This is a genomic window from Actinomycetospora termitidis (assembly GCF_030286555.1).
Taxonomy (GTDB): domain Bacteria; phylum Actinomycetota; class Actinomycetes; order Mycobacteriales; family Pseudonocardiaceae; genus Actinomycetospora; species Actinomycetospora termitidis.
Genome location: NZ_JASVWF010000005.1, coordinates 337,628 through 393,332, shown reverse-complemented (window position 1 = coordinate 393,332; position 55,705 = coordinate 337,628). Strand labels below are relative to the sequence as shown.

Annotated in this window: 56 protein-coding genes (2 of these 56 cut by a window edge); 29 read left to right on the top strand and 27 right to left on the bottom strand. The window is 72.0% G+C overall.

The genetic code is table 11. The features are described 5' to 3' along the window. The 4 genes from QRT03_RS22630 to QRT03_RS22615 form a co-directional block, all read left to right on the top strand. A protein-coding gene (locus QRT03_RS22630; RefSeq protein ID WP_286055323.1) for a hypothetical protein crosses the window boundary here: on the top strand, positions 1-271 show its 3' portion. 170 nt of this gene lie to the left of the window's left edge; only the last 271 of its 441 coding nucleotides appear in the window; its start codon lies beyond the left edge, outside the window; it ends in the stop codon at positions 269-271. Continuing rightward, the gene (locus tag QRT03_RS22625) at positions 268-1,836 is read left to right on the top strand and encodes a GMC family oxidoreductase (protein WP_286055322.1); all 1,569 of its coding nucleotides are present in this window, start codon (positions 268-270) and stop codon (positions 1,834-1,836) included. Before QRT03_RS22630 ends, QRT03_RS22625 begins: the two co-directional genes overlap by 4 nt. An 11-nt stretch (positions 1,837-1,847) precedes the next feature. After that, on the top strand, positions 1,848-2,396 hold the full coding sequence (locus QRT03_RS22620) for a YbhB/YbcL family Raf kinase inhibitor-like protein (protein ID WP_286055321.1): 549 nt from the start codon (positions 1,848-1,850) through the stop codon (positions 2,394-2,396). A 61-nt stretch (positions 2,397-2,457) separates the two neighbouring features. After that, a complete protein-coding gene (locus tag QRT03_RS22615) occupies positions 2,458-2,691 on the top strand; it encodes a hypothetical protein (protein ID WP_286055320.1) in 234 nt (77 codons plus the stop codon). A gap of 385 nt (positions 2,692-3,076) precedes the next feature. On the opposite strand, the gene QRT03_RS22610 is transcribed toward QRT03_RS22615, so the two are convergent. Further along, positions 3,077-4,318 carry a glycoside hydrolase family 1 protein gene (locus QRT03_RS22610; RefSeq protein ID WP_286055319.1) on the bottom strand — a complete coding sequence of 414 codons (1,242 nt, stop codon included), beginning with the start codon at positions 4,316-4,318 and terminating at the stop codon, positions 3,077-3,079. An 88-nt stretch (positions 4,319-4,406) separates the two neighbouring features. Between QRT03_RS22610 and QRT03_RS22605 the strand changes: the two genes are divergently transcribed. Further along, positions 4,407-5,474, top strand: coding sequence for a nitrilase-related carbon-nitrogen hydrolase (locus QRT03_RS22605; RefSeq protein ID WP_286055318.1), 1,068 nt, complete (start codon positions 4,407-4,409; stop codon positions 5,472-5,474). A gap of 292 nt (positions 5,475-5,766) precedes the next feature. Here QRT03_RS22605 and QRT03_RS22600 read toward each other — a convergent pair whose 3' ends face one another. Together QRT03_RS22600 and QRT03_RS22595 are read right to left on the bottom strand one after the other, a co-directional pair. Then, on the bottom strand, positions 5,767-6,108 hold the full coding sequence (locus tag QRT03_RS22600; RefSeq protein ID WP_286055317.1) for a hypothetical protein: 342 nt from the start codon (positions 6,106-6,108) through the stop codon (positions 5,767-5,769). After that, positions 6,095-6,892 (bottom strand): ParA family protein, encoded by a 798-nt coding sequence (locus QRT03_RS22595; protein WP_286055316.1) that lies wholly within the window; start codon positions 6,890-6,892, stop codon positions 6,095-6,097. Before QRT03_RS22595 ends, QRT03_RS22600 begins: the two co-directional genes overlap by 14 nt. Before the next feature lie 424 nt (positions 6,893-7,316). On the opposite strand from QRT03_RS22595, the gene QRT03_RS22590 reads away from it, so the two are divergent. After that, entirely contained in the window at positions 7,317-7,679 is a 363-nt protein-coding gene (locus tag QRT03_RS22590; protein ID WP_286055315.1) for an STAS domain-containing protein, read from the top strand. Between the two features lie 13 nt (positions 7,680-7,692). On the opposite strand, the gene QRT03_RS22585 is transcribed toward QRT03_RS22590, so the two are convergent. From QRT03_RS22585 to QRT03_RS22540, 10 genes are all read right to left on the bottom strand, one after another. Then, positions 7,693-8,586, bottom strand: coding sequence for an enoyl-CoA hydratase-related protein (locus QRT03_RS22585; protein WP_286055314.1), 894 nt, complete (start codon positions 8,584-8,586; stop codon positions 7,693-7,695). A gap of 13 nt (positions 8,587-8,599) precedes the next feature. After that, positions 8,600-8,977 (bottom strand): hydroxyphenylacetyl-CoA thioesterase PaaI, encoded by a 378-nt coding sequence (paaI, locus tag QRT03_RS22580; RefSeq protein ID WP_286055313.1) that lies wholly within the window; start codon positions 8,975-8,977, stop codon positions 8,600-8,602. A 20-nt stretch (positions 8,978-8,997) separates the two neighbouring features. After that, complete coding sequence (gene paaZ, locus QRT03_RS22575) at positions 8,998-11,013, bottom strand: phenylacetic acid degradation bifunctional protein PaaZ (protein WP_286055312.1); 2,016 nt, start codon at positions 11,011-11,013, stop codon at positions 8,998-9,000. A gap of 9 nt (positions 11,014-11,022) precedes the next feature. Then, positions 11,023-12,126 (bottom strand): 1,2-phenylacetyl-CoA epoxidase subunit PaaE, encoded by a 1,104-nt coding sequence (paaE, locus tag QRT03_RS22570; RefSeq protein ID WP_286055311.1) that lies wholly within the window; start codon positions 12,124-12,126, stop codon positions 11,023-11,025. Continuing rightward, positions 12,126-12,617, bottom strand: a complete 492-nt coding sequence (gene paaD, locus QRT03_RS22565) for a 1,2-phenylacetyl-CoA epoxidase subunit PaaD (protein WP_286055310.1) — start codon at positions 12,615-12,617, stop codon at positions 12,126-12,128. Before paaD ends, paaE begins: the two co-directional genes overlap by 1 nt. Beyond that, positions 12,611-13,534 carry a 1,2-phenylacetyl-CoA epoxidase subunit PaaC gene (gene paaC, locus QRT03_RS22560; RefSeq protein WP_286055309.1) on the bottom strand — a complete coding sequence of 308 codons (924 nt, stop codon included), beginning with the start codon at positions 13,532-13,534 and terminating at the stop codon, positions 12,611-12,613. Before paaC ends, paaD begins: the two co-directional genes overlap by 7 nt. Continuing rightward, positions 13,531-13,875, bottom strand: a complete 345-nt coding sequence (paaB, locus tag QRT03_RS22555; RefSeq protein WP_425604888.1) for a 1,2-phenylacetyl-CoA epoxidase subunit PaaB — start codon at positions 13,873-13,875, stop codon at positions 13,531-13,533. The genes paaC and paaB overlap by 4 nt, the downstream gene beginning before the upstream one ends. Positions 13,876-13,877: 2 nt before the next feature. Continuing rightward, on the bottom strand, positions 13,878-14,843 hold the full coding sequence (paaA, locus tag QRT03_RS22550; RefSeq protein WP_286055304.1) for a 1,2-phenylacetyl-CoA epoxidase subunit PaaA: 966 nt from the start codon (positions 14,841-14,843) through the stop codon (positions 13,878-13,880). Positions 14,844-14,946: 103 nt separating this feature from the next. After that, positions 14,947-15,564, bottom strand: coding sequence for a TetR/AcrR family transcriptional regulator (locus tag QRT03_RS22545; protein WP_286055303.1), 618 nt, complete (start codon positions 15,562-15,564; stop codon positions 14,947-14,949). 68 nt (positions 15,565-15,632) lie between these two features. Beyond that, the gene (locus QRT03_RS22540) at positions 15,633-16,046 is read right to left on the bottom strand and encodes a DUF1761 domain-containing protein (protein ID WP_286055302.1); all 414 of its coding nucleotides are present in this window, start codon (positions 16,044-16,046) and stop codon (positions 15,633-15,635) included. Between the two features lie 125 nt (positions 16,047-16,171). On the opposite strand from QRT03_RS22540, the gene QRT03_RS22535 reads away from it, so the two are divergent. Together QRT03_RS22535 and QRT03_RS22530 are read left to right on the top strand one after the other, a co-directional pair. Next, a complete protein-coding gene (locus tag QRT03_RS22535; protein WP_286055301.1) occupies positions 16,172-17,026 on the top strand; it encodes a 3-hydroxyacyl-CoA dehydrogenase family protein in 855 nt (284 codons plus the stop codon). A gap of 26 nt (positions 17,027-17,052) precedes the next feature. Then, the gene (locus QRT03_RS22530; RefSeq protein ID WP_286055300.1) at positions 17,053-17,559 is read left to right on the top strand and encodes a hypothetical protein; all 507 of its coding nucleotides are present in this window, start codon (positions 17,053-17,055) and stop codon (positions 17,557-17,559) included. A 6-nt stretch (positions 17,560-17,565) separates the two neighbouring features. On the opposite strand, the gene QRT03_RS22525 is transcribed toward QRT03_RS22530, so the two are convergent. Together QRT03_RS22525 and QRT03_RS22520 are read right to left on the bottom strand one after the other, a co-directional pair. Then, entirely contained in the window at positions 17,566-18,708 is a 1,143-nt protein-coding gene (locus QRT03_RS22525; protein WP_286055298.1) for an aminotransferase, read from the bottom strand. Positions 18,709-18,717: 9 nt separating this feature from the next. After that, entirely contained in the window at positions 18,718-19,392 is a 675-nt protein-coding gene (locus QRT03_RS22520) for a 2OG-Fe(II) oxygenase (RefSeq protein ID WP_286055297.1), read from the bottom strand. 62 nt (positions 19,393-19,454) lie between these two features. Between QRT03_RS22520 and QRT03_RS22515 the strand changes: the two genes are divergently transcribed. The 3 genes from QRT03_RS22515 (at position 19,455) to QRT03_RS22505 (ending at position 23,467) form a co-directional block, all read left to right on the top strand. Next, positions 19,455-21,080, top strand: coding sequence for a flavin-containing monooxygenase (locus QRT03_RS22515; protein ID WP_286055296.1), 1,626 nt, complete (start codon positions 19,455-19,457; stop codon positions 21,078-21,080). Positions 21,081-21,513: 433 nt separating this feature from the next. Beyond that, positions 21,514-22,362: an alpha/beta fold hydrolase gene (locus QRT03_RS22510; RefSeq protein WP_286055295.1), complete on the top strand. Its 849-nt coding sequence runs from the start codon at positions 21,514-21,516 to the stop codon at positions 22,360-22,362. A 58-nt stretch (positions 22,363-22,420) separates the two neighbouring features. Beyond that, a complete protein-coding gene (locus QRT03_RS22505; RefSeq protein WP_286055294.1) occupies positions 22,421-23,467 on the top strand; it encodes a hypothetical protein in 1,047 nt (348 codons plus the stop codon). Between the two features lie 137 nt (positions 23,468-23,604). Here QRT03_RS22505 and QRT03_RS22500 read toward each other — a convergent pair whose 3' ends face one another. Genes QRT03_RS22500 through QRT03_RS22490 form a run of 3 tightly spaced genes read right to left on the bottom strand, consistent with a single transcriptional unit; the run spans position 23,605 to position 26,347 of the window. Next, positions 23,605-24,066, bottom strand: coding sequence for a GtrA family protein (locus QRT03_RS22500; protein ID WP_286055293.1), 462 nt, complete (start codon positions 24,064-24,066; stop codon positions 23,605-23,607). Positions 24,067-24,124: 58 nt separating this feature from the next. Beyond that, positions 24,125-24,988 carry an alpha/beta fold hydrolase gene (locus tag QRT03_RS22495; RefSeq protein ID WP_286055292.1) on the bottom strand — a complete coding sequence of 288 codons (864 nt, stop codon included), beginning with the start codon at positions 24,986-24,988 and terminating at the stop codon, positions 24,125-24,127. A gap of 42 nt (positions 24,989-25,030) precedes the next feature. Beyond that, positions 25,031-26,347 (bottom strand): LLM class flavin-dependent oxidoreductase, encoded by a 1,317-nt coding sequence (locus QRT03_RS22490; protein ID WP_286055291.1) that lies wholly within the window; start codon positions 26,345-26,347, stop codon positions 25,031-25,033. A 286-nt stretch (positions 26,348-26,633) separates the two neighbouring features. On the opposite strand from QRT03_RS22490, the gene QRT03_RS22485 reads away from it, so the two are divergent. After that, complete coding sequence (locus tag QRT03_RS22485) at positions 26,634-26,924, top strand: putative quinol monooxygenase (RefSeq protein ID WP_286055289.1); 291 nt, start codon at positions 26,634-26,636, stop codon at positions 26,922-26,924. Between the two features lie 293 nt (positions 26,925-27,217). On the opposite strand, the gene QRT03_RS22480 is transcribed toward QRT03_RS22485, so the two are convergent. Both QRT03_RS22480 and ppdK read right to left on the bottom strand, forming a co-directional pair. After that, positions 27,218-27,850, bottom strand: a complete 633-nt coding sequence (locus tag QRT03_RS22480; protein ID WP_286055287.1) for a class I SAM-dependent methyltransferase — start codon at positions 27,848-27,850, stop codon at positions 27,218-27,220. A gap of 78 nt (positions 27,851-27,928) precedes the next feature. Then, the gene (gene ppdK, locus QRT03_RS22475; protein WP_286055286.1) at positions 27,929-30,619 is read right to left on the bottom strand and encodes a pyruvate, phosphate dikinase; all 2,691 of its coding nucleotides are present in this window, start codon (positions 30,617-30,619) and stop codon (positions 27,929-27,931) included. Positions 30,620-30,870: 251 nt separating this feature from the next. Between ppdK and aceE the strand changes: the two genes are divergently transcribed. The 3 genes from aceE (at position 30,871) to lpdA (ending at position 36,811) form a co-directional block, all read left to right on the top strand. Further along, positions 30,871-33,594 (top strand): pyruvate dehydrogenase (acetyl-transferring), homodimeric type, encoded by a 2,724-nt coding sequence (gene aceE / locus QRT03_RS22470; RefSeq protein WP_286055285.1) that lies wholly within the window; start codon positions 30,871-30,873, stop codon positions 33,592-33,594. Positions 33,595-33,614: 20 nt separating this feature from the next. Continuing rightward, positions 33,615-34,928 carry a 2-oxo acid dehydrogenase subunit E2 gene (locus QRT03_RS22465; RefSeq protein WP_286055284.1) on the top strand — a complete coding sequence of 438 codons (1,314 nt, stop codon included), beginning with the start codon at positions 33,615-33,617 and terminating at the stop codon, positions 34,926-34,928. A gap of 95 nt (positions 34,929-35,023) precedes the next feature. Continuing rightward, a complete protein-coding gene (gene lpdA, locus QRT03_RS22460; protein WP_286055283.1) occupies positions 35,024-36,811 on the top strand; it encodes a dihydrolipoyl dehydrogenase in 1,788 nt (595 codons plus the stop codon). 70 nt (positions 36,812-36,881) lie between these two features. Here the strand turns inward: lpdA and QRT03_RS22455 are convergent, their stop codons facing one another. Genes QRT03_RS22455 through QRT03_RS22445 form a run of 3 tightly spaced genes read right to left on the bottom strand, consistent with a single transcriptional unit; the run spans position 36,882 to position 39,002 of the window. Continuing rightward, positions 36,882-37,775, bottom strand: coding sequence for an SMP-30/gluconolactonase/LRE family protein (locus QRT03_RS22455; protein WP_286055282.1), 894 nt, complete (start codon positions 37,773-37,775; stop codon positions 36,882-36,884). A 46-nt stretch (positions 37,776-37,821) separates the two neighbouring features. Continuing rightward, positions 37,822-38,235, bottom strand: coding sequence for a DUF1707 SHOCT-like domain-containing protein (locus tag QRT03_RS22450; RefSeq protein WP_286055281.1), 414 nt, complete (start codon positions 38,233-38,235; stop codon positions 37,822-37,824). A gap of 47 nt (positions 38,236-38,282) precedes the next feature. After that, positions 38,283-39,002: an SDR family oxidoreductase gene (locus QRT03_RS22445; protein WP_286055280.1), complete on the bottom strand. Its 720-nt coding sequence runs from the start codon at positions 39,000-39,002 to the stop codon at positions 38,283-38,285. Positions 39,003-39,071: 69 nt separating this feature from the next. On the opposite strand from QRT03_RS22445, the gene QRT03_RS22440 reads away from it, so the two are divergent. The 4 genes from QRT03_RS22440 (at position 39,072) to QRT03_RS22425 (ending at position 41,506) form a co-directional block, all read left to right on the top strand. Next, positions 39,072-39,671, top strand: coding sequence for a TetR/AcrR family transcriptional regulator (locus tag QRT03_RS22440; protein ID WP_286055279.1), 600 nt, complete (start codon positions 39,072-39,074; stop codon positions 39,669-39,671). Between the two features lie 160 nt (positions 39,672-39,831). Then, entirely contained in the window at positions 39,832-40,194 is a 363-nt protein-coding gene (locus QRT03_RS22435; protein WP_286055278.1) for a hypothetical protein, read from the top strand. A gap of 106 nt (positions 40,195-40,300) precedes the next feature. Beyond that, positions 40,301-40,618 (top strand): tetratricopeptide repeat protein, encoded by a 318-nt coding sequence (locus QRT03_RS22430; RefSeq protein ID WP_286055277.1) that lies wholly within the window; start codon positions 40,301-40,303, stop codon positions 40,616-40,618. A gap of 240 nt (positions 40,619-40,858) precedes the next feature. Further along, on the top strand, positions 40,859-41,506 hold the full coding sequence (locus QRT03_RS22425) for a hypothetical protein (RefSeq protein ID WP_286055276.1): 648 nt from the start codon (positions 40,859-40,861) through the stop codon (positions 41,504-41,506). Between the two features lie 26 nt (positions 41,507-41,532). Here QRT03_RS22425 and QRT03_RS22420 read toward each other — a convergent pair whose 3' ends face one another. Then, positions 41,533-43,281, bottom strand: a complete 1,749-nt coding sequence (locus tag QRT03_RS22420; protein WP_286055275.1) for an acyl-CoA dehydrogenase — start codon at positions 43,279-43,281, stop codon at positions 41,533-41,535. On the opposite strand from QRT03_RS22420, the gene QRT03_RS22415 reads away from it, so the two are divergent. Then, positions 43,265-44,335, top strand: a complete 1,071-nt coding sequence (locus QRT03_RS22415; protein ID WP_286055274.1) for a type IV toxin-antitoxin system AbiEi family antitoxin domain-containing protein — start codon at positions 43,265-43,267, stop codon at positions 44,333-44,335. The genes QRT03_RS22420 and QRT03_RS22415 overlap by 17 nt on opposite strands. A 92-nt stretch (positions 44,336-44,427) precedes the next feature. Here QRT03_RS22415 and QRT03_RS22410 read toward each other — a convergent pair whose 3' ends face one another. Beyond that, entirely contained in the window at positions 44,428-45,705 is a 1,278-nt protein-coding gene (locus QRT03_RS22410; RefSeq protein ID WP_286055273.1) for a PucR family transcriptional regulator, read from the bottom strand. A 153-nt stretch (positions 45,706-45,858) separates the two neighbouring features. On the opposite strand from QRT03_RS22410, the gene QRT03_RS22405 reads away from it, so the two are divergent. Together QRT03_RS22405 and QRT03_RS22400 are read left to right on the top strand one after the other, a co-directional pair. Then, positions 45,859-46,791: an alpha/beta hydrolase gene (locus tag QRT03_RS22405; protein WP_286055272.1), complete on the top strand. Its 933-nt coding sequence runs from the start codon at positions 45,859-45,861 to the stop codon at positions 46,789-46,791. Then, positions 46,788-48,293, top strand: a complete 1,506-nt coding sequence (locus QRT03_RS22400; RefSeq protein WP_286055271.1) for a flavin-containing monooxygenase — start codon at positions 46,788-46,790, stop codon at positions 48,291-48,293. The genes QRT03_RS22405 and QRT03_RS22400 overlap by 4 nt, the downstream gene beginning before the upstream one ends. On the opposite strand, the gene QRT03_RS22395 is transcribed toward QRT03_RS22400, so the two are convergent. Together QRT03_RS22395 and QRT03_RS22390 are read right to left on the bottom strand one after the other, a co-directional pair. Next, complete coding sequence (locus QRT03_RS22395; RefSeq protein ID WP_286055270.1) at positions 48,294-48,635, bottom strand: hypothetical protein; 342 nt, start codon at positions 48,633-48,635, stop codon at positions 48,294-48,296. It abuts the gene before it with no gap. Between the two features lie 47 nt (positions 48,636-48,682). After that, entirely contained in the window at positions 48,683-49,468 is a 786-nt protein-coding gene (locus QRT03_RS22390) for an enoyl-CoA hydratase/isomerase family protein (RefSeq protein WP_286055269.1), read from the bottom strand. Between the two features lie 114 nt (positions 49,469-49,582). Here QRT03_RS22390 and QRT03_RS22385 point away from each other — a divergent pair, with 114 nt between their 5' ends. The 7 genes from QRT03_RS22385 to QRT03_RS22355 form a co-directional block, all read left to right on the top strand. Continuing rightward, complete coding sequence (locus QRT03_RS22385) at positions 49,583-50,005, top strand: group I truncated hemoglobin (RefSeq protein ID WP_286055268.1); 423 nt, start codon at positions 49,583-49,585, stop codon at positions 50,003-50,005. A 7-nt stretch (positions 50,006-50,012) separates the two neighbouring features. Continuing rightward, entirely contained in the window at positions 50,013-50,555 is a 543-nt protein-coding gene (locus QRT03_RS22380; RefSeq protein WP_286055267.1) for a GrpB family protein, read from the top strand. A 284-nt stretch (positions 50,556-50,839) separates the two neighbouring features. Beyond that, the gene (kdpF, locus tag QRT03_RS22375) at positions 50,840-50,935 is read left to right on the top strand and encodes a K(+)-transporting ATPase subunit F (RefSeq protein ID WP_286055266.1); all 96 of its coding nucleotides are present in this window, start codon (positions 50,840-50,842) and stop codon (positions 50,933-50,935) included. Next, complete coding sequence (kdpA, locus tag QRT03_RS22370; RefSeq protein WP_286055265.1) at positions 50,935-52,602, top strand: potassium-transporting ATPase subunit KdpA; 1,668 nt, start codon at positions 50,935-50,937, stop codon at positions 52,600-52,602. The genes kdpF and kdpA overlap by 1 nt, the downstream gene beginning before the upstream one ends. A gap of 110 nt (positions 52,603-52,712) precedes the next feature. Then, positions 52,713-54,707 carry a potassium-transporting ATPase subunit KdpB gene (kdpB, locus tag QRT03_RS22365; protein ID WP_425604887.1) on the top strand — a complete coding sequence of 665 codons (1,995 nt, stop codon included), beginning with the start codon at positions 52,713-52,715 and terminating at the stop codon, positions 54,705-54,707. A 5-nt stretch (positions 54,708-54,712) separates the two neighbouring features. Then, positions 54,713-55,378, top strand: coding sequence for a potassium-transporting ATPase subunit C (locus tag QRT03_RS22360; RefSeq protein WP_425604881.1), 666 nt, complete (start codon positions 54,713-54,715; stop codon positions 55,376-55,378). 9 nt (positions 55,379-55,387) lie between these two features. After that, positions 55,388-55,705, top strand: the start of a protein-coding gene (locus tag QRT03_RS22355; RefSeq protein ID WP_286055264.1) for a sensor histidine kinase. 2,346 nt of this gene lie beyond the right edge of the window; only the first 318 of its 2,664 coding nucleotides appear in the window; it begins with the start codon at positions 55,388-55,390; its stop codon lies beyond the right edge, outside the window.

Here is a 55,705-nt window from a genome sequence, read left to right as displayed (position 1 = left end):
GACCGACCTCGACGCGCAGCGGGAGGTCCCGTTCGCCGAGCTGGACGCCGACGTCGCGGCGGCCGTGCTGCGCGGCGCCGACGGCACCCCCTTCCTGACGGCGGTCGTCGACAGCGTCGTCGTGACCCTCTACAGCGACCCCGAGGTGTGGGAGCTGCTGGGTTACGAGGGCCCGTCCTACGAGCAGGGCGGCTACGTCGACCGCGGCTTCGACGACCTCGACTGGCTCCCCGACCCCAAGATCGAGCACGACGAGGAGATGACGGCATGACCCGCTTCGAGTACGACGACTCCGACGTCGTGGTGGTGGTCGGCTCCGGAGCCGGCGGCGGCACCGTCGCGAACGAGCTCTGTCAGCGCGGGTTCAAGACGGTCGTGCTGGAGGCCGGGCCGCACCTGACCGGCGAGGACTACCACCAGGACGAGTGGGCCGCGTTCGGGCAGATGGCCTGGAGCGATCCGCGCACGACCTCGGGGAGCTGGCAGGTCGCCACGGACTTCCCCGGGCTCCCCGCGTGGATCGTGAAGGCCGTCGGCGGGACCACGACCCACTGGGCCGGGGCCTGCCCGCGCTTCAAGGCCCACGAGTTCGCCGCCCGCTCGACCTACGGCGACCTCGACGGCACGAGCCTGCTCGACTGGCCGATCACGCTCTCCGAGCTCGAGCCGTACTACGACCGGGCCGAGATCAAGATGGGCGTCACCCACCGCCACGGCCGGCCGCCGCTGCCGGCGAACAACAACTACAAGGTCTTCGCGAACGGCGCCGAGAAGGTCGGCTACAAGTACTACTCGACCGGCCCGTACGCGACGAACGCGGAACCCTACGACGGCCGCCCGGCCACCGTGCAGGACGGCTTCAACTTCCAGGGCGACAAGCACGGCTCGAAGTGGTCGACGCTGGTCGCGGAGCTGCCGAAGGCGGAGCGGACCGGCAACCTCGACCTGCGCCCGGACAGCCACGTCGCCCAGATCGAGCACGACGCCTCGGGCCGCGCCACCGGCGTGCTCTACGTCGACCGCAACGGCACGCTGCGCCGCCAGCGCGCCGCGGTGGTGTGCGTGGCCGGCAACTCGATCGAGACGCCGCGCCTGCTGCTGCTGTCGGGGTCGGCGCAGCACCCCGACGGCCTCGCGAACTCCTCCGGGCAGGTCGGCCGGAACTACATGCGCCACACCACCGGCACGGTGTGGGGGCAGTTCGACAAGCCGGTGAGAATGTGGCGCGGCGAGACGATGGCCGGGGTGATCGCAGACGAGTCCCGCCTCGACACCGACCGCGGCTTCGTCGGCGGCTACTACATGGAGACGATCTCCCTGGGCCCGGCGTTCCTCGCGAAGTTCATCGCCCCCGGCCGGTGGGGCACGCCGGTGACCGAGCTGCTGGACCAGTACCGCAACACCGCCGGCATGTGGATCATCGGCGAGGACATGCCGCGGGCGGACAACCGCGTGACGCTCTCCGGCGAGACCGTCGACCAGCACGGCCTGCCGGTGGCCAACGTGCACTTCGACGACCACGAGAACGACGTCGCGATGCGCCGCCACGGGCAGCGTCAGGGGGCCGCGGTCTACCAGGCGGTCGGTGCGAGGAAGACGATCGAGACGCCGCCCTACCCCTCGACGCACAACCTCGGCACCTGCCGGATGAGCCAGCGGCCCCGCGACGGCGTGGTCGACCGGTACGGGCGGGCCCACGACGTCCCGAACCTGTTCATCTCGGACGGCAGCGTCATGACGACCGGGGCGGCGGCGAACCCGACGCTCACGATCGTCGCGCTCGCGACGCGCCAGGCCGAGTACATCGCGACCGAGCTGAACAAGACCCTGAGCTGACGGAGGCTGCCATGACGACCGCGCCCACCGCGCCCCCCGATCCCTACCTGTTCCTCCCCGACCTCCCGACGTTCACCGTCACCAGCAGCGACGTCGCCGACGGCGTGCCGCTGGCCGCCCCGCACACCAGCGGCATCATGGGTGTGCCCGGCGGGCAGGACCGGTCCCCGCAGCTGAGCTGGCACGGGTTCCCCACGGCCACCCGCAGCTTCGCGGTCACCTGCTACGACCCGGACGCGCCCACGGCCAGCGGCTTCTGGCACTGGGCGGTCGCCGACATCCCCGCCGACGTCACCGCGCTCGAGGCCGGCGCGGGCGACCCGGACGGCTCCCGGCTGCCGCAGGGGGCGATCACGCTCCCGAACGACGCCGGGATCCACCAGTACCTCGGGGCGGCGCCGCCCGAGGGCCACGGCGTGCACCACTACTACTTCGTGGTGCACGCGGTCGACGTGCCGCGGCTCGGCGTCCCGCGCGGCGGGACCCCGGCCTACCTCGGGTTCGTGCTGTTCAGCCACACGCTGGCCCGCGCGACGCTCACCGCGGTCTACGAACGCTGACCACGACGGTGCCGCCGTCGCGCCCCGGTGCGGCGGCGGCACCCCCGACCGGAGCGGGCCCATGGTGACCGTACGAGTCTGCTTCTTCCGCGAGGTCGGCCTGGCGGCCGTCGTCGCGCACGGGGCGCCGCCGGGTCCGCTGCCGGCGGCGGTCCGGCTCCTCGAGTTCGACCAGGGGGTCACGGTCGCCCGGCTCGCCGTGACCCGACGGTGCGGTGGGCACGGATGCCTGTGTCGGCAGAACCTCTACCGGCACCTCGACGTCCTCATCGAGCGCGCGCTCGGTGGACCGTGATCAGGTGCGCATCATCGGAAGAAGAGCGTCGCCCGTGATGTGCAGTCTCTGACCACCCGGTCACCGGTGTTCACGACCGTCCAATGAAGAAAGTGCTTGGACGTGAAGCCTGTCGAGGACCGGGAGAGGTAGACGTCCGTTGCCATGACCGCGAACGTCGCGTCGACATCGGTCGGCGGGACCGCAGTTACGAGGAACGAGTCCGGTACCGGATTGACCTCCGTGAACTGGTTGGACCGACCACCTGGTGGCAGGCCGTCCGGTGGAAATGTGTGCGCGAAATCAAAGAACTGCGGCGACGCTGTCATGATCCCCCCTCGATGGTGGCTCACACGACGTGAGCTCTTCGAAGTGTGACCCTCCGTTAGTTAGCATCTGTCATTCTTCACCCGTTCAGACCGCCTTCGCCACCCGTTCGTAGGTCGAGCGCCTCGAGCGTGCCCGACCGGGCGACCTCGCCGAACAGCTCCGCGCTTCGTCGGGGGACCCGGCGCAGCCCGTCGGCCCGGTCGATCCCGACGAGCCCGAACGTCGGGCGGTAGCCGACGGCCCACTCGAAGTTGTCGAACGACGACCAGTACAGGTAGCCGCGCACGTCGACGCCGTCGGCCAGGGCCTTCTCCACCTCCCCGAGGTGCGAGGCGAGGTAACGGACCCGCTGGTCGTCGTCCGCCGTCGCGATCCCGTTCTCGGTCACGACGACGGGTAGTCCGGCCTCCGCGATCCGGCGCAGCACCGCGCCGAAGCCGGCGGGGTACACCTCCCAGCCCATCAACGTCGTCTCCACGCCCTCGGGCGGGGGAGCGGTGAGGTCGGCCGCCGTCGCGTCGATGAGCGCCCGGGAGTAGTACTGCAGACCGACCCAGTCGCCGACGTCGCCGCCGGCCCGCAGGTCGTCGACGTGCGTGTCGACCATGACCATCCGCGCCGCGGCCGCGGCCCCCTCGTCCGCCTCGTCACCGGGGCGCAGCGGCTCGATGTGGGGCAGGTGCAGGCAGGTGCCGAGCCGTGGCGTCCCCGGACCGGACCGCAGCACCTCGACCGCCCGCCGGTGCGCCTGCGCGAGGACGCCGTTGACGGTGATCGCCTCGGTGAGGTCGCGGTGTCCGGGCGGGAACTGGCCCGACAGGTAGCACTCGCGCGCCACGATCTGCGGCTCGTTGATCGTGCACACGTACGGCATGCGATCGCCGAGGGCCCGCGCCACCGTCCCGACGTAACGGGCGAACACGTCGAGCGCGTCGGGGGCCAGCCACCCGCCGCGGGCGGCGAACCACCGCGGCAGCGAGAAGTGGTGCAGCGTCACGAAGGCGGTCAGCCCATGTCGCGCGAGGGAGTCGAGCACGCGGCCGTAGTGGTCCAGGGCCGCCGTCGAGAACTCGCCCTCGGCCGGCTCGATGCGCGACCACTCCAGCGAGAACCGGTGCGCGTTCTGCCCGAGCGAGGCCAGCAGTGCGAAGTCGGCGTCGTAGCGGTGGTAGTGGTCGATCGCGTCACCAGAGGGCTCCACGCACGGCGAGGCCGGGTCGTGCTCCCAGTCCCACCAGTCGTTGTTGACGTTGTTGCCCTCGACCTGGTGCGCGGCGGTGGCACTGCCCCAGAGGAACCCGTCAGGGAAGGTCGGCACGGGGTCCCACCTTGGCATGTGGCTGCGCCACATGAGCAGAATTCCGGGTCGGGACACGGATTCCTACTCACGAGGCCGGAGCCACCTCATGATCGAGCCGTACACCGCCGTCGGTCTGATCCCGACGTTCCGGGGCATCCGCGAGCGCGCCGACATCGCCCACAACCTCGAGCACCTCGAGAGCCTCACGACGGCTGCGTTCTGGCTGTCGAACCTGGACATCCCGGTGAAGCTGCTGGCGATCCCGGAGGGCGCGCTGCAGGGCTTCAACGACGAGATCCTCGACGTCGACCACACCGACTTCGCCCACCACTGCGCGATCGACCTTCCGGGGCCCGAGACCGAACGTCTCGGCCGGCTCGCCTCGCGGTGGGGTGTCTGGATCATGGCGCAGGCCAAGGTCCGTCACCCCGAGTGGCCCGACCTGTTCTTCAACGCGGGCTTCGTCGTCTCGCCCGACGAGGAGCTCGTGCTCGTCCACTACAAGCTCAACGCGCTGCTGCCGGTCGAGCGCTCGGTCTCCCCGCACGACCTGTTCGACTGGTGGGTCGATCGCTACGGCCGCACCCTCGACGCGTTCTGGCCGGTGGCGGACACCCCGATCGGCCGCCTCGGCGTCATGATGGCCATGGAGGGCTGCTACCCGGAGAACGGTCGTGGGCTCGCCCTCAACGGCGCCGAGGTGGTCTACCGCGCGTCGCTGCCGGTGCCGTTCACCGAGAACGACGTCTTCGAGATCACCAACCGGGCTCGCGCGCTGGAGAACAACTTCTACGTCGTCGCGCCCAACATCGGCGGCTACCACCTCTACCCGGACAGCCCGACGGCGATCGACGCCGGTGGCGGACGGTCGATGATCGTGAACCACCGCGGACAGATCGTCGGGAAGCAGTTCGACACCAACGGTTCGACGTTCGTCAGCGGGGTGGTCGACATCGAGGCGTTGCGCCACCACCGCGCGTCGGCCCAGATCAGCAGCTGGGCCAAGGACATCCGCGCCGAACTGGCCCAGATCGTCTACGAGCAGCCGATCTACCCGAAGAACCTCTACCTCGACCGCACGCCGCCCCACCACGACGAGTACCGGCGCGAGATCCTGCAGCGTCAGGTCGACCTCATGCAGGAGCGGGACGTGTGGCGTCGCCCGCACTCCTAGCCCGGGCGAGTGGCCGCCTGCTGCGCCCGGCGGTATTTCGTGCGGGCCACTCGGACGTGTGGTCGCGAGCATGCACAGAGTTACGCACAGATGTGCACACGTGCGTCCGAGGCCAGGAGGCCCATGTGGCAGGCGGGGCCCATGATCGACTTCCGGGCGGCGACGTGCCCCTGCAGGAGGGCGTTCTGCCGCCCAGAAGTGGATCTCGGGGTGTCGTCGGCGCCGAGTGGGTGAGTGGCCCCTCTCGCGCGTCCAGTGCCAGGGATGGGCCATTCCTGGCACGGAACACGGGTCAGCGGGCGGCGCCGCCCTGGTCGAGGTAGCCCCGGATGGCGTCGCGGAGCAGGTCGACGACCGGTCGGCCCTCCTCGATCGCCCGGATGTGCAGCTCGTCGCGCAGCGCCCGTGGGACCCGGCCGGACAGGTACACCAGCTCCTGGCGCGCGGCGCCCGGCGCGCGGTGGTGCTGGCGGCGCCCGCGGGGGCCGCCGTCGCCCACGGGCATGAGCGACCCGGGGGAGGGCGTGAGCATCGACGACGGTTCGGGGCGGCGGCGCTCGCCGGCGGGCGGCGGTTGGCGGCGCGGCGTACCGCCCTGGCCCGGCGGGGTCGCGCGGGGATCAGGCGACGGCATCGGCGCGGACCTCCAGCTGGTCGGCGAGGGTGGAGAAGATCTCGAGGAGCGGGCGGGCCGCGGCACCCCGCGCCCGCAGGGGCTGGGCGGCGTCGATCGCCTCGGCCAGGACGGCCCGGGAGGGGACCGGCGGTGACCACACGAGGTCGCCGAAGGTGTCCGCGACCGAGTCCGCGTGCCAGACGTGCAGCCCGCGACGCCGGTCGTGCTCGTTGACGATCACCCCCGACACCGCCAGGTCCGGGCGACCCAGGTGGCGCCGGTACCCGGCGACGAAGTCGCGGACCCGGATCGCGCCCTGCAGGTGGTCGTACTCCGGGCGCAGCACCAGCACGACCGTGTCGGCGGCGGCCAGACCGAGCTGGGTGAGGTGCCCGAGCGAGGGCGGGCAGTCGAGCAGGACGACGTCGTAGTCCTCCGCGACCCCGGACAAGGCGATGTCCAGCCGCTCGTGCGACCCGAGCTGCCCGGCCTCGGCGACGCGGGCCTCGAGGTCGTAGCGGGCGGGCACGAGGTCGATGCGCTCGGCGGCCGGGACCGCCCACCGGCACCCGACGATCGCGTCCGCGGCGCACCCCTTCCGGTGGGCGGCGACGACCTCGGCGGCGGTCACCATGTCGCTGAGGTCCGCCTCGCCGTAGCCCAGCCGCCGCGAGAGGTTCGCCTGCGGGTCCATGTCGACGGCGAGCACGTGGCGACCGCGGTCGGCCAGGGCCTCGGCGAGGTGGGCGATCGCCGTCGTCTTGCCGGCCCCGCCCTTGTTGTTCGCCACCGCGACCCGCATCGCACCGCACCCCGCCCCCGACCTCGCCCGGCGCGCCTGCCGCTCGTGACGGGGCCGGAGTACGACAGTGGACACCGGTATGGTCGTGCGGACAAGCACTCCTGCACACGTGCACATGTGCACGCCGAGGCGCTGCGCCGCGTGGGGGAACCGATCACGACCGGTGGCCCTGTTCCGGCTCCAACGGCGTAGCGCGAGCGGGTGAACGACGCGCTCGGCTTCGTTCGATGAACACTGACGCCGCGCTGCGGCCCCTTCCGGCCGAACGCCGCGCCGCCTATCGTCCTGCGACACCGATCGCCGAGCAGCAGCGCCGGGCACCGCCCCTGCGCCGCGCCGGCGCCGACTGCGCCCACCCGCTCCACGACGCCGCCCCGTGCTGCCCGTGCGCGGGGCCGGGTGGCTCTGGGAGGGGGAACCAGCGATGGTGACGAGGCCGTCCGCATCGCCGTCGACACCACGGCGCGGTGCGGAGCTGGAGGCGATCGTCGGCGAGTCCCCCGGAGCGACCGTGATCCGGTTGCGGGGCCGGATGCGGGCGGGCACCGCCCGGGTCCTGCGGGAGGCCGTCGAGGGCGTCCTCGCGGCCGGCTCCACCTCGCTGGTCCTCGACCTCTCGGAGGTCGTCGCCGACGACGAACTCGGCCTCTGGGTGGTGCCCGCCGTCGCCGGCGAGGCCCACGACGCCGGCGTCGCGTTCACCGTCGTCGCCCCGCACCGGTCCCTGCGCTCCCGGCTGCGCCGCCTCGGTGGTCGCCCGTTCGACCTCGCCGACACCTGGCCCTGAACCGGCCCGGTGATCACGCTCCGGGTGGCGTCACATCACCCGGCACCGGCGGCCACGGGTCGACGAGGTCCCGGTAGTCGCCCGGGGAGGCCGTGAACTCCGGCGGGCGCTTCTCCAGGAACGACGTGACGCCCTCGGCCGCGTCCGGCCCGGCGCCGAGCGCGGCGATCACGCGGGTGTCCATCCGGTGCGCGTCCCACGGCGAGTCGGCGCCGAGCATCGACCACATCATCCGGCGGGTCAGCGCGACGGAGACCCCGGACGTGTTGTCCGCGATCTCCGCCGCCAGCGCCCGCACGGTCGCGCCGAGCTCGTCGTCGGGAACGACCCGGGAGACCAGGCGCCCGGCGAGGGCCTCGGCGCTGTCGAACACCCGCCCGGTGGCCACCCACTCCATCGCCTGGGAGATGCCGACGACGCGCGGGAGGAACCAGCTCGACGCCCCGTCGGGGGCGATGCCGCGGCGGGTGAAGACGTAGCCGAAGCGGGCGGTCTCCGCGGCGATGCGGACGTCCGCGGGCAGCAGCATCGAGGCCCCGATCCCGACGGCGGGTCCGTTCACCGCCGCGATCACCGGCTTCACGCTCGCGGCGATCCGCAGGACGACGACCCCGCCCAGGTCGCGCGGCATGCCCGCGATCGACCCGCCCGCCTGCAGGCGGGCGTCCTGCACCGCCTGGTAGTCGAAGGTGGAGCCGCCCCGGCCCAGGTCCGCGCCCGCGCAGAACGCCCGCCCGGCCCCGGTGAGCACCACGACGCGGACGGCGTCGTCGGCGTCCGTCGCGTCGAGGGCCGCGACGAGCTGGGAGGCCATCGTCGGGGTGAAGGCGTTCATGCGGTCCGGACGATCCAGGGTGATCGTCGCGATCCCGTCGGCCACCTCGGTGCGGATCTCGGTGTCGGTCACGACGACGATCGTGTCAGCTCCGCTGGATCGTGCGGCTGCGTCCGCGGAACTCGGCGACGACCAGCCCGTCGGTGGGCCGGGTGATCGTCACGTCGTACACGCCCGAGCGGCCGTAGCGGGTCCGCTCGACGGCCACGGCCTCGAGCACGTCGTTCTCCCGCGCCGAGGCGACGAACACGATGTCGCCGCCCGCCGCCACCGTCACGGGCCCGGGGGAGTTGCACGCGCAGGCGAAGGCCGAGTCGGCGAGCAGGAACAGGTACCCGCCGTGGCACATGCCGTGCCCGTTGACCATGTCCGAGGTGACCCGCATCGTCAGGCGGGCCTCGCCGTCGGCGGCGGAGTGCAGCTCCATGCCGAGTTTGCGGGACGCGGCGTCGTCGTCCCACATGCGTTGGACGGAAGCGGTGATCACGACTGCTTCGCCACCAGCGTCAGCACGTCGTAGCGCGCCACCGAGTCGCCGTGCTGGTTCGTCACGTCGGCGTCCCAGCGGACCTCGCCGTAGGCGGCGGTGTCGCGCGGGGTGATCTGCTTGGCGGTCAACGTGATCGTCAGCTCGTCGTCGAACTTCACGGGTGTCAGGAACCGCAGCGAGTCCACGCCGAAGTTCGCCAGGACCGGGCCGGGCGCGGGGTCGACGAACAGACCGGCCGCGAACGACACCACGAGGTACCCGTGGGCGACGCGCTCGCCGAAGAACGGGTTCTGCGCCGCGGCCTCGGCGTCCATGTGCGCGTAGAACGTGTCGCCGGTGAACTCCGCGAAGTGCTCCACGTCCTCGAGCGTCACCCGCCGCGGGCCGCCGACGACGGTGTCGCCGACCCGCAGCTCCTCGAGGTGCTTGCGGAACGGGTGGACGTCGGTGACGGTGCGCGTCGAGCCCGGCACCCAGCGGCCGGTGATCGCGGTGAGCATCTCCGGCGAGCCCTGCACCGCCGTCCGCTGCATGTGGTGCTTCACGCCCCGGATGCCGCCCATCTCCTCGCCGCCGCCGGCGCGGCCCGGGCCGCCGTGGACGAGTTGCGGCATCGGCGAACCGTGGCCGGTGGAGGACTTCGCGTCCGCCTGGTCCAGCACCAGCAGGCGCCCGTGCCACGGGGCGACGCCGAGGACGACCTCCCGGGCGAAGTCCGCGTCGCCGGTCACCACCGACCCGGCCAGCGACCCCTGCCCGCGGGCGGCCAGCTCGATGACCTGCTCGGTCGAGGTGTACGGGACGAGCGAGGACACCGGCCCGAAGGCCTCGACCTCGTGGACCGCCGCGGAGTCGGGCTCGGCGGCGAGCAGGACGGGGGAGAGGAACGCGCCGCGCTCGGCGTCGGCGTCCACCACGTCGACCTGGTCGGGCGAGCCGAAGAGCACCCGGCCACCCAGCGCCTTCAGCGACCGCCGGACCTCCTCGCGCTGCTCGAGCCCGGCCAGGGCGCCCATGCGCACGTCGGGGTTCGCGGGGTTCCCGACGACGACCTTCCGCAGCCGCTCGGCGACGGCCTCGGCCACCGCGTCCTGGTGCTCGGCCGGCACGAACGCGCGCCGGATCGCGGTGCACTTCTGGCCGGCCTTGACCGTCATCTCCGCGACGAGCTGCTTGACGTAGAGGTCGAACTCCGGCGTGCCCGGGACGGCGTCCGGCCCGAGGATCGAGCAGTTCAGCGAGTCGGCCTCGGCGGTGAAGCGCACCGCGCGGGCGGAGAGGTTCGGGTGGGTCCGCAGCTGCCGCGCGGTGGACGCCGAGCCGGTGAAGGACACCAGGTCCTGCTCGGTGAGGTGGTCGAAGAGGTCGCCGGTGGACCCCGAAACGAACTGCACCGTGCCCTCGGGCAGCAGCCCGGAGTCGACGACCAGACGGACCAGACCCGCCGTCAGGAAGGCGGTGGGGGTGGCGGGCTTGATGATCGTGGGGACACCCGCGAGGAGCGCGGGAGCGAGCTTCTCCAGCGGGCCCCAGCACGGGAAGTTGTAGGCGTTGACCTGCACCGCGACACCGCGCAGCGGGGTCAGGACGTGCTGGGCGAGGAACGAGCCGTCCTTCGACAGCGGCTCCACGTCGCCCTCGACGAGCACGGAGCCGGCCGGGAGCTCGCGCTTGCCCTTGGACGCGTAGGCCTGGAGCACCCCGATGCCGCCGTCGACGTCGAACTTCGAGTCGCCGAGGGTGGCGCCGGTGCGGGCGGAGAGCGCGTAGAGCTCCTCGCGGTGCTCGCGCAGGTGCCCGGCGAGGGCCTTGAGCAGCGAGGCGCGCTGGTGGAACGACAGGTCGCGCAGCGCCGGCCCGCCCGTGGCCCGGGCGTACGCGGCGGCGCCGGCCAGGTCGAGGCCGTCGGTGGAGAGCCGGTCGATCTCCTCGCCGGTCACGGCGTCGAACATCGGCCGGCCCTCGCCGGTCCCGGCCCGCCAGCGTCCCTGCAGGTAGCTCTCGATCACGCGTAACCCCTAGACGTCGTAGTCGATGGTCAGCTCGGCGGAGACGGGGACGGACTGGCACGTCAGCACGAACCCGGCCTCCACCTCCTCCGGCTCGAGGGCGAAGTTGCGCTGCATGGCGACCTCCCCGACGACGACCTTCGCCCGGCACGTCCCGCACACCCCGCCCTTGCAGGCGAACGGCAGGTCCGAGCGGACGCGTTGCGCCGCGTCCAGGACGAAGGAGTTCGGCGGGATCGTCGCGGTGACCTCGCGCCCGTGCAGGATCACGCGCGCCTCGACGCCCTCGGCCGGCGCCTCCTCGTGGCGCACCGGCTGCGGTGGCGGGGTGTCGACGTAGAACAGCTCGGCGTGCACCCGCTCGCGTCCGATGCCGAGCTCGCCGAGCAGGTCGCGGGCCCCGGTCACCATCTCCAGCGGCCCGCAGAGCCACCACTGGTCGACCTGCGGGGTCGGGACGAGGCTCGTCAGGAGCGTGTGGAGCTTCTCCCGATCGAGCCGTCCGGCGAAGATCTCGGCCTCGACGGGCTCGCGGGAGAGCACGTGGTCGAGCTGCAGGCGCGCGCGGTAGCGGTCCTTCAGGTCCGCGAGGTCCTCGGCGAACATCACCGTGTCCGCCCGGCGGTTGCCGTAGAGCAACGTGACGTGGGTGTCCGGGTGCGCGGCGAGCACGGTGGCGGCGATCGACAGGACCGGGGTGATGCCCGAGCCGGCGGCGATCAGCGTGTGGTGCTCGCCGGGCTTCGGGTCGGGGGTGAAGCGGCCCTCCGGCGGGCCGACCTCCAGGGTGTCCCCGGCGGCGAGCCGGTCGACGAGCCACTCGGAGAACAGTCCCGTCTCGACCCGGCGAACCCCGATCCTGGGCGCCGCACCCTCGGGCGCGCAGATCGAGTAGGAGCGGCGCTCCTCGCCCTCCGGCGTCTCCGTGCGCAGCGTCAGGTACTGCCCGGCGCGGAAGGCGAACGTCTCGCGGAGCTCGTCGGGGACGTCGACGGTGATCGCGACGGCGTCGTCGGTGAGGTGCTCGACGTGGGCGACGCGGAGGGGGTGGAAACCCGTGTCCGCGGCCGGGAGACGAAGCGCAGCGGAGCTCGACCCGTCGACGGCAGTCATCAGATGTCCTTCATGTGCTCGAACGGCTCCGCGCAGGCCCGGCACCGGCGCAGGGCGGTGCAGGCGGTCGGGCCGAAGCGGGAGAGCTCCTCGGTCTCGGCGCTGCCGCACCGCGGGCAGGTCACCCGCTTCGGCGGGGCGGCCAGGGCCAGCGGGACGGGGCCGGTGGAGCGCGGGCCGATGTGCGCCGGCGGGGCGACCCCGGCCTCGGCGAGCTTGCGCCGGCCCTCGTCGGAGATGAGGTCGGTGGTCCACGGCGGGGTGAGGGTCACCTTCACCTCGACCTCCCCGTACGCGCCCAGGGTCGAGCGCAGGTCCGCGGCCATCGCGTCCAGCGCCGGGCAGCCGGCGTAGGTGGGGGTGATGGTGGCGACGATCCGGCCGCCGTCGCGCTCGACGGCCCGCAGCACCCCGAGGTCGGCCAACGTCAACATCGGCATCTCGGGGTCGGTCACCTCGGCGGCGACGTCCCAGAGATCGGCGGTCACCACGTCGCCCCCGGGTGCGCGCGGGCCAGCGACTGCATGACGGCGAGCACCCGGCCCAGGGCCTCGGTGTGCACCCCGTCCCGCCCGCCACGTCCTCCGACCAGCCCGACGGCGGGTCGGGTCGGCTCGGTGAGGGTCGCGACCGGCAGGACCTGGGCGAGGTCGCCGTCGACGGAGGCCTTCAGCGCGGCCGGGTCGACCGCCACCCCGGCCTCGACCAGGCGGGTCTCCACGGGATGCGGCAGGAACAGTTCCGGCACGAACGGCCAGACGTCGTCCAGCCCGGCCTGCATGCGCTCGTGCGAGTACGCCGTGCCGTCGCCGAGCCGCACGACCCATCCCGCGGCGTACTCCCGCTGGTAGGCCAGTTCGGGCACGGCCTTGGCGGCGACCGCCGCGAGCACCGGGTCGGCCGAGCCCCGCAGCTCCGTCATCAGCGCCAGGCGCCACGACGAGAAGACCAGGATCCAGGCCATCGTCCGGCCGAAGTCGCCGAGGTCGGCTTCGGTGAGGGTGACGTTGCGGAAGAACCGGTCGTCGCGGAAGTAGGCGAGGACGTCCTCGTCGGAGAGCGCCGCGGCCGTGGCGTCGGTCCGGAACCGCTCCGCCGCCCCGAGGTGTCCCGCGCGGGAGAGCAGCATCCGGGCCTGGCCGAGCAGGTCGAGAGCGATGTTGGCGAGCGCGACCTCCTCCTCGAGCTCCGGCGCGTTCGTCGCCCACTCGGAGAGCCGCTGGGACGCGACCAGTGCGTCGTCGCCGAGCATCAGGCAGTAGGCCGCGAGGTCGTCCCGGTCCACACCCTCGGGTGCGGGCGCCGTGACCTCGACGACGGTCTCGTCGAACCCGGCCCCGTAGGCCCAGCGGCCCTCGTGGTCGGCCTCGGCCAGGGCGTCGTAGACGTTCTCCTCGGTGTGGTTCACAGGTGCGGCACGTCCTCGGGGATCGCGTAGAACGTGGGGTGCCGATAGACCTTGTCGGCCGAGGGCGAGAAGAACGGGTCCTTCTCGTCGGGGCTCGACGCGGTGATCGCGTCGGCCCGCACGACCCAGATCGACACGCCCTCGTTGCGCCGCGTGTAGAGGTTGCGGGCGTTGTGCAGCGCCATGTGGTCGTCCGGCGCGTGCAGCGACCCGACGTGCACGTGGTTCAGCCCGCGCTTGCCGCGGACGAACACCTCGTACAGCGGCCAGGTCCGGTCCGGGGTGACGCCCTCGGTGATCGTGGGCTCGCCCTCGGGGTGCGCGGTGACGTCGTCGGCCATGCTCATGCCGCCACCTCCCCTTCCTGACGACGGGTCTGCTGCTTCGCCGCGTACGCCGACGCGGCGTCGCGGACCCACTGCCCGCCCTCGTGCGCGGCACGGCGGTGGGCGAGGCGCTGGGCGTTGCACGGCCCGGCGCCCTTCACGACGGCGGTGAACTCGTCCCAGTCGATCGCGCCGAAGTCGTGCGCCCGGCGCTCGTCGTTCCAGCGCAGCTCGGGGTCGGGCAGCGTCACGCCGAGCGCGGCGGCCTGCGGCACCGTCATGTCGACGTAGCGCTGGCGCAGCTCGTCGTTGGTGTGCCGCTTGATCCGCCAGGCCATCGACTGCTGGGTGTTGGGGGAGTCGCCGTCGGCGGGGCCGAACATCATCAGCGAGGGCCACCACCAGCGGTCGACGGCGTCCTGCACCATCTCGCGCTGCGCGTCCGTGCCGGCCATCAGCGTCATCAGCAGCTCGAAGCCTTGGCGCTGGTGGAACGACTCCTCCTTGCAGATCCGCACCATCGCCCGCGCGTACGGGCCGTAGCTGGACCGGCAGAGCGGGACCTGGTTGCAGATGGCGGCGCCGTCGACGAGCCAGCCGATGACGCCGATGTCGGCGAACGTCAGCGTCGGGTAGTTGAAGATCGACGAGTACTTCTGCCGCGAGTCGATGAGCTTCTCGGTGAGCTCGGTCCGGTCGACGCCGAGGGTCTCGGTGGCCGAGTACAGGTACAGACCGTGACCGGCCTCGTCCTGGACCTTCGCCAGGAGGATGGCCTTCCGTCGCAGGCTGGGGGCGCGGAGAATCCAGTTGCCCTCGGGCTGCATACCGATGATCTCGGAGTGCGCGTGCTGCGCGATCTGCCGGATCAGCGTCTTCCGGTAGCCCTCGGGCATCCAGTCCCGCGGCTCGATCCGGCCCTCCGCGGCCACCGTGGCGTCGAACGCCTCGGCCAGCTCCTGCTCGTCGCGATCCACGGCCATGCCCTCCCGAATGTTCGTTCGGTTACCGATGGTGCCCGACGTGAGGTGCAGAATGCAAGGTGTGCCGGCGGCAGGTGAGCACTCAGTGGGGTCATAGGCCCACTCAGTGCTCACCTGGCCGCAGGCCACACGCCGGCAGGATCACAGCGTCGACGAGGCGGGCCAGGAGGTCGGTGTCGATCGGCTTGCGCTGCACGATGAGGCGGAACGCGGTCATCGACGGCGTCACGAAGGCGACGGTCTCGACGTCCACGTCCGCCCGGACCTCCCCGCGGTCGATCGCCCGCCGGATCAGCAGCCGCTGCGACGCGACGAAGGGCTCCACCAGGGCGCTGCCCGCGGCGTCGGCGAGGGCGGGGTCGGCCGAGAGCAGGGAGGCCATCCCGGAGGCGAGCGCGAGCGTGCGGTGCTCGTCCTCCGCGGACTGCGGGCGCATGAGGGCCAGCAGGTCCCCGCGCAGGTCGCCGGTGTCGGGCAGTTCCCCGAGCGTCGGCATCCGGTCGAACTGCGCGACCGCCTGCACGACGAGGTCGGCCTTCGACGGCCAGCGGCGGTACAGGGTGGCCTTGCCCGCGCCGGCGCGGCGGGCGACCTGGTCCATCGTCATCCGCTCGTAGCCGTGCTCGGCGAGGACCTCGAGCGTCGCCGTCAGGATCGCGGCGTCGCGGGTCGCGTCGCGCGGACGCCCGCCGCGGGAGCGCGGCGCGGGTTCGTCGGTCATCGCGGGTCATCCTCCTCCGGACGCCGCGAGGCCCCGGCGCGGGAGCCGGGGCCTCGCGGCGGTCGATCTCAGACCAGGACGAGCAGCACGCTGGTGACGAGGCTCGTCACCAGGAAGTAGGGGGCGTTGAGGGCGGTGTAGCGCAGCGGGTGCGGGAAGTTCGGGTTGATCGCGGTCTGCAGGGTCATCGCGAGCAGGTAGCCGATCCCGACGACGAGCCCGAAGGCGACCGCGTCGCCCACGGTGCTCAGCCCCAGCGCGGCGACGAGCACCGCGCTCGCGAGGACGACCAGGAAGCCGCAGAGGAGCGGGCCGACCGCGGCGACCGGGGTCGGCTTCGGCGCCTCCTGGCCCTCGCGGCCCAGCACCCGCAGGTACTGCTTGCCGACCACGGCGCCGAAGTACAGCCCACCGAGGACGGCCGAGGCCACGGTGGCGATGACGACGGCGAGCCAGTTGATCTGCGCGAACGCGGCGAACATGAGGATTCCTCTTCCCCTTCGGCAGCGGGCCGGCGGCGGCTGCGATGCCAGTAACGATACTCTTCAGTTCCGGAACTGACAAGTCTCGTTCAGCTCGACCCGAGCATCTGCGCCAAGGTGCCCCCATGACGATTCCCGAGAGCGTCGGCGTGATCGGTGGCGGCACGATGGGGGCGGGGATCGCCCACGTCCTCCTGACGGCGGGTGCGGCCCGGCTGGCCGTCGTGGAGAGCGACGACGAGCGCGCCGCGGCGGCCCGGGCCGCCGTCGGGACGAGCCTGCAGGGGGCCGCGGACCGCGGAAAGCTGCCCGAGGGGGCGACCGTCGACTCGCTGCTGGAGCGGGCGGTCTTCGTCGTCGGCGCCGGGGAGCTGCCGGCCGACGCCGGCCTCGTCGTCGAGGCGGTCCCGGAGCGGATCGACCTGAAGCAGCAGATCCTCGGGGACGTGGCGCGGCAGTGCCCGGACGCGGTCCTGGCGTCCAACACGTCGTCGCTGTCGGTCGCGGCGATCGGGGCGGAGCTGCCGGCGGAGCGGGTCATCGGGATGCACTTCTTCAACCCGGTGCCCGCGCAGAAGCTCGTCGAGCTGATCCGGACGCAGCAGACCTCGGACGCGACGGTCGACCTCGCCCGCGAGTGGGTGGGCGACCTCGGTAAGACGCCGATCGTCGTCGACGACTCGCCGGGCTTCGCGACCTCGCGGCTCGGGCTGGTCGTCGGGCTGGAGGCGATCCGGATGGTCGAGGAGGGCGTGGCGAGCGCCGAGGACATCGACACCGGGATGGAACTGGGCTACCGCTGGCCGATGGGCCCGCTGAAGCTCACCGACGTCGTCGGCCTGGACGTGCGGCTCGCGATCGCCGAGCACCTCGCGACTGAGCTGGGGGAGCGGTTCAGCCCGCCGCAGCTGCTACGCGACAAGGTGGAGCGCGGCGAGCTCGGCCGGAAGTCGGGGCAGGGCTTCCACAGCTGGGAATGAGGGTGCGGCCTGGCTAGCGTCCGGGCATGACGACGACGGAGCGCCGGCTCGCGCTCGACGTGGAGCCGGCGGTCAACAGCACGGTCGTGATGATGACCGTGCTGGCCCTGGCGATCGACCGCGGCCTCACCGACTTCGGCGACGTCCTGTCGCTGAGCCTCGGCCCGCTCGTCGCGACCTTCGCGGCCCACCTGTTCGCGACCGCGCTGAAGGCCGTGCACGCCGATCACGCCCTGCCCTCGGGACGGCGGCTGCTCGGGCTGACCGTGCACGCCGCGCAGTACCTCCTGCCGGGGGTCATGCCGCTCGTGGTGGTCGCCGTCGTCGCCGCGACCGGGTTCATGGGGCCGCTGGGCCCGGAGGAGTCGGCGCACCTCACGATCGACCTGAGCTGGGTGGTGCTGATCGCGCTCGGCGCGGTCGGCGGGTGGCGGGCGCTGCGCCGGTGGTGGGGCGTGCTGCTGGGCGCGGTCGGGGCGTTCGGCGTGGGCCTCGTCGTCGTGCTGCTGCGGCTGGTGCTGGAGGGCGGCTGACGTGCGCTACCCGCCGAACTCCTGCCAGCGGTCGAGGAGCTCGTCGAGGTCGTCGCCCGCGAGATTTCCGACGCTGACGCGCAGCGCTCCGTCGTCCACCGCCTGGAAGTCCGTGCCCGCCATGACGAGCACGTCCTGCTCGGTCAGCAGCCTCTTCACGACGTCGGGTGTGGGCAGGTCCCGGCGCGGGTGGCGGACCCACGCGAAGAACCCGCCGAGCGCCAGGACCTCGAACCCGCCCGGCCGCGCGGCCATCGCGTCGGCGAACGCCTCCCGCCGGGCCGCGACCTCGGCCGCGCGCTCCGCCCGCCACGCCTGCGCTTTCGTCAGCCCCGCCCACGCGGCCTCCTGCCCCACCCGCGGCGCGCCGATCGCCACGCAGTCGAGCAGCTTGAGCGCCTGACGTCGCAACGCCTCGCCCCCGACCAGCGCGCCGACGCGGTAGCCCGCGAGCGCCAGGTCCTTGGAGAAGCTGTGCAGGGTGACGACGGTGTCGCGCCAGTCCGGCGCGGAGTACAGCGCGTGCGCAGGCGTCGCACGGAAGGCGCGGTAGGTCTCGTCGAGGACCAGGGCGAGGTCGTGACGGCGGGCCAGGTCGGCGAAGGCGGCGAGCTCGTCGGGTGGGACCTCGACGCCGCTCGGGTTGCCGGGAGTCACCAGGACGATCGCGCGGGTGCGCTCCGAGATCAGCGCCTCGGCGTCCGCGGCGCGCGGGACCCACGAGGCGTCCGGCTCCAGGATCACCGGCTCGACCCCGCGCATGCGGAGCCACATCGTGTGGTTGAAGTACGTCGGGCGCGGCGTGACCACCTCGTCGCCCGGCCCGCACAGCGCGTCCGCGACGAGGCAGAACGCCTGGTTGCACCCGGCGGTGACGACGAGGTCGTCCGCGGTCACGTCCCCGCCGTGGTCGGTGCGCAGGTCCGCGGCGAAGGCCTCCCGCAGGTGCGGCAGCCCGGCCTGCGCGGCGTAGCGCGCGTCCGAGGCCACCGTCGCGACGTGCTGCACGACCTCCGCCGCCGGCGGGTACGCGGGTGCGGCACGGGCGAGGTCGAGCAGGGGCCGTCGCCCACCCGCCGTCGTCACCGAGTCGTAGGCCGCGGCCATCGGGGAGTCGACCCCGGCGGCGACTCGGTGGGACAGGCGCACCGGCCCAGGCTAACGAGCGTCGTGGAAGATGATCCCGAGGACGTGGCGCGAGCCCGAGTGCACCGTCGACACCCCGTGGCGCATCTGCACCCGGTGGTACCCGCGAGCCCCGCGGCGGGGGCGGTGGTGGACCGGGAAGACGATCGCGTCGCCGCGCCCGGGCCGCGCGACCGCGGCCCGGGACTGCTGGCGCGGCCGCTGCTCGACGAACACGCTCTCGCCGCCGGTGAAGTCGACGTCGGGCTCGGAGAGCATCACCAGGACCTGCAGCGGGAAGACCAGGTCGCCGTACACGTCCTGGTGCAGGCAGTTGTAGCCCGACGGCCCGTAGCGCAGCAGCAGCGGGGTCGGCTTCGTCTGGCCCGCGGCCGCGCATCGCTCCCGGTACTCGGCGTGGGTGTCCGGGACGGAGGCCTCTCCGAGCACCGCGGCCCACCGGTTCGCGATCCGCGCCAACGGCGGGTAGAGGTCGCGACGGAGCCGGGCCACCGGCTCGGGGAGCGGGTCGGCGAAGTAGCGGTAGCTGCCCTCGCCGAACGCGTGCCGGGCCATGGTGATCGTCGAGCGGAAGCGCCCGTCGTCGTCGAACATGCCGATCAGCTCCCGGCACGCGGCCGGGTCCAGCAGTCCGGGCATCGTCGCGAAGCCCTGGTCGTCGAGGCGCGTCCCGAGGTCGTCGGTCATGTCCCCCGGAACCCCGCGCAGTGCGGTGGCGTTGCACCGCGCACCGGGTGATGCTGCTGGGTATGGGTGAGCCGGACACCGACGTGATCGTGATCGGCGCCGGGTTCTCCGGCCTGTACGCGCTGCACCGCCTGCGGTCGCGGGGGTTCTCCGTGCAGGTCCTGGAGCAGGCGGACGGGGTCGGCGGCACCTGGTACTGGAACCGTTACCCGGGCGCGCGGTGCGACTCCGAGAGCTACTACTACTGCTACTCGTTCGATCCCGAGCTCGAGCAGGAGTGGCGCTGGTCGGAGCGCTACCCGGGCCAGGAGGAGATCCGCGGGTACCTCGAGCACGTCGCCGACCGCTACGACCTGCGCCGCGACATCGCCCTCGGGGTGCGGGTGTCGGTGGCCGCGTGGGACGGCACGGGGTGGACGGTCACCTCCGAGGACGGCTCGTCCCGACGCTGCCGCTGGCTGGTCACGGCGGTCGGCTGCCTGTCGACCGCGAACGTGCCCGACATCCCGGGGCTCGACGACTTCGCCGGCGAGTGGCACCACACCGGCCACTGGCCGCACGACGGCGTCGACGTGGCCGGGAAGCGGGTCGGGGTGATCGGCACCGGCTCGACCGGCATCCAGGCGATCCCCGTGCTCGCCGAGCAGGCCGGGCACCTGACCGTCTTCCAGCGCACCGCGAACTACTCGATCCCGGCCCGCAACGCGCCGCTGTCCGAGGACGAGATGGCGGCGACGAAGGCCGACTACCCCGCGATCCGCCGGGTCCAGCAGGGGTCGACGAACGGGCATCCGTTCGTCCTCTCCGACGTGGACGTGCTCGACCTGCCCGCCGACCGGCGGCGCGAGCTGTACGAGGCGGCGTGGGAGCGCGGCGGCCTGCGGTTCCGCGCCGCGGTCAAGGACGTGCTCACCGATCCGGCGGTCAACGAGGTCACGTCCGACTTCCTGCGCGACAAGATCGCCGAGATCGTCGACGACCCGGCGACCGCGGAGACGCTCACCCCGCGCGACCATCCCTTCGCGACGAAGCGCCCGCCGATCGACACGCACTACTTCGAGACCTACAACCGGCCGAACGTCTCCCTCGTCGACGTGAAGGCGGACCCGATCGCCGCGATCACGCCGGGCGGCGTCCGGCTGGAGTCCGGGGCCGAGCACCCGCTGGACGTGCTGGTGTTCGCCACCGGGTTCGACGCGCTGACGGGTCCGCTGCTGTCCTTCGACATCCGCGGGCGGGACGGCCGCTCGTTGCGGGAGGCGTGGCGCGACGGGCCGCACACCCACCTCGGGCTCGGCATCGCCGGCTTCCCGGACCTGTTCACGATCACCGGCCCGGGCAGCCCCTCCGTCCTGACGAACATGCCGACCGCCATCGAGCAGCACGTCGACTGGATCGCCGACCTGCTCGAGCGGCTGCGGTCGACCGGCGAGACCGCAGAACCGACCCGCGACGCCGAGGAGGACTGGGCGCGCGAGGTCGCCCGGGCCGCCGACGCGACGCTGCTGCCGCAGGCCGCGAGCTCCTGGTACCTCGGCGCGAACGTGCCCGGGAAGGCCCGGGTCTTCCTGCCCTACGCCGGGGGCTACGCCCGCTACCGTCGGATCTGCTGTGAAGAAGCAGATGGTGGATATCCCGGATGGACAAAGACGCAACGGCATAAGGCAAGCTCAATGCAATTCGGTTAAGAAGTCGCGCTCTACCGTCTTGGGGTAAATCAGACATATGCGATGTGCAAGTACGGCTTGCTGGGCGCGAGCTATCGAGTAGGTGGCCAGAGTAAGGCTTCGGCCTGGGTTGTATGGGTCGACTGTAGCGGCTCTCTCCTAATCTTCGGACGGCTCGCTAGCAAAGCATCTGATTCGTGTTGTCGCCCTTCTTTCAATGTTGAGGAGACTGGCTTTCGAAGACATCCATCGTTCTAACGGACAGGCGTGGTCTAGCGGTGATCGTGGCGAGCGCGCGGCCGGCTCGGTCGCCCCTGTTGATGTAGGTGTCGCTGGCGGCGCGAAGAATTTACATGCCAAGGTCTGTCCGTACTGCAGGGGCGGGGGTACCGTGTCATGAGGTTCAAGTCCTACGTCAGGTGTGCGGTACTAGGGGTAGGGGTAGGGGTTCTCTATGCCATCGATCGCTATTGCAGACTCAGAATATCGATATGACGACGACGGTCCCCGCGACGCCCCGGCAATCATCTTTATTCACGGCTGGACTGCCGACCGACATCGATGGGACGTTCCGTATTCAAAATTGCAGCAGGACTATCGAGTAATTAGGTTTGACCTTCGCGGACACGGTGCGAACGTTGGCGTCCCTGGGCCCTACCAGATCGAGCGGTTTGCTGCTGATTCTGTCTTCTTAATGCAAGAACTGGGCGTTCGAAAGGCGGTGCTTGTAGGTCATTCGATGGGGGGGATGACAGCCCTGACTATCGCCCTCGACTTCCCAGAACTAGTCGACGGTTTAGTGATCATCGGCTCGGTTGGGAAAATGCTCTTCAGTCTTCGACGCCGAGTACTCGCGATTGTCGCACTGATGCTTCCGCACTCTGTTTTCCTTCGTATCAATGTCTACCGAGCCTTCCAGAGGGACACGCCGCGTACGGAAGTGGCGCGGTATGCGCGCATTGCTCTGTGGCTCCCTGCGACGATGGTGAGATCGGCATACCGGTCAATGCTGAAGTTTGACGTCCTCGAGCGGCTGGGTGAGATTATATGTCCGGTGCTGATCGTTCACGGCCGTAATGATATTCAATTTCCCGTGGGGCAAGCAGTGGAATTAGCTGCTCGCATCCCGTCAAGTCTATTGAAGATTGTCTTCTCGGGCCACGAGGTTCCGATTGAACAGCCGCTCGAGATGACGCGGGCGATCGAGGAGTATCTGCCTCGACTTCAGTCCAAGAAGTCGCACCCAGGAGACACGACGCAGTCGCACGCCCGATCGGCGCAGCTGACTGCTCTTCCTGAGTGAACTAGGGCCGGGAGCCCGGCTTCTGGGCACTTCGAACTGGCTCAATCCGTTCCTGCAGATGAGCCGGCGACGTGGCCGGAGATCTTGCTTCGGGCTGGGGGCGGCTTTGGTTCGGGAAGCGTTTATTGAGTTCAGTCAAGTTGCGGAGCTGTACGCACAGCTGGCCGGTGTACTTGCTGGCTTCGCTTTCGCCGCTCTCATAGCGATCGCATCGGTGAGACTGGCGGGAAACAGCCCCTACGAAGAGTCAATCACTGCTGCCTACAGACCTCTGATGTGCTCATTCTTCGGCCTTGTTGCGGCAAGCTTGAATTACAGCATTGTTGCGGGCATGAAGGAGCGAAACGGTCTGGCGTCAGCAATTGAGGCGACCGCCGGAGTCAGCTTCTGCGCTGCGGGGTGCTTGCTAATTTTCTCGATCTTTGTGACCCTGGATTCGGTAGAAACAGGCCGCAAGATCAGAAATGAGAATGCCGATAAAGCGGTCTCGCTCGTTCGCAGACTGTTGGTCGCTGTAATACCTCCGTTGTTCGTCATCCTGTTCCTGCCGGCGATCCGAGATCATTCGCTTATTGCATACGGAACGCCGGCGGGGTCGCCGTTCCTAAGGAACACAGCAATTCTTGCGGTGGTGGTCAGTGGACTCATCGGAATCGCCTTTGGCTTGGTTTTCAAGCGAATGCATCGCTACCGATCAGGCGTAGACGTCATTTCGGTACCGGGGGTGACGACCGCAATCTTGGCCACCCTAGTCACCGGCGGACTTGTATCGTTCCTCAGTCCATCGTCTGTTGTTCCTGACATTGTTCCCTTCTCTGAACTTGTTATCGTGGCGTTACTTGGACTGCTGACCTCGTACGCCGCGTGTGTCTTCCAGGACTCGCCAGCGTCGGCCCAGCATGTACCGGAGCAGCGGCGCGGAGGAGCGGACGATCTTGCTTCGGGTCCTTCACCCGTAGGGGAGTCCGCCTCACCCCAACCTGAGTCCGGGCGCAGCGTCGAGGTTGTGCCCACCGCAGTCGGCTTCCCCTCGACCGATGGACCAGCGGGCGAGACCGTTCCGGACGACGAGGGAGAAACTCGAAGCGGTCCCGCTTCGTCTTAGTGCCCAAGATGATGTTGCTTGCAACACTTGGTGTTTTCCCGCGCTAGACGCTCGGATTCTTGTTTGTGCGCGGGTCGAGAGGGAGGTGGCTCTTTCCCGCGCCTTGCTGATGCACGGCGATAGTAGCCATGGCGGACTTAGGAGATTCGCTTGCGGCCCCGATCACGGAAGACTACGAACCGCATCGCCCTGTAGAGGAAGACGACCTCGACGAACGCCACGAGCACCCGCGCGACCTGGTCGAGCAGCCCGAGGTGCACCAGCAGCACGCCCAGACCCACGATGACGCCGACGTAGTTGATCGCCACGACGACGACGTACCGGACGAGTTCCGGGCCCACCGGCCGGTCGCCGGCGTCGAAGTTGAGGGTCTTGTTGAGCAGGAAGTTCAGGCTCTGCGCACACGCGTACCCGAGGCCGAACGCAGCCCAGACGGGGAACCCGGCGAGGTCGCGCAGCAGGGTGATCAGCAGCAGGTCGATCGTGAACGTGGTGCCGCTGATCAGCAGGAACCCGACCATCCGGGGTCGCACCGGGATCGGGCAGACCCGGCCGATCGTGTCGCGCAGCCGGTGGAAGGCGGTCACGGCGGAGCTCACGCTGCACGGTTCCGCAGCGAGGTGTCGCCGGTCCGGCGCGCAGGTGAACGACCGCGGCCTAGCGTCCGGCCAGGTGGTTCTCGACGAGCCGGGTGAAGATCTCCGGGTATTCGAGGTTGGTCAGGTGCCCGGCGCGGGGGAGGACCGCGAGATCGGCGACCGGTAGGGCGCGGCGCAGCATGAGCGTCGCGTCGATGGCCTCGTCGTCGCGGTCCCCGACCACGAGCAGGGTCGGCACCGTCATGGTCGCGAGCTGTTCGCGCAGGTCGTAGAGCGAGGGTCGGGCGGCCTGGACCCCGCGCATCGTCAGGGCCGCGCCGACCGGGTCGTGCTCGGCGAGGATGCGCAGGTGCTCGTCGTGGGCGTGCTCGTCCCGCTCACGCAGGCTGAGCCGGGCGGGTCGGTTGCCGTAGTCGGCGGCGACGGTGGCCGAGCCGTCCCGCTCGTAGGCGTCGGCCAGCGCGAGGGCGTCCGCCCGGAACGCCTCGGCCCGCTCGGGGGCGGCGCCGTAGCCGCAGCCGGCAACAACGAGCCCGACGCAACGGTCGGGGTGGGTCAGGCCCAGGTGCAGCGTCGCGAACCCGCCCATGGAGTTCCCGACGACGAGCGCGCGCTCGATGCCGAGCGCGTCGAGCACCGCGACGGCGTCGGCGACCGCCCGCTCCTGGGAGTACGCGGCCGGGTCGGTCGGGACGTCGGAGTGCGGGTAGCCGCGGGCGTCGTAGGTGACGCAGCGGGACCGCCCGGCGAGGTGCCCGAACTGCGGGGCCCACGAGCGGTGGTCGCCGCCGAACTCGTGCAGGAAGAGGATCGGCGTGCCGGGGTCGGCCTCGTCGACGATGGTCGAGCTCCGCTGCGCTTCGTCTCCGGCGCCGGTGTCGTACACCGCCAGGCCGACCCCGTCGTCCGTCGTGACCCGCATGAAGGTCCCCCGTCCTCTCGCAGGCGGGCCATCATGCCGGTCTCAGCCGTCGAGCCCCAGGTGGGCGCGCAGCGTCGTCCCGGTGTACTCCTCGCGGAACAGCTTCCGACGCTGCAGTTCCGGGACCACCTGGTCGACGAAGTCGTCGAAGGTCCCGGGGAGCTGGGCGGCCGAGAGGATGAAGCCGTCGGCCTCGCCACCGGTGAACGACGCCTCGATCTCGTCGGCGATCTCGGAGGCCGTACCGACGAACTGCGGCAGCAGGATCCCCTGCGCGTACAGCCGGCCGATGTCGCGCAGCGTCAGGCTGTCCCGCTCGGACAGGCGCCGGGCGACGTCGAACAGGCCCTGGGAGCCGGGCACCTCGACCTGCTCGACGGGGGCGTCGAGGTCGTAGGTCGAGAAGTCGTGGTCGGTGTGCACGGACAGCGTGATCAGCCCGGACACCGGGTCGGCGAGCTCGTTGTGGAAGGCCTGCTTCTCCCGCGCGATGGAGCTGGTCTCGCCGACGAACGGGATGAACGACGGCAGGATCTTGACGTCGTCCGGGTTGCGGCCGGCGTCCGAGGCGAGGCCCTTGACGTCGTCGTAGTAGGCGCGGCGGCCCTCGGGGGTCGGGTCGATCTCGAAGATCGCGTCCGCCCAGCGGGCCGCGAAGGCCTTGCCCTTGGGCGACGCCCCGGCCTGGAAGAGGACCGGGCGGCCCTGCGGCGAGCGCGGGGTCGGCAGCGGGCCGCGGGTCTTGTAGAAGGCGCCGTCGTGGTCGACGCGGTGCACCTTGTCGGGGTCGGCGAAGAAGCCGGCCTTCTTGTCGCCGACCAGGGCGCCCGGCTCCCAGCTCTCCCACAGCGCGACCGCGGTCTCGACGAACTCCTGCGCCCGGTCGTAGCGCAGGTCGTGGTCGAGGGCCTTCTCGAGCCCGAAGTTGTGCGCCTCGGCGCTCGACAGGGAGGTGACGATGTTCCAGCCCGCCCGACCCCGGCTGAGGTGGTCCAGGCTCGCGAAGATCCGCGCGAGCTCGAAGGGGTGGAAGTAGGTCGTGCTCTTCGTGATGGCCACGCCGAGGTGCCGGGTGACCGCGGCGATGCTGGCGACGACGAGCGACGGGTCCAGCGTCGCGCTCGCCTGCGTCCCGCGCCGGAGGGCCTCGGCCTCGTCGCCACCGAAGTTGGTGGGAACAGCGAGCAGGTCGGCGAAGAACACGAAGTCGAACAGACCGCGCTCGAGCGTGCGACCCACGCGGTGCCAGTAGTCGGGGCCGAGGAAGTCGAGGTCGGAGGCGGGGTGGCGCCACGCGGCGTGCGAGTGCGGCACGTGCGAGGCGATCTGGAAACCACCGAGGTGGAGCTGACGGGTCACGGGAGGTCCTTCGGATCGCAGGCAGGAGGACGCTGCCGCGGGCACCGGGCCCGGGCGCGGTCGAGGCCGATCAGAAGGGGCGACAGGCGCAGCTGCAGAGGAACATGAGGTCGAGGAAGCGGCGGCTCACCAACACGCCCATCTCGGTCCTCCTCGTCCTGCGATGCGCCGTCGATCTTCACCAGGTTCCCGACGGCGGGTCAACGGCTCGCGGGCGGGCTGTGGTCACGGTCTCCGGCCGACGATCGGTCCTACATCAGGATCAGGCGATTGCTAGGATGTATCGATGCTGATCATCGCCGGTCACGTGACGGTCGACCCCGAGGAGCGCGACGAGCTGGTCGAGAGGTTCGCCGATCTGGTCCGACGGTCCCGGGAGGCGCCCGGGTGTCTCGACGCCGCGCTGACGGCCGACTCGGTCGATCCGTCGCGCATCAACAACTTCGAGCGATGGCGGTCGTGGGAGGAACTGGACGCGTGGCGGGCGCGGTGCGACGCGCCGGACGTGGGCGATGCCTTCCTCGCCGTCGACGTGAGCATGTTCGACGCCTCCGGAGAGCGGTCGCCGTTCCCGTGACCCCGGGTCGGCTGCAGTCCCGCCCCGCCCGTCCGTCGGCTTGTCGCGGCGAACCGCAACGACAGGAGGACGGCGCGCATCCTGTCGCGGGCTCCTTCGTCCGCCGGATGATCTTGTCGTTCGGATTCACAGCGACGAGGTGGTGCCCCGGACGTCGGTGGCCCGCGACAAGCTGGTCGTCGCTCGCCAGGCAGGCCCTCCGCCCGACGAGCGGGTCCTCAGTGCTCTCCGGAGGGCCGCCCCACAGCGCTGCGGGCCTGTTGATCTTCGTCGATGTGCACGGCCGGCGCGGGTCACAGGGAGCGGCGGACCACCGCGATCGTCGCCGGCAGGTCCACCAGCTCACCGACGTCGTGGCCGAGCGCGGAGGCCTGGTCGGGATGCGTGACGCGGCCGCGGTAGGTGGTCGGGCGGACGTCAGCGACCTCCCAGTCCGGTCCGGTGAAGGCCCGGGGGACCGAGTCGTCGTCGATCTGCGGTCCGAAGCCAGGCCCTCGGGTCGACAGGGCCAGGACGACCACGGCTCCGCCGGGCTCGACGACCCCGGTGAGGGCGTGGGCGTACCGCACGCGGTCGTCGGGGTCGAAGACGTGGAAGAGGGCGCTGTCGAGGACGGTCGCGAAGCGCCCGAGGGCGACGGGCTCCATCGCGTCGGCGACCGTGAACTCGGCGTGGACCCCCGCGACGCGGGCGCGCTCCCGCGCCCGCTCGATCGCGGAGGGTGCCGCGTCCGCGCCGAGCACCTCGTAGCCGAGGCGGGCGAGCAGGATCGTGTGCTCACCGGCGCCGCAACCGAGGTCGAGGACGGGGCCGGCGATGACCCCCTCCTGCTCGATCGCGACGACGGCGGGTTGCGGCTGCCCGATCACCCAGGGCGGCTCGCCCCGGCGGTAGGCGTCCTCGAACGTGTCGGGCGTGGCGGTCACGGGTCCTCCTGGAACGGGCGGATACCTGGCTCCACCGAGCCTGCGACCTCGACCGAGGTCGAGGTCAAGCGGCCGGACCTACCCGTGCGTCGCCTGCGCCCGGCCGGCCTCGAGGCGGGCGACCGGCACGCGGAACGGCGAGCAGGACACGTAGTCCAGGCCCGCGCGGTGGAAGAAGTGCACCGAGTCCGGGTCGCCGCCGTGCTCGCCGCAGATGCCGAGCTTGAGGTCGTGGCGCACCTCCCGGCCCCGCCACGACGCGATCTCGACGAGCTCGCCCACGCCGACGGTGTCGAGCGACTCGAACGGCGAGACGCCGAAGATGCCGTGGTCGAGGTAGGCGGAGAAGAACGAGCTCTCGACGTCGTCGCGGGAGAAGCCCCACGTGGTCTGGGTGAGGTCGTTGGTGCCGAACGAGAAGAACTGCGCGACCTCGGCGATCTCCGCCGCGACCAGGGCGGCGCGGGGCAGCTCGATCATGGTGCCGACCTGGTGCTCGACGGGCGCCCCGTCCACCAGGGACTCCGGTTCCTGCACCACCTCGGCGATCTCGGCCGCGACGGCCTGCAGCTCCTGCACGGTGCCCACGAGCGGCACCATGATCTCCGGGAGGACCGTGACCCCCTCGTCGACCAGGGCGGCGGCGGCCCGGGTGATCGCGCGGATCTGCATGGCGAACAGGCCGGGCACCTGGATGCCGAGGCGCACCCCGCGCAGGCCCAGCATCGGGTTCTGTTCGTGCAGGCGGCGCACGTTCTCCAGCAGCGCCTCCTGCTCGTCGGTCAGCTCGCCGCGCTCGCGGGCGACGGCGACCTGGACCGACAGCTCGGTGAGGTCGGGCAGGAACTCGTGCAGGGGCGGGTCGAGCAGGCGGATCGTCACCGGCTGGCCGGCCATCGCGCGGTAGAGCGCGGTGAAGTCCTCGATCTGCATCGGCAGCAGGGCGGCGAGGGCCTTCTCGCGCTCGTCGCGGGTCTCGGCGAGCACCAGGTCCTCCACGAGCGACCGCCGCTCCCCGAGGAACATGTGCTCGGTGCGGCACAACCCGATGCCCTCGGCCCCGAAGCGCCGCGCGAGCGCCGCGTCGTCGCCGGTGTCGGCGTTCGCCCGGACCCGCAGCCGTCGGATGCCGTCGGCGTGGCGCATGATCCGGTCGACGGCGACGACGAGCTCGTCGCCGTCGTCGATCGTGCCGTGCTCGAAGTAGGACATGACCGGGCTCGGCACCACCGGGATCTCGCCGAGGTAGACCTCGCCGGAGGTCCCGTCGACCGCGATGACCTCGCCCTCGCGGACCTCGCGCCCGGCCGCCGGGCCCTCGCCGCCGACCGTGAAGACCTTGTTCCGGACGTCGACCTCGAGCTCCTCGGCGCCGCACACCGCGGTCTTGCCCATGCCGCGGGCGACGACGGCCGCGTGCGAGGTGCGCCCACCGCGGCTGGTGAGGATGCCCTCGGCGGCGATCATCCCGGCGAGGTCGTCGGGATTGGTCTCCCGCCGGACGAGGACGACCTTCTCGCCGCGCTTCGCCCACGCCACCGCGGTCTCGGAGTCGAAGACCGCCTTGCCACCCGCGGCGCCGGGGGAGGCGTTCATCCCCGTCGTCAGGAGTTCCTTGTCCGCGTCCGGGTCGAAGCGGGGGAACATCAGCTGGGCGAGCTGGTGGCCGGTCACGCGCTGCAGCGCCTCGTCGAGGTCGATCAGGCCCTCGTCGACGAGCTGGGTCGCGACGGTGAAGGCCGCGGCGGCCGTGCGCTTCCCGACGCGGGTCTGCAGCATCCACAGCTTGCCGCGCTCGATGGTGAACTCGATGTCGCACAGGTCGCGGTAGTGCGCCTCGAGCACGCCCATGATGCGCATGAGCTCGTCGTAGGAGGTCTTGTCGATGCGCTCGAGCTCGGTGAGGGCCAGCGTGTTGCGGATGCCGGCGACGACGTCCTCGCCCTGCGCGTTCTGCAGGTAGTCGCCGTAGACGCCCTGCGCTCCCGACGCCGGGTCGCGCGTGAAGGCGACGCCGGTCCCGGAGTCCATGCCGAGGTTGCCGAACACCATCGACACCACGCTCACGGCGGTCCCGAGGTCGGCGGGGATGCGCTCCTGGCGGCGGTAGATGTTGGCCCGATCGGAGTTCCACGAGTCGAAGACGGCGCGAACGGCGAGGTCGAGCTGCTCGCGCGGGTCCTGCGGGAAGTCCCGGCCGGCGTGCTCGGTGACCAGGCCCTTGTAGGTCTCGACGAGGGCCGCGAGGTCACCGGCGTCCAGGTCGAGGTCGTTCTTCGTGCCCTTGGCCGACTTCGCGGCCTCGAGCGCGTCGTGGAAGTGCTCCGCGTCGATGTCGAGCACGGTCGCGCCGAACATCTGCACGAGGCGGCGGTAGGAGTCCCAGGCGAACCGGTCGTCGCCGGCCTGGGCGGCGAGCCCGTGCACCGAGTCGTCGTTCAGACCGACGTTGAGGACGGTCTCCATCATCCCGGGCATCGAGAACTTGGCGCCGGAGCGCACGGAGACGAGCAGCGGGTCGTCGGCCTGGCCGAGCCGCTTGCCCATCGTGCCCTCGAGGGCGGTGAGGTGCTCGGTCACCTCGGCGGCCATGCCCTCGGGCTCGCTGCCGCCCGCCAGGTAGGCCCGGCACGCGTCGGTGGTGATGATGAAGCCCGGCGGCACCGGCAGGCCGAGGTTGGTCATCTCCGCGAGGTTCGCGCCCTTGCCCCCCAGCAGGTCCCGCTGGTCCCGGTCGCCCTCGGCGAAGTCGTAGACGAACTTGGTCATCGGTTCCTCCCGCGCACGGATCCCGCCACCCGAGGAAAGTGGCACGTCGCGGTGGCCGAGACCATGCCCCGAGAGCGGTCGCACGCTCTTCGGGTTCGATCCAGTGGGACCGGCGCCCGTCCGTCCAACCGGCGGGTAGGAGGTCGAAGCTCAACGATGGCTCAGGCACACCGCCGACCCGCTTCCGTCGTGACGCCCCGCACGGCAGGGTGGGTAGTCCGTCCCACAGCGATCACCGAGGACTGCTGCGCATGCACCCCGACCCCACCTCCGACCCCGACCCCGAGGGCACCGCCGAGTGGCGCGAGGCGCTCGAGTCCGTGCTCGCCGTGGAGGGTCCGGAGCGCGCGCACGACCTGCTCGACGAGCTGATCGGCCAGGCCCGCCGCGCGGGCGCGCCGGTGCCGTACTCGGCGACCACGCCGTACGTGAACACGATCCCGGTCGAGCAGGAGCCGCCGCACCCGGGGGACCGGGCGATCGAGCACCGCATCCGCTCGGCGATCCGGTGGAACGCGGTCGCGACGGTGCTGCGGGCGAACAAGGAGTCCTCGGAGCTGGGCGGGCACATCGCGAGCTTCCAGTCGGCGGCGACGCTCTACGACACCGGCTTCCAGCACTTCTGGCACGCGCCGACCGCCGACCACGGTGGCGACCTGGTGATGATGCAGGGGCACTCCTCGCCCGGCATCTACGCGCGGGCGTTCCTCGAGGGTCGGCTGTCCGAGGAGCAGATGGACGGCTTCCGGCAGGAGACCGGGGGGAACGGCCTGTCGTCGTACCCGCACCCGTGGCTGATGCCGGAGTTCTGGCAGTTCCCGACGGTGTCGATGGGTCTCGGCCCGCTGATGGCGATCTACCAGGCGCGGTTCCTGAAGTACCTGCACGGCCGCGGGCTGGCCGACACCGCCGACCGGCACGTGTGGGCCTTCCTGGGCGACGGCGAGATGGACGAGCCGGAGTCGCTCGGTGCGATCTCGCTGGCCGGCCGGGAGCACCTGGACAACCTGATCTTCGTCGTGAACTGCAACCTGCAGCGCCTCGACGGCCCGGTCCGCGGCAACGGCAAGATCATCCAGGAGCTGGAGGCGCTGTTCCGGGGCGCGGGCTGGAACGTCGTCAAGGTGATCTGGGGCAGCCGGTGGGACGAGCTGCTCAAGCGCGACACGACCGGGCGGCTCGTCCAGCTCATGGAGGAGTGCGTCGACGGCGAGTACCAGAACTTCAAGTCCAAGAACGGCGCGTTCGTCCGGGAGCACTTCTTCGGCAAGTACCCGGAGACCGCGGCGCTGGTCGAGGACTGGACCGACGACGAGATCTGGGCGCTGACCCGCGGCGGGCACGACCCGTCGAAGATCTACGCCGCCTACTCGGCCGCGGTCACCGAGCCGCACCGGCCGACGGTGATCCTGGCCAAGACCGTCAAGGGCTACGGGATGGGGGAGGCCGGCGAGGGCCAGAACATCTCGCATCAGCAGAAGAAGATGGCGGGCGAGCAGCTCACGATCTTCCGGGACCGGTTCGACCTGCCGATCTCCGACGAGGACATCGACCGGCTGCCGTACCTGAGCTTCGCGCCGGACTCGGAGGAGGGTCGCTACCTGCGCGAGCACCGCGAGGCGCTCGGCGGGTCGCTGCCGGCGCGGCGGCGGACCTCGGAGGCGCTCGAGGTCCCGGAGCTCTCCGCGTTCGGGGCGCAGCTCGCGGCGTCCGGTGACCGGCAGATCTCGACGACGATGGCGTTCGTCCGCGTGCTGAACACGCTGCTGCGGGACAAGCAGATCGGGAAGCGGGTCGTCCCGATCGTCCCGGACGAGTCCCGCACGTTCGGGATGGAGGGGATGTTCCGGCAGTTCGGGATCTTCTCGCAGGTCGGCCAGCTCTACACCCCGCAGGACGCCGACCAGCTGATGTTCTACAAGGAGGACAAGAGCGGTCAGCTGCTCCAGGAGGGCATCAACGAGCTCGGCGCGATGTCCTCGTGGATCGCCGCGGCGACGTCGTACTCCTCCAGCGACGTCCCGATGATCCCGTTCTACATCTACTACTCGATGTTCGGGTTCCAGCGGGTCGGCGACCTCGCGTGGGCGGCCGGTGACCTGCGGGCCCGCGGCTTCCTGCTCGGCGGCACGGCCGGGCGGACCACGCTCAACGGCGAGGGCCTGCAGCACGAGGACGGGCACTCGCACCTGTTCTCGTCGGTGATCCCGAACTGCGTGTCCTACGACCCGACGTTCGCCTACGAGGTCGCGGTGATCGTCCAGGACGGGCTGCGGCGGATGTACGTCGAGCAGGAGGACGTCTTCTACTACTTGACCCTGATGAACGAGAACTACCCGCACCCCGCCATGCCCGGTCTGGACGACGAGGCGGTGCAGGAGGCCGCGCGCGAGGGCATCGTGAAGGGCCTCTACCTGCTCTCCGAGGGCGCCCCGGTGCCCGCGAGGCGGTCGCGGTCCAAGGCGGCACAGAAGCCGCGGGTGCAGCTGATGGGGTCGGGGACGATCCTGCGCGAGGTGCAGGCGGCCGCGGAGATGCTCGCCGCCGACTGGGGCGTGGTCGCCGACGTGTGGAGCGCGCCCAGCTTCACCGAGTTGCGCCGCGACGGGATCGACGTCGAGCGCTGGAACATGCTCCACCCCACCGAGGAGCCCCGGCGGTCGTGGGTCGAGCAGCAGCTCGCGACCCGCCCCGAGGGGCCCGTCGTGGCCGCGACGGACTACATGCGGGCGTTCCCCGACCAGATCCGCCAGTTCGTGGTCGGCCGGCGCTTCGAGGTGCTGGGCACCGACGGGTTCGGGCGCTCGGACTACCGGAGGGCGCTGCGGGACTTCTTCGAGGTCGACCGCCGGTACGTCGTGGTCGCGGCGCTGTCCGCGCTGGCCCGCGACGGGAAGATCGAGCCCTCGGTGGTCGCGGACGCGATCGCGCAGTACGACATCGACCCCGAGCGGCCCGCGCCGGCCCACGTCTGATCGAGAGAGGCACACCCAGCATGTCGGCCCCCGCGGCAACCCGAGTCACCGTCCCCAACATCGGCGACTTCTCCGACGTCCCGATCATCGAGGTCCACGTCTCGCCGGGCGACACCATCGCCGTCGACGACCCGCTGCTCACCCTCGAGTCCGACAAGGCGACGATGGACGTGCCGTCGTCGCACGCCGGGCTCGTCACCGAGGTGCTGGTGTCGGTCGGCGACGCCGTCAGCGAGGGCACACCCGTCGTCGTACTCGACGCCGGCGACGGCGAGCCGGTCGAGGAGGCGCCGACCGCGCCCGCGCCGTCGAACGCCCGCGAGATCGCGGACGCCGAGGCGACCGCGCAGGAGCCCGACAGCCTCGGCACCAACGGGTCGTCGGCCCCGGCACCGTCGGCCCCGTCGTCCTCGGAGCTGCCCCCGCACGCGGGACCGAGCGTGCGCAAGCTCGCCCGGGAGTTCGGTGTCGACCTGTCGCAGATCTCCGCGAGCGGGCCCAAGGGGCGGATCACGAAGGAGGACCTGCTCTCCTTCGTCCGCGGCAGCGACGGGGCCGCGGCCCCGGCGGCCGCTCCGGCCCCGGTACAGCAGGGGTCGGGCATCCCGGAGGTGCCGGCCCAGGACTTCTCGGTGTTCGGGCCGGTCGAGACGCAGCCGCTGTCGCGGATCACCCGCATCTCCGGGCCGTTCCTGCACCGCTCGTGGCTCAACGTCCCGCACGTCACGCACAACGACGACGCGGACATCACCGAGACCGACAAGTACCGCAAGGAGCTCGACACCCAGGCCAAGACCGAGGGCTACCGGGTCACGCTGCTGGCGTTCCTCATGAAGGCCAGTGTCTCCGCGCTCAAGGCGTACCCGACGCTGAACGCCTCGCTGACCCCGGAGAAGGACGCGCTCATCCTCAAGCGCTACTTCCACATCGGGGTCGCCGTGGACACGCCCGGCGGCCTCGTCGTGCCGGTCGTCCGCGACGTCGACCGCAAGGGCATCGTCGAGCTGTCGAAGGAACTCGGCGAGGTCTCCGCGCGGGCCCGCGACGGCAAGCTCTCCGCCGACGACATGCGCGGCGGCACCTTCACGATCTCCTCGCTGGGCGGGATCGGCGGCACCGCGTTCACCCCGATCGTCAACGCCCCCGAGGTCGCCATCCTCGGTGTCGTCCGCTCGCGGATCGCGCCGGTGTGGAACGGCACCGAGTTCGAGCCCCGCAACCTGCTGCCGCTGTGCCTGTCCTACGACCACCGCGTCATCGACGGGGCCCTCGCCGCCCGCTTCACCCGGCACCTCGCGCACACCATGGGCGACGAGCGCCGCCTGCTGCTGTAAGTCGCGCCCAGCAGATGCGCACGCCCGCGCTCCTCCGTCGCGCGGTCCTGCGACCTGCGGCGCGAACCCTTCCGCCCCTCCAGGGAGATATCGCTGTGGCTGACACCGTCGTCGTCGAGGTCCCCGACATCGGCGACTTCACCGACGTCCCCGTCATCGAGATCCACGTGGCGGTGGGCAGCGAGGTCGCGCTCGACGAGCCGCTGCTCACCCTCGAGTCCGACAAGGCGACGATGGACGTCCCCGCCGACGTGGCGGGGACGGTCACCGAACTGCGGGTCGCGGTCGGCGACCGGCTCTCGCAGGGCTCGCCGATCCTCGTCCTGACCCCGTCCGGGGCGGGTGACACCGAGACCTCGACGCCACCGCCTACCAAGAAGGCCTCCACCCAAACCGAGAAGCCGGGCGCCCCGGACCGGAATCGCACCGCGCCCACCCCCTCGTCCGACGGCGGCGAGGACCGGCACGTGCAGCTGCTCGTCCTGGGCGCCGGGCCGGGCGGCTACACCGCGGCGTTCCGGGCGGCCGACCTCGGGCTCGAGGTCATGGTCGTCGACGGCCGCGACACCCTCGGCGGGGTCTGCCTCAACGTCGGGTGCATCCCGTCGAAGGCGCTGCTGCACGCGGCGAAGGTGATCGCCGAGACGAAGGAGATGGCCGAGCACGGCGTCTCCTTCGGCGCACCGGAGATCGACCTCGACAGGCTCCGCGACTGGAAGGACGGCGTCGTCGGGAAGCTCGTCGGCGGCCTGGCCGGCCTCGCGAAGCAGCGCAAGGTCTCGACGCTGCAGGGGACCGGTCGCTTCCTCTCCCCGCACCGCGTGGAGGTCGCGGGCGCCGACGGCACGACGACCGTGGTCGGGTTCGACCAGGTCATCGTCGCCGCCGGGTCGGAGCCGGTGCAGCTGCCCTTCGTCCCGCACGACGACCCACGGGTGCTGGACTCGACGAGTGCCCTCGAGCTCGCCGAGGTGCCCGAACGGCTCCTGGTGCTCGGCGGCGGCATCATCGGCTTGGAGATGGCCACGGTCTACGCCGAGCTCGGCTCGCGGATCACCGTGGTCGAGCTGATGGACCAGATCATCCCGGGCGCCGACAAGGACCTCGTCAAGCCGCTGGCCAAGCACATCGGGGCCCGCTACGAGAACGTCTTCCTCTCCACCAAGTGCACGAACGTCGAGGCGACCGAGAAGGGTCTCGTCGTCTCGATGGAGGGGAAGAAGGCGCCGGAGCAGGACACCTTCGACGCCGTGCTCGTCGCGGTCGGGCGTGTACCCAACGGGAAGGTGCTCGGGCTCGACGCGGCCGGGGTCGACGTCTCCGACCGCGGATTCCTCACCGTCGACGAGCAGATGCGGACCAACGTCGGGCACGTCTTCGCGATCGGCGACATCGTCGGACAGCCGATGCTCGCCCACAAGGCGGTGCACGAGGGCAAGGTGGCCGCCGAGGTGGCCGCGGGGCAGAAGAGCGCCTTCGACGCGAGGGTGATCCCGTCGGTGGCCTACACCGACCCCGAGGTCGCGTGGGTCGGCGTCACCGAGACCGAGGCGAAGGCGCAGGGCCTGTCCTACGGGTCGGGGACGTTCCCGTGGGCGGCGTCCGGCCGGTCGCTGTCGCTGGGACGGTCGGAGGGCTCGACGAAGGTCCTGTTCGACACCGAGACCGACCGCATCATCGGCGCCGGCATCGTCGGGCCCGCGGCGGGCGACCTCATCGCCGAGGCCGCGCTCGCCATCGAGCTCGGTGCCGACGCCGCCGACATCGGGCTGACGATCCACCCGCACCCGACCCTCTCGGAGACGGTCGGGATGGCCGCCGAGGCGTTCGAGGGCACCCTGACCGACCTATACCTGCCGAAGCGCAAGCCCGCCAAGGCCTGACCCTCCGAGCGAACGGCACTCTCGCAGCATCTAGGCGCGCGAGAGTGCCGCTCGCTCGGATCGGGGAGCCTCAACCCGCCGCCGGCACGTCCACCGTCGTCGCGAGGACGGCGGCCTCCCGGGTGTCGCGGCGGTTGTGCTCCAGGAAGTCCGGGGCGGCGCAGAGGTAGAGGGTGCGGCCGTCCGCGCCGCCGAGTCCGCAGGCGTACACGCCGGTGCCGGGCTCGACGGAGTCCACGATCTCGCCGCCCTCGCGGACGCGGATCGCCCGCCCGCCGAGAGCGTCCGCGACCCAGAGGCAGCCCTCGGCGTCGAGCACGGAGCACCCGTCGGGGGCGACGGTGAGCTGGCCGCCGAGGACGCTCTCCAGGTCCGACGCCGTCGGGAGGTCGCCGAAACGGGCCCAGTCGCGACGCGGGCCGAGCGACCCGTCGTCGTGGACGTCGAAGGCGCTGATCCGGTTGCCGAAGGTCTCGTCCACCAGCAGGACGCCCCCGGACAGGACGCTGCCGTTGGGGAACCAGAGGTCCTCGGCCGCGGCGGTCACCGAGCCGTCGGGGTCGACGCGGTAGAGGGTGGTCGGCCCGACCGGCGCGCCGCCCATGAGGTCGAACCCGAAGTTCCCGACCCAGGCCCGCCCGGTCGCCTCGTCGACGATCATGTCGTTGAGCTGCGCGGGCACGCGCCCGGACAGGTCCGCGTGGGTCACGACCGACCCGTCGTCCTCGCGGCGCAGGATCCGGTGGTCGCGGGCGGAGACCGCGATGAGACGGCCGTCGGGGAGCCAGCCGATGCCCGACGGCTGGGCCGGGATCTCGAGCTCGGTCCGCCGGTCGGAGCCGTCCCCGGCGGCCGAGTAGACCGCGTGCGTGTAGAAGTCGACGAACCAGAGCCGCCCGTCGTGCCACCGCGGGCACTCGGTGAAGGACATCCCGTCGACGACGGTGCGGATCTCGCGGCTCACGGTGGACCTCCCGGCCTCGGCGTTGCGGCGGGAGGAACGTACTCGCTCAGAAGCGCCGGTGGCGGTGTCCGATCGTCCCCATGAGCAGGAAGACGAGCGGGAACAGCACGAACCCCGCGCCGTTGCCGGTGACCACGAGCACGACCATGCCGACGGCCAGCAGGATCGGGATCACGGCCAGCGCGCGGGCCGCGTGGCGCTCGGGCAGGCGGGGCTGCGTCGGCACCACCGCGGCGCCGGCGGGCGCGAGGTGCGGCTCGGGCAGGTCTCGGAACAGGACGTCGAGCTCGTCGCGGTAGACCGCCGCACCCGCGGTGGCGGACCGGTCGCTGTACTCGGCGACGTCGAGCCGCCCGGCCTCGAGGTGCTCGTCGAGGGCCTTCATCGCGGCGGTGCGCTCGTCGTGGCCGACCCGCAGCCGCGCCGGTTCGGCCGGGACCCCTGCGTGGTCGTCGTCCATGCCTCCATGGTGCGCCCGGATCGGCGAACGTGCCGTGAGGAGAGCGTTCAATTCTGGGCGGTGGGTCGCACGACGATCTCGCCCACGTCGACCCCGGGCGGCTGGTCCATGGCGTATGCGACGGCGCGGGCGATCGCGTCCGCCGGCATCCCGAGCTCGGCCATGCGGGCGCGGTACTGCTCGCGCAGCTCGGGGTCCTCGACCGCGTCGACGAGCTCGGTGGCGGTGAAGCCGGGGGAGATCGCGGTGACCCGCAGGTGCGGACCGGCCTCCTGGCGGAGCCCCTCCGAGAGGGTCCGGACGGCGTTCTTCGTCGCCGCGTAGACGACCTGCTCCGGGACGATCTTCAGGCCGGACGTCGACACGATGCTGATCAGGTGGCCCGCGGCCTGGGCCCGGAACACCGGGAGCGCGGCCGCCACCGCGTGCAGGACCCCGCGCAGGTTGACGTCGATCATCGCGTCCCAGTCGTCCACGGTCTGCTCGTCCAGCGGCCCGATCCGGCTCACGCCGGCGTTGGCGACGACGACGTCCAGGCGGCCGAAGGCCTCCACCGCCAGGTCGACGAGCGCGGCCACGTCCTCCCGACGACGGACGTCGGTGGTCAGCGTGCGGACCTCGCCGCCGAGCTCGCCGGCCAGGGCCTCCAGGCGATCGGTCCGGCGGGCGCCCAGGACGAGACGGGCTCCGCGCCCGGCGAGCAGGCGGGCGGTCGCCTCCCCGATCCCGCTGCTCGCTCCGGTGATGACGACGACGGGTGCGTCCACGAAGGGCCTCCAATGCGATAGTGCTATCACTCGCTAGAGTAACAGCCCTCTCACATCGCGGAGGTGTCGATGCCCGGAGGTCCGCGGCAGCGCGGCCGCTACCACCACGGCGATCTGGCGCCGGCCCTGCTCGACGCCGGGCTCGACCAGCTGGCCGCGGTCGGTCCGGCGCGCTTCTCGGTGGCGGAGGTCGCCCGGGGGGTCGGGGTCTCGACGGCCGCCCCCTACCGCCACTTCGCCGATCGCGACGGGTTCCTCGCCGCGGTCGCCGCCCGGGCGGCGGAGCGCCTGGCGGACGCCGTCCGCGCGGCGGCGACCGACGACGACCCCCGCGAACGCCTCGCCGCGGCCGGCGGGGCGTACGCGGCCGCGGTCGCCGAGCGCCGGGTCGGATTCGACGTGATCTTCTCGCCGGCCCTGCGCGCGGCCCGGGACCCGGGGCTGGCCGAGGCCGGCAGGGCGCTCATGGAGCTCTTCCTCGAGCCCGCCCGCGAGATCGCCGGGGACCGCGCGCTGGAGCTCACCGAGCAGGTCGTGGCCCTCGCACACGGCTACGCGACCCTCGACGCCGACGGCTTCCTCACCGCCGACCGCGTCACCGACGAACCCACGGCGGTGCGGGCACGCCGGGCCGCCCGGGCGTTGATCGACGGAGCTGCCCCGTCCTGAGGGCCGGTGGTCGCGGCCGTCGGCTCGCGGTTCGGCGAGGACCACACGATCGGCGGACGAGGCGTCGGAAACCGTGACCGGGAATGCGTCCGGAAAGTTCACCGCCCGAATACCGACACTCGTGGTCGGTGATCCGCTCCCCCCGGAAGGAACTCTCCTCATGGCGCTCCTGCGCAAGGCCGTGCTCGCGACCGCGCTGATCGGGACCGGTCTGGTCTCGACGACGGGTCTGGCGTTCGCCTCGGACGACGCGGGCGACGGCCCGACCGTCCAGAAGGGCCTGGTCAACCTCTCCGACACCGCGCCCAACACGCCGATCAACGTCTGCGGCAACGACACCCCGGTCAACGGCGGCGGCGTGCAGGTGCCGGTGCAGGACAACGCGGCGTCGGTGCCCGTCCTCTCCGGCGGCGAGATCCCGATCGTCTCCGACCTGCTCGGGCTGGACGGCCACGCGGTCGACCACGGCAACTCCGCCTCGATCGCGAAGAGCTGCTCGAACGGCGTCGACGCGCAGAACTGAGCCGGCTCCCCGGGCTCGCCGCCCTCCGAGGTGGCGGGCCCGGGAATGCCCGGTGGTCCGGCCCGGTTTGTAAGTTGACAGTTCAACTGAAGGAGCTGATCGACCCATGACCGCGACCATCGGGAGCCGGTGGGACCGCGCGACCTTCCACGCCGAGCTGGGCCGCTGGATCGAGGCCGCCCGCGAACTCGAGCCGCTCGTCGCCGAGGAGCCGGAGGCGTCCGCGCCCCGCACGCTGCTCGCGCGGGCGTACTTCCACTCCGCGCAGTTGCATCGGGCCGAGGAGCAGGCACGCCGCCTCGTGGCCGATCGTCCCGACGACGGGTACGCCCAGCTCCTGCTGGGACGGACGCTGCAGCGCCAGAGCCGGCACGACGAGGCCGCGGGCCCGATGCGGCTCGCGTCCGCGCTCGGCGTCGGCTAGACGGAACCCGGTGGGAGTGTCGCGACCGCGACACTCCCACCGTCGTCACCGGGACGGACGCCGTCGGCGGCCTGCGCGACGCTCGTGCGGTCGATGCCGACCGACCCCCGGAGCGTGAGTCTCATGACCGTCACCAGCCCCTCCGCCACTCCGTCCGCCACTCCGCCTGCCACGACCGCGCCCCGCCACCTGGCCGCGGAGTCAGGTCCGACCAGCCCCGCAGGAGCGCCTCCGGGCCGCGTGTACGCCCTCGCCGGTCGGGGTGCCGCGATCACGTTTCCCCTGGGCGCCGTGCTGTCCGTGGTGAGCACGATCTTCGACCCACCGTCGCGTGAGCCCGAGCCGCGCGGCATGTACGTCGCCTACGGGGCCGATCCCGCGGGCGCCGACATCGCGGCGACGATCCTCCACTACGGCTTCCTGTTCCTGGGTGTCGGTCTGCTGCTCGCCGGCGTCGCGCTCGCGTCCCGACGGGGCCGGGTCCTGACGGCGCTCGGCGGCGCGCTGGGCTTCCTCGGCTTCGCCAACCTCTCCGGCTCCGTCGCCGAGGACTGGTTCGACGCGCAGATCGCGGCCGCGTACGGGCCGGACGCCGCGATGGCGATCGCGGAGAAGGCGCTGGGGATGCCCGCCATGACCGCCGGGTGGCAGATCCCGATGATCGTCGGGTTCGCGCTCGGACCGGTGCTGCTCGCCGCGGGGCTGGCCCGGGGCCGGGTGCTGCCCTGGTGGGCCGTGGCGCTGCCGACGATCTCCACCGTGCTGTTCGTCGCCGCCCACGACCTGGGGCCGATCGGCTTCCTCATCACGCTCGGCCTGATGTTCGCCTTCGGGCTGATCATGGGGCGGGCCCTGTGGACCGCGCCCGCGGTCGGCGCGCAGGACTGATCTCGCCGACCGACGCGCAGTCCGCGTCAGCCCACCGAGAAGTCGAGCGTGGTGGTGTCGAGCGAGTCCAGCAGGTCGAACTGCGGCCCCGTCCGCGGGAGCTCGTAGCGGAAGAAGTAGCGCGACGCCGCTCGCTTGCCGACGGCGAAGGTGTCGTCGCGGTCGCCGAGCGCGAGCAGCTGCTCCAGCCAGATCCACGCCGCGACGACGTGGCCGACGGCCTCGAGGTAGATGCTCGCGTTCGCGAGGGTCACATCGGGGTCGCCGGTCGCGTGCAGGGTGGCGGTCGTCTTCTCGACGCGCACCACGGCGGCCTCGAGGGCGGCGGCCTCCTCGGGGAGCGCGTCGGCGCGGGCAATGGTCTCGCGCACCGTCGTCGTCAGGAGCTCGAGACCGGCTCCGCCGCGCATGACGGCCTTGCGCCCGAGCAGGTCGATCGCCTGGATGCCGTGGGTGCCCTCGTGGATCGGGTTGAGGCGGTTGTCCCGGTAGAACTGCTCGAGCGGGAAGTCCCGCGTGTAGCCGGACCCGCCGAGGACCTGGATCGCGAGGTCGTTGGCCGTCACGCACCACTGCGACGGCCAGCTCTTCGCGATCGGGGTCAGGACGTCGAGCAGCAGCGCGGCCCGCGCCCGGGCCTCGTCGTCGGGATGGGTGTCCTTCTCGTCGACCAGCCGCGAGCAGTACAGCCCCAGGGCCATCGCGGCCTCGGCGTAGGACTTCTGCGCGAGCAGCATCCGCTTGACGTCGGGGTGCTCGGCGATCGGGATCATCGGGCTGGTGACGTCGCGGCCTCCGACCGCGCGGCCCTGGGTGCGCGTGCGGGCGTACTCCAGCGAGTGCAGGTAGCCCGTGACGCCGAGAGCGGCGGCGCCCATCCCGACGCCGACGCGGGCCTCGTTCATCATGTGGAACATCGCCGCGAGGCCGCCGTGCTCGCCGCCGACGAGGTGGCCGACCGCGCCGCCGCTCTCGCCGAAGTTCAGCAGGGTGTTGACGGTGCCGCGGTAGCCCATCTTGTGGTTCAGCCCGGCCAGTGCGACGTCGTTGGGGGAGCCGTCCGCGAGCAGGCGCGGGACGGCGAACAGGCTGATGCCCTTCACCCCGGGCGGACCGCCGGGGACCTTCGCGAGGACCAGGTGGAGGATGTTCGGCGTCAGCTCGTGCTCGCCGCCGGAGATCCACATCTTCGTGCCGATGACCCGGTACGAGCCGTCGGGCTGCGGCTCGGCGCGCGTGGTGATGTCGGCCAGCGACGACCCGGCCTGCGGCTCGGAGAGGCACATCGTCCCGGAGACCCGCCCGTCGAGCATGGCGGGCACCCAGGTGTCGACCTGCTCGGGCGTCCCGTGCGTCAGGAGCAGGTTGGCGGCGGCCGTCGTCAGGAACGGGTAGGACGCCGTGCCGATGTTGGCGGCCTGGAACCACGCCAGCGCGGCGCGCGCGACCGTGAACGGCAGACCCGTGCCACCGTGCTCGACGGGGACCGACGCGCCGACGAAACCCGCCTCGGCGAAGGCCGCGATCGCCTCCCGGACCCCGTCGACGAGGACCACGTGGCCGTCGGCGTCGAGGTGCGGCTCGGCCTCGTCGGCGGTCCGGTTGTGCGGTTCGAAGCGCTCGGTGGCGATCTGCTCGGCGAGCTCGAGGATCGCGTCGAGGGTGTCCCGGTCGTGCTCGGCGAAGGCCGGGCGGGCCAGCAGGTCCTCGACGCGGAGCCAGTCGTGGAGCAGGAAGTCGAGGTCCTGGCGCGAGAGGATGCGGGAGTCGCTCACGACCACCAGCCTCGCACGCGCCCGCCGTGTGTCGCGTCCCGATCCACTCGACCAAGATCATCGGAACGTGGAGGATCCGGACGCGGGGCCATCGGATCCGCCACGTTTCGGCGATCTTGAAAATGGTCGGAACCGATCGGCGCCGCCGACACTCCGAGCCCATGTGAAGGTCGACGAGTTCATCGCATCCCACGACGGCGTCATCTCCCGTACGCAGGCCAGGCGGTGCGGGATGAGTGACGACCAGATCGCACGCAAGGTCGCGAGCGGCGAGTGGATCCGTCGCGCACCCGGGGTCTACTTCGTGACGGCATGGCCCTGGACCGCGGCGGCCCGGGTCCGCATCGCTGCCGAGTGGGTCCGCCCCGTCGGGGCGTTGATCGGGGTGTCGGCAGCCTGGTGGCTGGGGCTCGGGGTCGTGAACCCGCACCCGATCGTCGTGGCGTTGCCGCCCGGGAACTCACGCTCGCGGCCGTCCGGGTTCTCCGTGGTGCACCGGGACCTGCGTGGCGACCGGGTGCAGCACCGCGGGCTCTGGGTGACGAGTCGGGCTCTGACGGTCCTCGATGCGGCCGTGGCGCTGGGGAGAGGCGGCCAGGCCTTTCTCGACCGCGCGCTGCAGCAGCGGACCGTCACTCTCGACGAGCTGCGGGCGATGCAGTCCCGTCATCTCGGACGGCGCGGGTCGGCGGCTGCCCATGAACTCCTGGTGCAGGCCGCGGACCGGGCCGCGTCGAAGGCCGAGCGGGTGATGATCGCCCTGCTGCGGGACGCGGGCATCAGCGGGTGGGCGGTGAACCTGGCCGTCATGCTGTCCGACGGTCGGGAAGCCGTCATCGACATCGCGTTCGAGGGTGCGAGGTTCGCCCTCGAGGTCGACGGCTGGGCCTTCCACTCCGATCCGGAGCGCTTCATCGACCGGCGTGCACGGACGCGCGCACTGGTGGCCGACGGCTGGGTCGTCGCCGAGGTCGCCTGGAAGGAACTCGAGGAGCACCCGGACAAGGTGGTCGAGCAGATTCGTCGGACCCTGGCGCACCGACTCGCCCGCTGAGTCCCCTGGCAAGATCATCGGAACGTGGGGGATCTGGATGCTGGGCGTCCAGATCTCCCACGTTCCGATGATCTTGAACGGAGGACGCGGGCTCAGCGCCCGGCGCCCAGCCAGGCGCAGGCCAGCAGGGCGAGCTCGACGTCGAGCCGGTCGCTCTCGACCGGCCGCCCGCGGACCTCCTTCGCCCGGCGGACGCGGTACTTGACGGTCGAGGGGTGCACCCCGAGCCGGGTCGCGGTCGCGGCGTTGCTCCCGCCCGTCGCGAGGAAGACCTGCAACGTGTCGCGCAGCCGCTCGCAGGTCGGACCCGGCTCCGCCAGCGGCCCCAGCACCCGGCGCACCCAGGCGGTGGCGGCGTCGAGATCCGCGCACAGCAGCGCGACCGCGCCGACCTCGTCGAACAGCGTCACCGCCGGCGCGACCTCCCCGGCCGCGAGGGTCACGGCCCGCGCCCGCAACGCCTGCTCGTGCGTCGTCCGGAAGCCCTCCACGCCGTCGGCCGGCGCCCCGCAGGCGACCCGCACGGGCTCGCCCCCGCGCCCGACGGCGGCGGTCACCGCCTCCCGCGACACGTGCTCGACACCGGGTAGCCACACCCACGCGCTCTCGGTGTCCCACGGCACGACGAGAGCCCGCCCGCTCGCCCCGAGCGCTCCTGCGAGAGCGTCCGCGCACCGCTCCAGCACGACCAGGCCGGGACCCGCCGTCGGGGGCTCGTCGAGCCAGAGCACGGCGCCGAGGTGCACGGGTCCGAAGCGGTAGTTGAGGACGTTCTCGACGGCGAGCCGTTCGTCCGGCCCGGCCGGGGCCCGCCGGTCCAGGACGTCCCGGATCCGCGCGACCCGGATCGCGTGCCGGTTCTCCAGCCAGCGGTCGCGCTCGGCCTCGTACACCGCCACCACGTGCTGGGACACGTGGTCGACGTACTCGAACACGGTCAGGACGACGTGCTGGGACACGGCCGCGACGTCGTCCGGCCCGACCCCGACCTGGTCCAGGCACGAGAACGCCCACTCCATGAGGTGGGCCTGGCCGAGCCGGTACGCCCGCACGAGGGCGTTCACCGGGACGCCGCGCTGCGCGAGCCGGCGGGCGTACTCCACCGCGGCCGGGGGCGGCTCCACCCCGCGCGGCGGCAGGTCGTGGGCCAGCACGTGCAGGATCGTCTCGACGTTGCCCTCGACGCTCGCCCCGAGCAGGTCGATCAGGGCGGGGTCGCCACGGAGCTCGTCGATGCGCGAGGCCAGCAGGTCGCGGATGGCCTCGCTGATCTCCTCGCGGTGCCGGGCCAGCGCCGACGCCACCGTGGCCACGCGGCGGTCCGGAGCCCCCACGTCCGGGCGCACGAGCGTCCCGTTGCGCTCCCGCACGCGATCACCACCCTGTGACAGCCGCCACCCAGGACCGTAACCCCCGGGTCGCGGACAAACCAGCGTCCGGGAATCGTCCCCACGGGACGATGCGCGGCAGGTGTGGTCGGGGTCACGGTGGGAGGCCCGATCTCGACCGCGAGGAGACCCCCCGTGCCGCTGCACCCCGAGGCCCAGGCCCTGCTCGAAGCGATGGCCGCCCAGGGCAGTCCGCCCTTCGAGAGCATGACGGTCCCGCAGGCCCGCCTCGCGACCTCCGCCTTCCTGGACCTGCAGCCGCCCGCGGAGGAGGTCGGGACGGTCTCCGACCGCGCGATCCCGGGCCCGGCCGGCGACATCCCGGTGCGCATCTACGTCCCGCACGGTCAGAAGACCCGCGGCGTGCTGCTGTACTTCCACGGCGGGGGCTGGGTGATCGGCGACCTCGAGACGGTCGACCGGCCCTGCCGCAGCATCGCGAACGCCGCCGACGTCGTGGTCGTCTCGGTGGACTACCGCCTCGCCCCGGAGCACCGCCAGCCCGCGGCGTTCGAGGACTGCTACGCCGCGACGCAGTGGGTCGCCGAGCACGCCGAGGAACTCGGCGCCGACGCCTCCCGCCTCGCGGTCGGCGGCGACTCCGCGGGCGGCCACCTCGCCGCGGCGGTGTCGCTGCACGCGCGTGATCACGGCGGCCCGGCCATCGCCTTCCAGCTGCTGATCTACCCGGTGACCGACTTCGCCTTCACGACGCCGTCGCACTCCGAGAACGGCGAGGGCTACCTCCTCCAGCGCGCGACGATGCAGTGGTTCTGGGCGCACTACCTCGGCGCCACCGATCCGGAGAAGGACCAGACCGTCTTCCCGGCCCGGGCCACCGACTTCGGCAACCTGCCGCCCGCCTTCGTTGCGACCGCCGAGTTCGACCCGCTGCGCGACGAGGGCGAGGCCTACGCCGAGTCGATGCGCGCGGCCGGCGTCTCCGTCACGTCCACCCGCTACGACGGCATGATCCACGGCTTCCTCTGGACCCTCGGCGCCACGCCGTCGGGCGCCCGGCTGGTCGACGACGCCGTCGCGGCCCTGCGACCCGCCCTGGAGGGATGAGCACCATGACCGTCACCGAGACCCGTCCGGAACCCACCGAGGCCGGTGGGGTGGAGCACGTCGACGTCCTCGTCGTCGGGGCCGGCGTCGCCGGCATCGGCGCCGGACACCACCTGCGCGAGACCTTCCCCGACCGCAGCTTCCTCATCCTCGACACCCACCCCGACCGCGGCGGCACGTGGTGGACCCACCGGTACCCCGGCGCCCGCTCGGACTCCGACCTGTTCACCTACGGCTACCGGCACAAGCCGTGGCGCGGGCCGTCGATCGCGTCGTCCGGGGAGATCCTCAACTACCTCGACGAGGTCATCGAGGAGGACCACCTCAAGGAGGCGATCCGCTACCAGCACCGGGTGGTCGCCACGAGCTGGTCCTCCGACGACGCCCGCTGGACCGTGGACGTCCGCCGCGAGGACACCGGCGAGGACGTGCGGCTGACCTGCAACTTCCTCTGGATGTGCCAGGGCTACTACAAGCACGACGAGCCCTACACCCCCGAGTTCCCCGGCCGGGAGCGCTTCACGGGCCCGGTGCTGCACCCGCAGAGCTGGCCCGAGGACCTGGACTGGACGGGCAAGAAGGTCGTCGTCATCGGCTCCGGGGCCACCGCGGCCACCGTCGTGCCGGCCATGGCCGAGACCGCCGAGCACGTGACGATGCTGCAGCGCACGCCCACGTTCATGATCGCGGCCCCGAAGACCCACGAGCTCGCGATCCAGCTGCGGGCGCTGGACATCCCGGAGGAGTGGACCTACGAGATCCTCCGCCGCACCTACATCGAGCAGTTCAACGAGCTGACCCGGCTGTCCGCGGAGGAACCGGAGGCGGCGCGGCAATACCTGCTCGACGAGATGCGACCGCACCTCCCCGAGGGCTTCGACATCGAGAAGCACTTCAACCCGGCCTACCGCCCCTGGCAGCAGCGGATCGCGCTGCTGCCCGACGGCGACATGTTCGCGACGATCAAGGAGGGGCGCTCCTCCGTCGTCACCGACTCGATCGAGACGTTCACCGAGACCGGCATCCGCCTGTCCTCGGGGGAGGAGCTCGAGGCCGACATCATCGTGACGGCCACCGGGTTCAACCTGTCCTGCTTCGGCGACGTCGAGTTCTCCGTCGACGGCGAGCCGGTGGACTTCTCCGAGCGGGTCACGTGGCGCGGGATCATGATCGACGGCGTCCCGAACATGGCGTTCGTGTTCGGCTACTTCCGGCACTCGTGGACGCTGCGGGCGGACCTCATCTCCGACCTCGTCCTGCGGCTGATGCAGCACATGGACTCGCTCGGGGTGCGCTCGGTGACCCCGGTGGCCGGCCCGGACGTGGAGTTGCGGCCCTGGTCGGACCCGGAGAACTTCAACCCCGGGTACGTCATGCGCTCGCAGGACCGGATGTTCAAGCAGGGCGACCGCGCCCCGTGGACCCACATGCACGAGTTCGCCGAGGAGCGGCACACGCTGCCCGCGGCCGATCTCGACGACGGGTCGCTCAAGTACTCCTGACTAGGCCGACAGGAAGAGCACGAGGCCCGCGAGCACGAGGCTCGTCGCGAGGGTGACCCAGCCGCCGAGGGCGTGGGCCAGCGCGCCCCACCCTCCGCGGCGGGCCCCGAGCGCCGCGACGACGACGGCGCCGAGCACCCCCAGCCCGATCACGACGAGGGCGACGAGCTGGGGGAGCCCGGTGCACAGCAGCGCCGCGCTGCTCGACGTGCACGAGTCCGCCGCCATCGCGATCGGCAGCAGCGCCACCATCCCGACGAACCCGCCCGCGACGAGCAGGACGACGGCGTGGACGGCGGAGAGGGTCACGACGGCGGGATGGGGCCGGGTCTCGAGGAGCATGGGGAGACCCTGACCGCGCCGACCCGCCGTCGGGACCGGGGAACTACCTAGGCGCCCCGGTAGCGCGGGGGACGCTTCTCCGCGAACGCCGCCGGCCCTTCCACGGCGTCGTCGGTTCGCATGACCGCGAGGAACGCCTCGTGCTCGCGGGCCATCGCGGTCTCGTGGTCCAGACCGAGCCCGTCCAGGACCCGCGCCCGCGCGGCCCGCACCGCGAGGGGACCCTTCGCGGCGATCGACCGCGCGAGCGCGCACGCGGCCGGCACGAGCTCCGCCGGCTCGACGACCCGGTTCACCAGCCCGGTCCGGTACGCCTCGGCCGCGTCGATCGGCTCCCCGGACAGGATCATCTCCATCGCCAGGCCCAGCGGCACCGCCCGCGGCAGCCGCACCGTGCCGCCGGCCCCCGGGATGATGGCCCACTTCGTCTCCGCCAGCCCGAACGTCGCGTTCGGCGAGCACAGCCGGATGTCGCAGGCCAACGCCATCTCCAGGCCGCCCGCCAGGGCGTGCCCGTTGACGGCGGCGATCAGCGGCTTGCGTCGCTCGGTCGCGGTGAACCCGCCGAAGTTCCACTCCGGGTCGTCGCCCGCACGGACGGCCTCGCGGTAGGCCGGGATGAGCTTCTTGAGGTCCGCGCCTGCGGAGAACGTCGTGTTCCCGGCCCCGGTGAGGACGGCGGCCAGGCGCCGGTCGTCGGCCTCGAAGGCGGCGACGGCGGCACCGAGGTCGCGCTGGTGCTCGGGATCGAGCGCGTTGCGGGCCTCGGGGCGGTCGATGGTGATGACGACGACGCGGTCGTCGTCCGGGTCGTCCTCGACGCGGATCGGCACGGCGGACAGCCTCGTCCAGCGGGTCCTGCGGGGCAACGGTCGGCCCGGTTGTGCGCGATCCGCTCGCGTGTGACAGTGAGCCGGATCACTCACGACGCTGTGGAGGCCACCACCATGCCCAGCACCTCGCTCTTCGAGCGCCTCGGCGGGACCTACGCGATCGCCGGTGCGGTCGACGTCCTCGTCGACCGGCTCTTCGAGAACGCCGGCGTCGTCGCGAACCCGGCCGTTGCCGAGCACCACGTCGCGGCGAACGGGCCCGGTTACAAGTTCCTGGTCACCGCCTGGTCGATCGAGGCGGCGGGCGGCCCGAAGTGCTACCCGGGCCTCGACATGATCGCCGCCCACACGAAGCTGCACATCACCGACGAGCAGTTCGACGCCGTGTACTTCGAGATCGAGGCGACCCTGCGCTTCCTGGGCGTGCCGGAGGCCGAGACGAAGGAGTTCATGGCGGTCATCGAGCACTACCGCCCCGAGGTCGTCCAGCAGGAGAAGGTCGAGCAGGCCGGGACGCTCGAGCCGGCGGTCGCCTGACCCGCCGGTGAGCGAGGAGGGGCTGGACCTCGACCTGCAGCGGGCGTCGGCCGCGTGGCCGCGCCCGGTGCGGGTCGCCCTCGTCCCTCCCGACCCGGGCTGGCCCGCCGAGGCGCGCATCTGGGTGGACCGGCTCGCCCCGCTCGGCCGGGTCGAGCACGTCGGCGCGACCGCGGTGCCGGGACTGCCCGCCGTCGCCCAGCTCGACCTCCTCCTCGTCGGCGAGGTGCCCGACGACGACGGGCTCCTGGAGGCCCACGACCTCGGCCTCGTGGGCGCCAGTCTGTGGCGGCGGCCCACCTTTCCCGACGACGGGTCGTGCCCCACTGCGGTCGAGGTGCGCGTCCTGTCGACCGACGATCCCGCGATCGGCGATGCGGTGCGCTTCCGCGACCTGCTCCGCGCCGACCCCCAGGCCGGCCGCCGCTACACCGACGTCCGGCGCGGTCTGTCGGGGGAGTGGCGCGACCTGGCCGCCTACCGGCGGGCCAAGGCGCCGGTGATCGCCGCGCTGCTGCGGGCCGCAGGCTCGGGACCACCCCGGTCGTGATCACCGAGCACCTTCGGCGGCGGCCCGGAGGGCCACACCGCCGGGAGTGCTCGCTCGTGGCGGTGATCGTCGCGGGCGCGTGAACACCCGCGCGACGGGCGTCAACGACGCGTCAACGTCCGGTCCACCGACCCCACCCCGGCGCAGGGTGGCGTCCGCACGGCGGCCCACCCGGGGCCGCCAGGAGCGGAACGGACGGCGGACGTGGCGGACCTCCTGTACGTGGGCCTGGTGATCGCGATGTTCGCGGTCCTGGTGCTCGCGGCGCGCGGGTTGGAGCGGTTGTGAGCGCGACCCTCGGCGACGTCGTCGGCGGGATCGTCGCGCTCGCCCTGCTCCTCTACCTCGTGGTGTCGCTGCTGCGCCCGGAGTGGTTCTGATGTCGGACACGGCAGCCGGGCTGCTGCAGCTCCTCGTGCTCCTGGTGTTGCTCGCGGCCGCCTGGCGACCCCTGGGCGACTGGATGGCCCGCGTCTTCACTGACGAGCGGCACTGGCGCGTGGAGCGGGCGGTCTACCGGGTCGGCCGCGTCGACCCGGACTCCGACCAGCGCGCCGTCACCTACACGCTGGCGATCCTCGCCTTCTCCCTGGTCGGCGTGCTCGTCACCTACCTCGTCCAGCGCGTCCAGGGGCTCCTGCCGTTCGCGAAGGACGCGGTCGAACCGTCGGTCGCGTTCAACACCGCCATCTCGTTCGTCACGAACACGAACTGGCAGTCGTACATCCCCGAGACGACCATGAGCCACGCCTCGAACGCACTCGCGCTCGCGGTGCAGAACTTCCTGTCCGCAGCGGTTGGCATGGCCGTCGCGGTCGCACTCGTACGGGGCTTCACCCGCTCGCGCAGCGGACGCGTCGGGAACGCCTGGGTGGACCTCACCCGCGCCGTCGTGCGCATCCTGCTGCCGCTCGCCACGGTCCTGGCCGTCGTCCTGATCGCGAGCGGCGTGGTGATGAGCGTCCGCGCCAACGTCCCCCTGGTCGCCGCGGACGGCTCCACCCACCCGGCCGCGATCGCCCCGGTCGCCTCCCAGGAGGCCATCAAGGAGCTCGGGACCAACGGTGGCGGCATCCTCAACGCGAACTCCGCGCACCCGTTCGAGAACCCGAACGGCTGGACCAACCTGCTGCAGATCCTCGCGCTCCTGCTGATCCCGGTGTCGCTGACGCGCACCTTCGGCCGCATGGTCGGGTCGATGCGGCAGGGGTACTCGCTGCTCGCGGTCATGGCGACCCTGTGGGGCGCGATGCTCGCCGTGGTCTGGACCGCGGAGGCACACGGACCGGGCGCCACCGGCGGGGCGATGGAGGGCAAGGAGGTCCGGTTCGGCATCCCGTCCTCGGTCCTGTTCGCCAACTCCACCACCGGCACGTCGACCGGCGCGGTCAACTCGATGCACGACTCCTACACCGCCTTCGGCGGGGGCGGGGTCCTGCTCAACATGCTGTTCGGCGAGGTCTCACCGGGCGGGGTGGGCACCGGCCTCTACTCGATCCTGGTCATCGCGATCATCGCGGTGTTCCTCGCCGGCCTCATGGTCGGCCGGACCCCGGAGCTGCTCGGCACGTCCCTCGGGCGCCGCGAGGTGACCTGCGCGGCCATCGTCGTGCTCACGATGCCCGCCCTCGTGCTGCTCGGCACCGGAGCGGCGATCGTGCTGCCCGGCACCGGCGACGCGATGACGAACAGCGGGCCCCACGGACTCTCCGAGGTGCTCTACGCCTTCGGCTCGGCGGCCAACAACAACGGCTCGGCGTTCGCCGGGCTCACCGTCACCTCGCCGTTCTTCCAGATCGCGCTGGGCGCCGCGATGCTGTTCGGGCGCTTCCTGCCGATCATCGCGGTCCTCGCCCTCGCCGGGCTGCTCTCCGCACAACCACGCCGCGACGAGTCGGCGGGCACGTTGCGGACCGGCACGCCGCTGTTCGCGGGCCTCGTGACCGCGACGGTCGTCCTCGTCAGCGCCATCACCTTCCTGCCCGCCCTGGCCCTGAGCCCGATCGCCGAGGGCCTGGCGGCCGTCCCGATCGGAGCCCTCCCGTGACCTCCTCGGTGATCGACCCGCCCACCGCGGACACTCCGCCCGAGCACTCCCGGGCCGCGGGTCGCGCGGTCCCGACGGGGGCCTTCCGGCCGCGGGCGCTGCTCGAGGCGATGCCGCTCGCGCTGCGCAAGCTCGATCCCCGGGTCCAGCTCCGCAACCCGGTCATGTTCGTCGTGTGGGTCGGGTCGGTCGTCGTCACCGCCTCCGCGGTCGTCGACCCGAGCGTGTTCGCCTGGCTCGTCATGGTGTGGCTGTGGTTCACGGTCCTGTTCGCGAACCTGGCCGAGGCCGTCGCCGAGGGTCGGGGGAAGGCGCAGGCCGACGCGCTGCGCCGGACGCGGACCGGCACCGTGGCCCGCCGCGAGGACGGCGCCGAGCTGCCGGCCACCGAGCTGCGCCCCGGGGACCGCGTGGTCGTCGAGGCCGGCATGACGATCCCCGGCGACGGTGACGTCGTCGAGGGGATCGCGACCGTCGACGAGTCCGCGATCACGGGCGAGTCCGCCCCGGTGGTGCGCGAGTCCGGCGGCGACCGTTCGGCGGTCACCGGCGGGACGACCGTGCTCTCCGACCGGATCGTCGTCGAGATCACGGCGAAGCCGGGGGAGTCGTTCGTCGACCGGATGATCGCGCTGGTCGAGGGCGCGCAGCGGCAGAGGACGCCGAACGAGATCGCCCTGTCGATCCTGCTCTCGACGCTCACGATCGTCTTCCTGCTCGCCGTCGTCACGCTCCAGCCGATGGCGGTCTACTCGGGCAGCCCGCAGTCGCTCGTCGTCCTGGTCGCCCTGCTGGTCTGCCTCATCCCGACGACGATCGGCGCGCTGCTCTCCGCGATCGGCATCGCCGGCATGGACCGGCTCGTGCAGCGCAACGTGCTGGCCACCTCCGGGCGGGCGGTCGAGGCCGCGGGGGACGTGTCCACGCTGCTGCTCGACAAGACCGGCACCATCACCTACGGCAACCGGCAGGCCACCGCCCTGCACCCCGCGGGCCCGACGTCCGTCGAGGAGCTCGCCGGTCTGGCCCGGTTGGCCTCGCTCGCGGACGAGACACCCGAGGGGCGGTCCGTGGTGGCCCTGTGCGCCGCCCGGTACGGGCTCCCCGCCGAGGCGTCGGCCGACGAGGCGCGCGCGGAGTTCGTGCCGTTCTCCGCCACCACCCGGATGTCGGGGGTGGACGTCGACGAGCGCGGGCGCACGGTCCGGGTGCGCAAGGGCGCCGTGTCCGCGGTGCTGGCGTGGCTGGACGAGCACGGCACCGTCGACCCGGCCGCGCGCGAGCAGGTCGCCCGGGTCACCGCGGAGGTCTCCGGGCGCGGCGGCACCCCGCTGGTCTGCGGGCGGGTGTCGGGCGATGCGGTCCAGCTGGGCGGGGTCGTCGAGCTCTCGGACGTCGTGAAGCCCGGGATCGCGGAGCGGTTCGCCGACCTGCGCGCCATGGGGATCCGCACCGTGATGGTCACCGGCGACAACCCGGTGACCGCCCGAGCCATCGGCGAGCAGGCCGGCGTCGACGAGGTGCTCGCCGAGGCCACCCCCGAGGACAAGCTCGCCCTGATCAGGCGCGAGCAGTCCGGAGGCCGGCTCGTCGCGATGACCGGTGACGGCACCAACGACGCCCCGGCGCTCGCGCAGGCCGACGTCGGGGTCGCCATGAACACCGGGACCAGCGCCGCGAAGGAGGCCGGGTCGATGGTCGACCTGGACTCCGACCCGACCAAGCTCATCGGCATCGTCGAGGTGGGCAAGCAGCTGCTGGTGACCCGCGGGGCGCTGACCACGTTCTCGGTGGCGAACGACCTCGCCAAGTACTTCGCGATCCTGCCCGCGATGTTCGCCGCGCTGTACCCGCAGCTCGGCCTGCTCAACGTGATGGGTCTGGCGACGCCGGAGTCGGCGATCCTCTCGGCGGTCGTGTTCAACGCGCTGGTCATCGTCGCGCTCATCCCGCTCGCCCTGCGCGGCGTGCGCTTCCGGCCGGTGAGCTCCGAGCAGATGCTGCGTCGCAACCTGCTGGTCTACGGCGTGGGCGGGGTCGTCGTGCCCTTCCTCGCCATCCCTCTCATCGACCTCGTCGTCCGGCTGATCCCGGGGATCGGGTGAACCACGTGAGCACCATCGACAGCAGCACCGGGCGCACGTCCGTGTGGCGGGGCCTCGCCCGGCAGCTCGGGCCGGCCCTGCGTCTGGTCCTCGTCGCGACCCTCGTCCTGGGGGTCCTCTACCCCGGGGTCGTCTGGGGCGTCTCCCGGCTGCCCGGCCTTGTGGACCGCGCCGAGGGCTCCGTGCTCGACGGCCCGGTGGCGAGCTCGTCGCTCATCGGGATCGACCCGGTGCCCGCGGACCCGGCCGCCGACCCCTGGTTCCACCTGCGTCCCTCGGCGTCGGCCCCCGACTCCGCGACGGCGGATCTCGGCCCGGCCGACCCCTCGACGTCCGGCGGCTCGAACCTGGCGACGACCGCGGAGGACCTCGTGACGGCCGTCGCCGAGCGCCGTGCGGTGGTCGCCGGCCGCGAGGGGGTCGCCCCCGCCGAGGTCCCCGACGACGCCGTCACGGCCTCGGCCTCCGGTCTCGACCCGGACATCAGCCCGGAGTACGCGGCCCTCCAGGTCCCCCGGGTGGCGCGCGTGACCGGGCTGCCGGAGAGCGAGGTGCGCGCCCTGGTCGCCGAGGCAACCTCGGGGCGGGCCCTGGGCGTCCTCGGCGAGCCGACCGTGAACACCTCGGAGCTCAACGCAGGCCTCGTCGCCACCCGCCCGGGTCTGCGCTGACGGGCCAGAATGGACGACGTGGAGGACCCGGCGCAGCGGTACGACTCCCGGCCCGCGGGCCGGGAGTCGGTACGCAGCGACCCCGCCCGGGGCGAGCTGCGGATCCACCTGGGCGCGGCGCCGGGCGTGGGCAAGACCTACGCGGCGCTCTGCGAGGCCCGCCGCCGCCGGGACCGGGGCACCGACGTCGTCGTCGGGCTGGTCGAGACGCACGGCCGGTCCCGGACCGCGGAGCTGCTGGAGGGCCTGGAGGTCCTCCCGCGCCGCACGGTGGTGCACCGGGGCACGGCCCTCACCGAGCTCGACGTCGACGCGGTGCTCGAGCGG

Coding starts and splice junctions, on each gene's coding strand:
- QRT03_RS22625 (WP_286055322.1), top strand. CDS start 268: ATGACCCGCTTCGAGTACGACGACTCCGACGTCGTGGTGGTGGTCGGC.
- QRT03_RS22620 (WP_286055321.1), top strand. CDS start 1,848: ATGACGACCGCGCCCACCGCGCCCCCCGATCCCTACCTGTTCCTCCCC.
- QRT03_RS22615 (WP_286055320.1), top strand. CDS start 2,458: ATGGTGACCGTACGAGTCTGCTTCTTCCGCGAGGTCGGCCTGGCGGCC.
- QRT03_RS22605 (WP_286055318.1), top strand. CDS start 4,407: ATGATCGAGCCGTACACCGCCGTCGGTCTGATCCCGACGTTCCGGGGC.
- QRT03_RS22600 (WP_286055317.1), bottom strand. CDS start 6,108: ATGCCGTCGCCTGATCCCCGCGCGACCCCGCCGGGCCAGGGCGGTACG.
- QRT03_RS22595 (WP_286055316.1), bottom strand. CDS start 6,892: ATGCGGGTCGCGGTGGCGAACAACAAGGGCGGGGCCGGCAAGACGACG.
- QRT03_RS22590 (WP_286055315.1), top strand. CDS start 7,317: ATGGTGACGAGGCCGTCCGCATCGCCGTCGACACCACGGCGCGGTGCG.
- paaI (WP_286055313.1), bottom strand. CDS start 8,977: ATGTGGGACGACGACGCCGCGTCCCGCAAACTCGGCATGGAGCTGCAC.
- paaE (WP_286055311.1), bottom strand. CDS start 12,126: ATGACTGCCGTCGACGGGTCGAGCTCCGCTGCGCTTCGTCTCCCGGCC.
- paaB (WP_425604888.1), bottom strand. CDS start 13,875: ATGGCCGACGACGTCACCGCGCACCCCGAGGGCGAGCCCACGATCACC.
- paaA (WP_286055304.1), bottom strand. CDS start 14,843: ATGGCCGTGGATCGCGACGAGCAGGAGCTGGCCGAGGCGTTCGACGCC.
- QRT03_RS22545 (WP_286055303.1), bottom strand. CDS start 15,564: ATGACCGACGAACCCGCGCCGCGCTCCCGCGGCGGGCGTCCGCGCGAC.
- QRT03_RS22540 (WP_286055302.1), bottom strand. CDS start 16,046: ATGTTCGCCGCGTTCGCGCAGATCAACTGGCTCGCCGTCGTCATCGCC.
- QRT03_RS22535 (WP_286055301.1), top strand. CDS start 16,172: ATGACGATTCCCGAGAGCGTCGGCGTGATCGGTGGCGGCACGATGGGG.
- QRT03_RS22530 (WP_286055300.1), top strand. CDS start 17,053: ATGACGACGACGGAGCGCCGGCTCGCGCTCGACGTGGAGCCGGCGGTC.
- QRT03_RS22520 (WP_286055297.1), bottom strand. CDS start 19,392: ATGACCGACGACCTCGGGACGCGCCTCGACGACCAGGGCTTCGCGACG.
- QRT03_RS22515 (WP_286055296.1), top strand. CDS start 19,455: ATGGGTGAGCCGGACACCGACGTGATCGTGATCGGCGCCGGGTTCTCC.
- QRT03_RS22510 (WP_286055295.1), top strand. CDS start 21,514: ATGCCATCGATCGCTATTGCAGACTCAGAATATCGATATGACGACGAC.
- QRT03_RS22505 (WP_286055294.1), top strand. CDS start 22,421: ATGAGCCGGCGACGTGGCCGGAGATCTTGCTTCGGGCTGGGGGCGGCT.
- QRT03_RS22495 (WP_286055292.1), bottom strand. CDS start 24,988: ATGCGGGTCACGACGGACGACGGGGTCGGCCTGGCGGTGTACGACACC.
- QRT03_RS22485 (WP_286055289.1), top strand. CDS start 26,634: ATGCTGATCATCGCCGGTCACGTGACGGTCGACCCCGAGGAGCGCGAC.
- ppdK (WP_286055286.1), bottom strand. CDS start 30,619: ATGACCAAGTTCGTCTACGACTTCGCCGAGGGCGACCGGGACCAGCGG.
- aceE (WP_286055285.1), top strand. CDS start 30,871: ATGCACCCCGACCCCACCTCCGACCCCGACCCCGAGGGCACCGCCGAG.
- QRT03_RS22465 (WP_286055284.1), top strand. CDS start 33,615: ATGTCGGCCCCCGCGGCAACCCGAGTCACCGTCCCCAACATCGGCGAC.
- QRT03_RS22450 (WP_286055281.1), bottom strand. CDS start 38,235: ATGGACGACGACCACGCAGGGGTCCCGGCCGAACCGGCGCGGCTGCGG.
- QRT03_RS22440 (WP_286055279.1), top strand. CDS start 39,072: ATGCCCGGAGGTCCGCGGCAGCGCGGCCGCTACCACCACGGCGATCTG.
- QRT03_RS22435 (WP_286055278.1), top strand. CDS start 39,832: ATGGCGCTCCTGCGCAAGGCCGTGCTCGCGACCGCGCTGATCGGGACC.
- QRT03_RS22430 (WP_286055277.1), top strand. CDS start 40,301: ATGACCGCGACCATCGGGAGCCGGTGGGACCGCGCGACCTTCCACGCC.
- QRT03_RS22415 (WP_286055274.1), top strand. CDS start 43,265: ATGCGGGAGTCGCTCACGACCACCAGCCTCGCACGCGCCCGCCGTGTG.
- QRT03_RS22400 (WP_286055271.1), top strand. CDS start 46,788: ATGAGCACCATGACCGTCACCGAGACCCGTCCGGAACCCACCGAGGCC.
- QRT03_RS22395 (WP_286055270.1), bottom strand. CDS start 48,635: ATGCTCCTCGAGACCCGGCCCCATCCCGCCGTCGTGACCCTCTCCGCC.
- QRT03_RS22385 (WP_286055268.1), top strand. CDS start 49,583: ATGCCCAGCACCTCGCTCTTCGAGCGCCTCGGCGGGACCTACGCGATC.
- kdpA (WP_286055265.1), top strand. CDS start 50,935: ATGTCGGACACGGCAGCCGGGCTGCTGCAGCTCCTCGTGCTCCTGGTG.
- kdpB (WP_425604887.1), top strand. CDS start 52,713: ATGCCGCTCGCGCTGCGCAAGCTCGATCCCCGGGTCCAGCTCCGCAAC.